General features: G+C 42.4%; 59 protein-coding genes and 1 pseudogene (1 of these 60 cut by a window edge). 48 read left to right on the forward strand and 12 right to left on the reverse strand.

The window, feature by feature from the left end; genetic code table 11:
• Positions 1-123: 123 nt before the first annotated feature.
• The 9 genes and pseudogenes from ICN30_RS08415 to ICN30_RS08455 all read left to right on the forward strand — a co-directional run.
• Positions 124-309, forward strand: a pseudogene (locus ICN30_RS08415) (TRAP transporter large permease subunit); the annotation flags it as partial.
• A gap of 137 nt (positions 310-446) precedes the next feature.
• Complete coding sequence (locus tag ICN30_RS08420; protein WP_216274789.1) at positions 447-1982, forward strand: Rieske 2Fe-2S domain-containing protein; 1536 nt, start codon at positions 447-449, stop codon at positions 1980-1982.
• On the forward strand, positions 1979-2968 hold the full coding sequence (locus tag ICN30_RS08425) for a PDR/VanB family oxidoreductase (protein ID WP_216274791.1): 990 nt from the start codon (positions 1979-1981) through the stop codon (positions 2966-2968). The genes ICN30_RS08420 and ICN30_RS08425 overlap by 4 nt, the downstream gene beginning before the upstream one ends.
• 24 nt (positions 2969-2992) lie before the next feature.
• Entirely contained in the window at positions 2993-3817 is an 825-nt protein-coding gene (locus ICN30_RS08430; protein WP_216274793.1) for a class II aldolase/adducin family protein, read from the forward strand.
• 60 nt (positions 3818-3877) lie between these two features.
• Positions 3878-4555 carry a GntR family transcriptional regulator gene (locus tag ICN30_RS08435; RefSeq protein WP_216274795.1) on the forward strand — a complete coding sequence of 226 codons (678 nt, stop codon included), beginning with the start codon at positions 3878-3880 and terminating at the stop codon, positions 4553-4555.
• A 92-nt stretch (positions 4556-4647) separates the two neighbouring features.
• Positions 4648-5184, forward strand: coding sequence for a hypothetical protein (locus ICN30_RS08440; protein ID WP_216274797.1), 537 nt, complete (start codon positions 4648-4650; stop codon positions 5182-5184).
• Between the two features lie 60 nt (positions 5185-5244).
• Positions 5245-6261, forward strand: coding sequence for a ketol-acid reductoisomerase (ilvC, locus tag ICN30_RS08445; protein ID WP_216274799.1), 1017 nt, complete (start codon positions 5245-5247; stop codon positions 6259-6261).
• A gap of 155 nt (positions 6262-6416) precedes the next feature.
• Positions 6417-9221, forward strand: a complete 2805-nt coding sequence (gene ppc, locus ICN30_RS08450) for a phosphoenolpyruvate carboxylase (RefSeq protein ID WP_315127809.1) — start codon at positions 6417-6419, stop codon at positions 9219-9221.
• A 218-nt stretch (positions 9222-9439) separates the two neighbouring features.
• Positions 9440-9814, forward strand: a complete 375-nt coding sequence (locus ICN30_RS08455; protein WP_216274801.1) for a hypothetical protein — start codon at positions 9440-9442, stop codon at positions 9812-9814.
• A 303-nt stretch (positions 9815-10117) separates the two neighbouring features.
• On the opposite strand, the gene ICN30_RS08460 is transcribed toward ICN30_RS08455, so the two are convergent.
• From ICN30_RS08460 to ICN30_RS08470, 3 genes are all read right to left on the reverse strand, one after another.
• Positions 10118-10294 (reverse strand): hypothetical protein, encoded by a 177-nt coding sequence (locus ICN30_RS08460; protein ID WP_216274803.1) that lies wholly within the window; start codon positions 10292-10294, stop codon positions 10118-10120.
• A gap of 2 nt (positions 10295-10296) precedes the next feature.
• Positions 10297-10443, reverse strand: a complete 147-nt coding sequence (locus tag ICN30_RS08465; RefSeq protein WP_216274805.1) for a hypothetical protein — start codon at positions 10441-10443, stop codon at positions 10297-10299.
• Between the two features lie 71 nt (positions 10444-10514).
• Positions 10515-10967, reverse strand: coding sequence for a DUF6641 family protein (locus ICN30_RS08470; RefSeq protein ID WP_216274807.1), 453 nt, complete (start codon positions 10965-10967; stop codon positions 10515-10517).
• Between the two features lie 408 nt (positions 10968-11375).
• On the opposite strand from ICN30_RS08470, the gene ICN30_RS11665 reads away from it, so the two are divergent.
• Together ICN30_RS11665 and ICN30_RS08480 are read left to right on the forward strand one after the other, a co-directional pair.
• Positions 11376-11834: a hypothetical protein gene (locus ICN30_RS11665; RefSeq protein ID WP_255533184.1), complete on the forward strand. Its 459-nt coding sequence runs from the start codon at positions 11376-11378 to the stop codon at positions 11832-11834.
• Between the two features lie 442 nt (positions 11835-12276).
• Entirely contained in the window at positions 12277-12843 is a 567-nt protein-coding gene (locus tag ICN30_RS08480) for a site-specific integrase (RefSeq protein ID WP_216274809.1), read from the forward strand.
• A gap of 25 nt (positions 12844-12868) precedes the next feature.
• Here ICN30_RS08480 and ICN30_RS08485 read toward each other — a convergent pair whose 3' ends face one another.
• Both ICN30_RS08485 and ICN30_RS08490 read right to left on the reverse strand, forming a co-directional pair.
• Entirely contained in the window at positions 12869-13783 is a 915-nt protein-coding gene (locus ICN30_RS08485; protein WP_216274811.1) for a hypothetical protein, read from the reverse strand.
• A gap of 24 nt (positions 13784-13807) precedes the next feature.
• Positions 13808-14539 (reverse strand): hypothetical protein, encoded by a 732-nt coding sequence (locus ICN30_RS08490; protein ID WP_216274813.1) that lies wholly within the window; start codon positions 14537-14539, stop codon positions 13808-13810.
• Positions 14540-14733: 194 nt separating this feature from the next.
• Between ICN30_RS08490 and ICN30_RS08495 the strand changes: the two genes are divergently transcribed.
• The 11 genes from ICN30_RS08495 to ICN30_RS08545 all read left to right on the forward strand — a co-directional run bounded on the left by ICN30_RS08495 (position 14734) and on the right by ICN30_RS08545 (position 22229).
• Complete coding sequence (locus tag ICN30_RS08495) at positions 14734-15576, forward strand: hypothetical protein (RefSeq protein WP_216274815.1); 843 nt, start codon at positions 14734-14736, stop codon at positions 15574-15576.
• Between the two features lie 168 nt (positions 15577-15744).
• The gene (locus tag ICN30_RS08500; RefSeq protein WP_216274817.1) at positions 15745-16161 is read left to right on the forward strand and encodes a hypothetical protein; all 417 of its coding nucleotides are present in this window, start codon (positions 15745-15747) and stop codon (positions 16159-16161) included.
• Between the two features lie 156 nt (positions 16162-16317).
• The gene (locus tag ICN30_RS08505) at positions 16318-16716 is read left to right on the forward strand and encodes a hypothetical protein (protein WP_216274819.1); all 399 of its coding nucleotides are present in this window, start codon (positions 16318-16320) and stop codon (positions 16714-16716) included.
• Positions 16717-16870: 154 nt separating this feature from the next.
• Positions 16871-17401: a hypothetical protein gene (locus tag ICN30_RS08510; protein ID WP_216274821.1), complete on the forward strand. Its 531-nt coding sequence runs from the start codon at positions 16871-16873 to the stop codon at positions 17399-17401.
• Between the two features lie 161 nt (positions 17402-17562).
• Entirely contained in the window at positions 17563-18012 is a 450-nt protein-coding gene (locus ICN30_RS08515) for a hypothetical protein (protein WP_216274823.1), read from the forward strand.
• Positions 18013-18180: 168 nt separating this feature from the next.
• Positions 18181-18798, forward strand: a complete 618-nt coding sequence (locus ICN30_RS08520) for a hypothetical protein (RefSeq protein WP_216274825.1) — start codon at positions 18181-18183, stop codon at positions 18796-18798.
• A 558-nt stretch (positions 18799-19356) separates the two neighbouring features.
• A complete protein-coding gene (locus ICN30_RS08525) occupies positions 19357-20016 on the forward strand; it encodes a glutathione S-transferase family protein (RefSeq protein ID WP_216274827.1) in 660 nt (219 codons plus the stop codon).
• A gap of 2 nt (positions 20017-20018) precedes the next feature.
• Positions 20019-20459: a cupin domain-containing protein gene (locus ICN30_RS08530; RefSeq protein ID WP_216274829.1), complete on the forward strand. Its 441-nt coding sequence runs from the start codon at positions 20019-20021 to the stop codon at positions 20457-20459.
• Entirely contained in the window at positions 20447-20785 is a 339-nt protein-coding gene (locus ICN30_RS08535) for a hypothetical protein (RefSeq protein WP_216274831.1), read from the forward strand. The genes ICN30_RS08530 and ICN30_RS08535 overlap by 13 nt, the downstream gene beginning before the upstream one ends.
• Positions 20785-22002 (forward strand): polyhydroxyalkanoate depolymerase, encoded by a 1218-nt coding sequence (locus tag ICN30_RS08540; protein ID WP_216274833.1) that lies wholly within the window; start codon positions 20785-20787, stop codon positions 22000-22002. The genes ICN30_RS08535 and ICN30_RS08540 overlap by 1 nt, the downstream gene beginning before the upstream one ends.
• Positions 22003-22016: 14 nt before the next feature.
• On the forward strand, positions 22017-22229 hold the full coding sequence (locus tag ICN30_RS08545; protein WP_216274835.1) for a hypothetical protein: 213 nt from the start codon (positions 22017-22019) through the stop codon (positions 22227-22229).
• A 170-nt stretch (positions 22230-22399) separates the two neighbouring features.
• Here ICN30_RS08545 and ICN30_RS08550 read toward each other — a convergent pair whose 3' ends face one another.
• Positions 22400-23542, reverse strand: a complete 1143-nt coding sequence (locus ICN30_RS08550; RefSeq protein ID WP_255533185.1) for a linear amide C-N hydrolase — start codon at positions 23540-23542, stop codon at positions 22400-22402.
• 309 nt (positions 23543-23851) lie between these two features.
• Here ICN30_RS08550 and ICN30_RS08555 point away from each other — a divergent pair, with 309 nt between their 5' ends.
• From ICN30_RS08555 to ICN30_RS08565, 3 genes are all read left to right on the forward strand, one after another.
• Positions 23852-24856, forward strand: a complete 1005-nt coding sequence (locus tag ICN30_RS08555) for a linear amide C-N hydrolase (RefSeq protein ID WP_216274837.1) — start codon at positions 23852-23854, stop codon at positions 24854-24856.
• 212 nt (positions 24857-25068) lie between these two features.
• Positions 25069-25755: a MarC family protein gene (locus ICN30_RS08560; protein ID WP_216274840.1), complete on the forward strand. Its 687-nt coding sequence runs from the start codon at positions 25069-25071 to the stop codon at positions 25753-25755.
• 307 nt (positions 25756-26062) lie between these two features.
• A complete protein-coding gene (locus tag ICN30_RS08565; RefSeq protein WP_216274842.1) occupies positions 26063-27184 on the forward strand; it encodes a linear amide C-N hydrolase in 1122 nt (373 codons plus the stop codon).
• A gap of 179 nt (positions 27185-27363) precedes the next feature.
• On the opposite strand, the gene ICN30_RS08570 is transcribed toward ICN30_RS08565, so the two are convergent.
• Positions 27364-27987, reverse strand: coding sequence for a hypothetical protein (locus tag ICN30_RS08570; protein ID WP_216274843.1), 624 nt, complete (start codon positions 27985-27987; stop codon positions 27364-27366).
• A 583-nt stretch (positions 27988-28570) separates the two neighbouring features.
• Here ICN30_RS08570 and ICN30_RS08575 point away from each other — a divergent pair.
• From ICN30_RS08575 to ICN30_RS08590, 4 genes are all read left to right on the forward strand, one after another.
• Positions 28571-29359 (forward strand): hypothetical protein, encoded by a 789-nt coding sequence (locus ICN30_RS08575; RefSeq protein WP_216274845.1) that lies wholly within the window; start codon positions 28571-28573, stop codon positions 29357-29359.
• A gap of 51 nt (positions 29360-29410) precedes the next feature.
• The gene (locus tag ICN30_RS08580) at positions 29411-30547 is read left to right on the forward strand and encodes a linear amide C-N hydrolase (RefSeq protein ID WP_216274847.1); all 1137 of its coding nucleotides are present in this window, start codon (positions 29411-29413) and stop codon (positions 30545-30547) included.
• Between the two features lie 106 nt (positions 30548-30653).
• Positions 30654-31466 (forward strand): hypothetical protein, encoded by an 813-nt coding sequence (locus ICN30_RS08585; protein ID WP_216274849.1) that lies wholly within the window; start codon positions 30654-30656, stop codon positions 31464-31466.
• Between the two features lie 380 nt (positions 31467-31846).
• Positions 31847-32203, forward strand: a complete 357-nt coding sequence (locus ICN30_RS08590) for a hypothetical protein (RefSeq protein WP_216274851.1) — start codon at positions 31847-31849, stop codon at positions 32201-32203.
• 91 nt (positions 32204-32294) lie between these two features.
• On the opposite strand, the gene ICN30_RS08595 is transcribed toward ICN30_RS08590, so the two are convergent.
• Genes ICN30_RS08595 through ICN30_RS08610 form a run of 4 tightly spaced genes read right to left on the reverse strand, consistent with a single transcriptional unit; the run spans position 32295 to position 36444 of the window.
• Positions 32295-33089, reverse strand: coding sequence for an FUSC family protein (locus tag ICN30_RS08595; protein ID WP_216274852.1), 795 nt, complete (start codon positions 33087-33089; stop codon positions 32295-32297).
• Positions 33077-33976 carry a hypothetical protein gene (locus ICN30_RS08600; protein WP_216274853.1) on the reverse strand — a complete coding sequence of 300 codons (900 nt, stop codon included), beginning with the start codon at positions 33974-33976 and terminating at the stop codon, positions 33077-33079. Before ICN30_RS08600 ends, ICN30_RS08595 begins: the two co-directional genes overlap by 13 nt.
• Complete coding sequence (locus ICN30_RS08605; protein ID WP_216274854.1) at positions 33957-34973, reverse strand: HlyD family secretion protein; 1017 nt, start codon at positions 34971-34973, stop codon at positions 33957-33959. Before ICN30_RS08605 ends, ICN30_RS08600 begins: the two co-directional genes overlap by 20 nt.
• Entirely contained in the window at positions 34963-36444 is a 1482-nt protein-coding gene (locus tag ICN30_RS08610) for a TolC family protein (RefSeq protein WP_216274855.1), read from the reverse strand. Before ICN30_RS08610 ends, ICN30_RS08605 begins: the two co-directional genes overlap by 11 nt.
• A 299-nt stretch (positions 36445-36743) precedes the next feature.
• On the opposite strand from ICN30_RS08610, the gene ICN30_RS08615 reads away from it, so the two are divergent.
• From ICN30_RS08615 to ICN30_RS08705, 19 genes are all read left to right on the forward strand, one after another.
• A complete protein-coding gene (locus ICN30_RS08615) occupies positions 36744-37976 on the forward strand; it encodes a cytochrome c (RefSeq protein ID WP_255533186.1) in 1233 nt (410 codons plus the stop codon).
• A 551-nt stretch (positions 37977-38527) separates the two neighbouring features.
• Complete coding sequence (locus ICN30_RS08620) at positions 38528-39349, forward strand: transporter (RefSeq protein WP_216274856.1); 822 nt, start codon at positions 38528-38530, stop codon at positions 39347-39349.
• A gap of 41 nt (positions 39350-39390) precedes the next feature.
• A complete protein-coding gene (locus ICN30_RS08625; protein WP_216274857.1) occupies positions 39391-40179 on the forward strand; it encodes a hypothetical protein in 789 nt (262 codons plus the stop codon).
• A 132-nt stretch (positions 40180-40311) separates the two neighbouring features.
• Positions 40312-40761, forward strand: a complete 450-nt coding sequence (locus tag ICN30_RS08630) for an EipA family protein (protein WP_216274859.1) — start codon at positions 40312-40314, stop codon at positions 40759-40761.
• A 237-nt stretch (positions 40762-40998) separates the two neighbouring features.
• Positions 40999-41643 carry a paraquat-inducible protein A gene (locus ICN30_RS08635; protein WP_216274861.1) on the forward strand — a complete coding sequence of 215 codons (645 nt, stop codon included), beginning with the start codon at positions 40999-41001 and terminating at the stop codon, positions 41641-41643.
• Positions 41640-42275: a paraquat-inducible protein A gene (locus tag ICN30_RS08640; protein ID WP_216274863.1), complete on the forward strand. Its 636-nt coding sequence runs from the start codon at positions 41640-41642 to the stop codon at positions 42273-42275. The genes ICN30_RS08635 and ICN30_RS08640 overlap by 4 nt, the downstream gene beginning before the upstream one ends.
• An 8-nt stretch (positions 42276-42283) precedes the next feature.
• Positions 42284-43885, forward strand: coding sequence for an intermembrane transport protein PqiB (locus tag ICN30_RS08645; RefSeq protein ID WP_216274865.1), 1602 nt, complete (start codon positions 42284-42286; stop codon positions 43883-43885).
• Positions 43882-44505 (forward strand): membrane integrity-associated transporter subunit PqiC, encoded by a 624-nt coding sequence (locus tag ICN30_RS08650; protein ID WP_255533187.1) that lies wholly within the window; start codon positions 43882-43884, stop codon positions 44503-44505. Before ICN30_RS08645 ends, ICN30_RS08650 begins: the two co-directional genes overlap by 4 nt.
• 4 nt (positions 44506-44509) lie before the next feature.
• Positions 44510-44986 carry a diheme cytochrome c gene (locus ICN30_RS08655; RefSeq protein WP_255533188.1) on the forward strand — a complete coding sequence of 159 codons (477 nt, stop codon included), beginning with the start codon at positions 44510-44512 and terminating at the stop codon, positions 44984-44986.
• A complete protein-coding gene (locus tag ICN30_RS08660; protein ID WP_216274870.1) occupies positions 44983-45636 on the forward strand; it encodes a cupin domain-containing protein in 654 nt (217 codons plus the stop codon). Before ICN30_RS08655 ends, ICN30_RS08660 begins: the two co-directional genes overlap by 4 nt.
• Positions 45637-45813: 177 nt before the next feature.
• Positions 45814-47106 carry a lipase family protein gene (locus ICN30_RS08665; protein ID WP_216274871.1) on the forward strand — a complete coding sequence of 431 codons (1293 nt, stop codon included), beginning with the start codon at positions 45814-45816 and terminating at the stop codon, positions 47104-47106.
• A gap of 190 nt (positions 47107-47296) precedes the next feature.
• A complete protein-coding gene (locus tag ICN30_RS08670) occupies positions 47297-47791 on the forward strand; it encodes a hypothetical protein (protein ID WP_216274873.1) in 495 nt (164 codons plus the stop codon).
• A gap of 76 nt (positions 47792-47867) precedes the next feature.
• Positions 47868-48767 carry a hypothetical protein gene (locus ICN30_RS08675; RefSeq protein WP_216274876.1) on the forward strand — a complete coding sequence of 300 codons (900 nt, stop codon included), beginning with the start codon at positions 47868-47870 and terminating at the stop codon, positions 48765-48767.
• A gap of 59 nt (positions 48768-48826) precedes the next feature.
• Entirely contained in the window at positions 48827-50608 is a 1782-nt protein-coding gene (locus ICN30_RS08680) for an ATP-binding protein (RefSeq protein WP_216274877.1), read from the forward strand.
• A complete protein-coding gene (locus tag ICN30_RS08685; protein WP_216274879.1) occupies positions 50593-51279 on the forward strand; it encodes a response regulator transcription factor in 687 nt (228 codons plus the stop codon). The genes ICN30_RS08680 and ICN30_RS08685 overlap by 16 nt, the downstream gene beginning before the upstream one ends.
• A gap of 132 nt (positions 51280-51411) precedes the next feature.
• Entirely contained in the window at positions 51412-52221 is an 810-nt protein-coding gene (locus tag ICN30_RS08690) for a hypothetical protein (protein ID WP_216274880.1), read from the forward strand.
• 17 nt (positions 52222-52238) lie between these two features.
• The gene (locus ICN30_RS08695; RefSeq protein WP_216274881.1) at positions 52239-53117 is read left to right on the forward strand and encodes a hypothetical protein; all 879 of its coding nucleotides are present in this window, start codon (positions 52239-52241) and stop codon (positions 53115-53117) included.
• A 24-nt stretch (positions 53118-53141) separates the two neighbouring features.
• Positions 53142-54848, forward strand: coding sequence for an amidohydrolase (locus ICN30_RS08700; protein WP_216274884.1), 1707 nt, complete (start codon positions 53142-53144; stop codon positions 54846-54848).
• 113 nt (positions 54849-54961) lie between these two features.
• A complete protein-coding gene (locus tag ICN30_RS08705) occupies positions 54962-56755 on the forward strand; it encodes an amidohydrolase (RefSeq protein WP_216274886.1) in 1794 nt (597 codons plus the stop codon).
• 76 nt (positions 56756-56831) lie between these two features.
• Here the strand turns inward: ICN30_RS08705 and ICN30_RS08710 are convergent, their stop codons facing one another.
• A protein-coding gene (locus tag ICN30_RS08710) for an NAD(P)H-dependent oxidoreductase (RefSeq protein ID WP_216274888.1) crosses the window boundary here: on the reverse strand, positions 56832-57223 show its 3' portion. The gene runs 244 nt beyond the window's last position; only the last 392 of its 636 coding nucleotides appear in the window; the start codon falls outside the window, past its right edge; its stop codon occupies positions 56832-56834.

Consider the following 57223-nt stretch of genomic DNA (forward strand, 5'->3'; position numbering starts at 1 on the left):
CAATTGTTTTAGACCGCATTCATCGCTGGGGGATCTCCCACCAGCGATGTTTGCAAAGTCATTTTGTAGTTCAACCACACCGCCCGATTTTCTGGCTCAGAGCTGACCGGTTTGTGGGAGGAGGTCATTCTTGCCATGGGCATTGGACTTTTTGCGCCTCCTTTTGGGGTGGGGTATTACGCTGCGTGTGCTGTTAGTAAAGTGGATTCAAGCGTTGGTTTAAAGCCATTAATTCCATACATGATCACGCTAATTCTTGGTGTGATAGTGGTGGCGGCAGTGCCTTGGATTTCAACAGGATTTTTATAAGTAATGAAATAACCTCCTTTCCCAGTCGTCATCTCGGGAAGGGGGGGTAGTTTTAAGGGTTTATTGTAATTTTAATCTTTGTATACAGAATACGGTATACTAAACATAATGGTAATTGATATTTTTAAGGGGCAAAAATGAACGCAAAAGAGAATATTCCTCAAGAGGTAGCAAAAGAGAAGAAATTAACTCCCTATGGAGGCTACTATACAAATAAAGAGCCTGGCCACGATCCAGAGCTAACGGAATGCGGTGCAGGTACGCCATTAGGTGAGTACATGCGTCGTTTCTGGCACCCAGTTTGCATGTCACTTGAATTAACAGATACACCACGTTTTCTCAAAATTTTGGGCGAGGAGCTGGTCTGCTTCCGGGATGGTAGTGGTCGTATTGGCTTATTACATGCTCACTGCGTACACCGTGGAGCATCTCTTGAGTATGGAAAGATTGAAGAGAAGGGCATCTCTTGCTGCTATCACGGCATGGTATTTGATGTAGATGGCACTTGCTTAAAAGTTCCATTCCCTAAAGGCGAGGAAGAGGAAGGTGAGCGCTATCGTTGTTCCGTGCGCCAGGGTGCCTATAAAGCATTTGAACGCAATGGTTTGGTGTTTGCGTACATGGGTCCCCCAAACGAAGAGCCTCCATTTCCTGAGTGGGAAGGTGACTTTACTGTGATGGAAACCGATGAGCTAGTTCCATTTAGCAATTTTCAGCATTGCAATTGGCTACAAGTGCAAGATAACGCAGCGGACAACTATCACACTATGGCATTGCATGCAAAGCGCCAGGTTACTGGCGAGCATTATCAAGGTACAACTTTTGATGAAGTTGGGGCGGCTGCAATGGAGATTCCCCCAGACATGCAATTCTTCCCCGTTAATAACGGGCGCACCTTAGCAGCAGCTGGTGCACGTCGCGCCGATGATGGGCACATGCATATTCGCATTCAGCAGCAAATTTTGCCAAATCTAAGCTTTCATGCGTACACATCGGAAGATGGTCTTAAGAAAAAATTATTTAGCCGTTTCCATATGATTCGTTGGACAGTGCCTGTTGATGATCAAAATAGCAAAATGATTGGCTGGCGTGTAATGGGTCCCGGTGTTGATACGCGAAATATCGGCGACAAGAGCCTGGTAGGCTACGAGACAATTGACTTCTTAGAAGGCCAAGTGGCTATGCGACGTCCAGAGCGTTTTGGTGAATATAAGTTGGAAGATTTGCCTCCTATCCCGACTGATCATCGTGCTCGTTCAAGCTATAAAGATTGCCAATATGCTCCGGGAGATTACGAGGCGATCATTAGTCAGCGTCCAATCGCGATTCACGCTTTAGAGAACCCAACAAAGTTTGATGCTGGTTTATACATGTTCCGCAAGTTATTACGTGATGCCGTACGTGGCAGCAACCCAAATGCATCCCCAGAGAAGTTTGCTGAATGGGTGAAAGAGAGTGCTGGCGCTCCAAATGCGTATTGCTCTGGTAATGTATTCGATTTGCCTGTTGGCCGCACAACCGAGGAAGAGGTAACACTCCGTCGTTACTTGGCTAAGCAGGTAGTGGCAATAGTTACCGAAGCGGATAACCTTAAAGGCAAAGAACGTACCGAGTTTGTTAAGCAAAAAATGGAAGCACTGCAACAGGAAGTGCTTGCAAAGAGAAATTCATGAGTGCAACTCAGTCAGATAGCGGAAGCTCGGAGATGAGTGAACTTAATCTGCTGGTTAAAACAATTCACATGGAGGCTCAAGGCATTAACTCTTTTGAATTGGTTGATCCAGAAGGGGGAGATTTGCCTTCATTTGAGGCTGGTGCTCACGTTGACGTTCATTTGCCGGGCGGAATCGTTCGCTCTTACTCCCTTGCTGGCAATCCCATGGATAAAGCAAAATGGGTTCTTGGTGTTCTAAAAGAGCCTAAAAGTAAGGGGGGCTCCATAGCTATGCACGAAAAAGTGCGAGTGGGTGAGCAGCTAAAGCTAGGCGCTGTTCGAAATTTATTCTCTTTGGCAGCTGATGCAAAGCATAGTATTTTGATTGCAGGAGGGATTGGAATAACCCCGCTGAAATCCATGGCGCACAAGTTGGCATCAGAGGGAAAATCTTTTGAGCTGCACTATTGCGCACGTAGCTTAAAAAATATTGCATTTGCGAGTGAATTGAAGGAAATCGTTCCTGAGGGTAGGCTGCACATACACCTTGATCAGGGTGAGCCTTCAAAAGGGCTGAACATCAAGGCGCTTCTAGAAAATCCGCAACCTGGAACACATTTGTATTTTTGTGGTCCTGGTGGTTTTATGAAGGCTTGCGAAGAGAGTTCATCCCATTGGTCTAAAGGAACGGTTCATAGTGAACACTTTAAGGCTCCAGAGCCAGTTCAGAGTTCGATTCCTGATGGGTCATTTGAGGTGTACTTGGCTAAAAGCGGTGTAACTGTGCAAGTTCCTCCAGATCAAACAATTGTTCGAGCAATTGAGCTTACTGGTCGTCGTGTACCCACTTCATGTTTGTCAGGGTTGTGTGGTGCATGCAAGGTTGAGTATTCGGATGGCGAGGTAGATCACCGTGACTTCATATTGAGTGACGAGGAAAAGAAAACGTGCATAACAGTTTGCGTATCCCGCGCCAAGAGTAAGTCTTTGTCATTAGATTTGTAATAAAAAACATTAAAGGAGAGCGAAATGCTAGATAAAGTAAAGGCACCTGAGCAAAAGAAGTCTATTTATGACCCCATTCAGGAGGGGTTGATTTACCCAACAATTCCTGTATTTGAGGGTTTTGAGGCGGAAAGATTGCATCGTAAGCAGCGATTAGTAGCAGCTTGCCGTGCATTTGCATTGGAGAAATACGACTATGGTTTTGCAGGGCACTTAACAGTTCGGGATCCTGAGCGTCCAGAGTTGTATTGGACTAATCCTATGTGTATTCACTTCTCTCAGGTCAAAGTTTCTAATCTAATTTTGGTTGATCATAAAGGCATGGTAGTTGAAGGTGACTATGCTGTAAATCGCGCAGGATTTGTATTACATGCTGCTGTGCATGAAGCACATCCAGATATTATTTCCATGTGCCATGCTCACACCATTTACGGTACAGCTTTTGCAGCGCTAGGTCGATCACTGGATCCAATCTCTCAAGATGCGGCAGCATTCTTTGAGGACCATATCGTTATTAAAGATGAGGCTGGCCAAGTTGCGGTTGAGGAGCGTGCGGGAGTAGCAGTTTGTGACTGGTTCAAAGGTGTAAAAGCAGCGATCCACCAGAACCACGGACTACTCACTGCAAGTCGTCATAGTATTGAAGCGGCAGCATTCTGGTTTATTGCTCTTGAACGTTGCTGCCAACAACAGCTAATGGTTGAAGCAACCGGTATTAAACCTGTTTTAGTGACGCCTGAGCGTTCACGCTATAGCAGAGAGCACGTGGGTTCTGAATATATTGGTTGGTTGCATTTCCAGCCGATTTGGGATCATCTTGTTAAAACTCAACCAGATATGTTGACTTAGTCAAGGTAAATGCTGGGGTTATGGTAGCCTAATCATGTTGATTATTTATAGGAGTTAGCTATGGCCCTAGCAAAAATACCAAGTCGTACAAATTATGTTGATGAAGTGTATAAGACACTTCTTGGTGCGATCAGTGCTGGAAGTTTGGCCCCGGGCGAGAGAATTTTGCAAGAAGAGTTGGCTGAGCAGATGAATGTTTCTCGCTCACCAATACTTCAAGCATTGCAAATGTTAAAAAAAGACGGTCTTCTAGAAGAAGCTCCTGGAAGAGGTTTGGTTGTGACCAAACTTGATGCTACGCACATTGGCCAAGTCTATCAAATTCGCGGCGCTCTTGATGCATTGGCTGCTCGCCTTGCTGCTTCTCGTAAGGCAAAGATTCCACTTTCTCTTATTGAAAAAGGTCGCGCCACTGCAAATGGGTCTGATGTAAATGCCCTGATAGACGCAGATATAGACTTTCACAAAGCCATATATGAGGCATCTGGCAATCCATATATCGCCCAAGCCGCGGTGATGCACTGGATTCATTTGCGTAGGGTAATGGGCGCAGTTTTACAACGAAAGAATTCGCGAGCCGGTATTTGGGATGAGCACGCTGCCATTGCAAAGGCAATCCATGATGGTGATGCAGACCGTGCCGCGGCTTTATCAGAGCAGCATGCAGAAGCGGCCAGAGAGTCGCTTATTGCTAATCTTCAGAGCAGCAAGTTCCTTGAAGATCAAATGGAGGCATAGTCTGGAAAAGATAAATGGAACAATCATCAGATTCAATTACCTTTGAGCTCAGAACCCCATTCCATATTGCTGGATATCCAAGGGTGTGGGGATTGATCCTTGGCACTATTTGTGTTCTTTCAGGTTTATTTCTCTTATGCTCGGTATCAACTGATTCTTTCTGGGGTGCAAAACTTTTAAGTGAGCCACTTGTAGCAGGATTGATTGCTGTGCTTTTTGGAACTTTTCTTATTGCAAGATCTGCAGTTAGTGACTTATTGAGTATTTACGACGCCACATTTAGTAAGAATGGGGTAAAAATATCTTGGAGTACCGTGCCAAATATCTTCTCCCGAAGAATGGCTGGGGAAAAGATGTTCTATTGGGGTGATCTTAATTCGTTAACTTGGATAGATACCGAAACCTATCCAAGTGTTTGCCAACAAATAAAAATTCAATTTAAGGAAAATTTAGGTTTACGTAAAAGAGACCTAAAAATTGAGATTAGTAGCAATAGAAATTATGAGCGCTGCGAATTGCTTGCGACGATATTGCCGGAATATGTGACACTCCCACATTGGCTTAGACAGGCCAAGCAATCAAAGTCTTGTGCAAATACTCAGGTTATCGATATCCCTATGCATCCATAGATTTATTTGATTTCTATGTGAATGAAATGTTTTTTAGTTATATTAATTTAAAAGGAAAGTATGAAAGTTTTTTACGATAAAGATTGCGATCTGTCACTGGTTAAGGGTAAAACAGTTGCTGTTATAGGGTATGGATCGCAAGGACACGCACATGCTCAAAATTTAAATGATTCCGGCGTAAAAGTTATTGTTGGATTACGCAAAGGCGGCGCTTCTTGGGATAAGGTTGCCAAAGCGGGGCTTGCGGTCATGGAGGTTAATGATGCAGTTAAGGCTGCAGACATTGTGATGATGTTGTTGCCTGATGAGCAGATTGGCGAAGTCTATAAGAATAATGTTGAGCCCAATATTAAAAAAGGCGCATCTTTAGCATTCGCACACGGCTTTAATATTCACTATAACCAAGTTATACCTCGCGAAGATTTAGATGTTTGGATGGTCGCACCGAAGGCGCCTGGACATACCGTACGATCAACCTATACGCAAGGTGGCGGCGTACCCCACTTAATAGCAGTGCATCAAAATAAGTCTGGGGCCGCTCGTGACTTAGCGTTGAGCTACGCAATGGCAAATGGCGGCGGTAAAGCTGGAATTATTGAAACAGATTTCAAAGAGGAGACTGAAACTGACTTGTTCGGTGAGCAGGCTGTTCTTTGCGGTGGAGCGGTAGAGTTAATTAAGATGGGCTATGAAGTGTTAGTGGAGGCTGGATACTCGCCAGAAATGGCTTATTTTGAATGTTTACACGAACTTAAATTGATTGTTGACTTGATCTATGAAGGTGGTATCGCCAATATGAATTATGGCATTTCAAATAATGCTGAATTTGGTGAGTATGTGACGGGGCCAGAGGTTATCACCGAACAAACTCGCGAGGCAATGCGATTTGCACTTAAGCGCATTCAAAATGGCGATTATGCAAAAATGTTTATTCAAGAAGGTCGCTTAAATTATCCAAGCATGACGGCCCGTCGTCGCAATACGGCTGACCATAGCATTGAACAGGTTGGCAGTAAGCTGCGTTCGATGATGCCTTGGATTGCCAAGAATAAATTAGTTGATAAAACTAAAAATTAATTACTAACGTTCTTATAGAGTTTTTGATAACTTTCAATTACGATTAAGTTATCTCCATAAGTATGATGACTATTGAAGCCCTGTGAAATTTTGCAGGGCTTCTTTTTCCATGCGGTAAATCTGACATATATGTTTAATGAAGGAAAAGCACTATTGTGAACAGAGTTAAATCTTCAAAAAACACGGAGCTTCCTTTAATTGATGACATACGCCTATTGGGAAAAATATTAGGCGATATTGTTCGGGAGCAAGAAGGCGATGCTGTTTATGGGCTGGTAGAGCAAGTCCGCAAACTTTCCGTTTCCTTTCACCGCGACGCCAATCAAAAGGCGAATCAAGAGTTAACCAAGCTGCTCAAAGGATTGAGTAGTGAGAGTGCCATGAAGGTGCTTAGAGCCTTTACTTACTTTAGTCATTTAGCTAACTTAGCTGAAGATAGGCATCACATTCGCCGCCGCGTAGCTTATGAGCGAATTGGGAGCTATCAGGATGGCAGTATTCCTGTAGCCATGAAAAAGCTTCATGCTGCTGGCGTAACTAGCAAAATGATCTCTAAGACATTGGAAGAGAGCTTAATTTCGCCGGTGCTGACAGCCCACCCAACCGAAGTGCAAAGAACGAGTATTTTGGAAGCGGAGCGAGATATCGCTAACTTGCTGACTGCACGTGATCAGATCAAAGAATCATCTAAGGCCAATAACCCCGAGAAGGATGCCTTACTCAATAAAGAGCTCAAAGCCAATGAGGAGCAAATCCGTGCTCGTGTGCTGCAACTTTGGCATACCCGTTTATTGCGGTTTACCAAGCTTACCGTTGCTGATGAGATTGAGAATGCACTGACGTATTACGAAACCACTTTCTTGAGAGAGATTCCAAAGATCTATGCCCAATTAGAAGACTCTCTTGCGGGCAATTCCGTAGCTAGCTTCCTGAAGATGGGGCAGTGGATCGGTGGAGACCGAGATGGTAATCCTAATGTCAGCGCTAAAACTTTGGAATACGCCGTATCTAGACAGGCTGAAATGGTATTGCGCCACTACCTAACTGAAGTGCATCATTTGGGAAGAGAGTTATCAGTCTCCGCCTTGCTCTTGAAGTTCCCTAAAAAGATGCAGGAGCTTGCCGCCGCCTCACCTGATACCAATGAGCATCGTCAGGACGAGCCTTATCGCAGAGCGCTTACGGGCATCTATTCCAGGTTGGCGGCTGTTTTAAAAGCACTAACTGGTGCGGATGCTGCTCGCCATGCCGTAGCACCTCAAAATCCCTATGCTACTGCGCAAGAATTTCTATCTGACCTCAAGACAATAGAGGCTTCATTAGCTTCTCAGGGTGCCAAAGCTTTATCTGATCGTCGTCTGCGTGGCTTGATTAGGACGGTAGAGGTCTTTGGCTTTCATCTGGCTACTGTGGATTTGCGTCAAAGCTCGGATATGCATGAAGCTGTACTTGCTCAGCTACTTAATGTCGCTTCCATTCAAGCCGATTACTCGAGTCTTTCTGAAGGGCAAAAGCGTGAGCTCTTGCTGGGGCTATTAAAAGATCCAAGACCGCTGCGTGTAGTGGGGCATATCTATTCAGATTTTGCGGTTTCTGAAATTGCTATCTTTGAGATGGCTAAGAAAATGCGCCAGCTCTTTGGCAGTGAAACTATTCGCCATTACATCATTAGCCATACCGAAACTGTCAGTGACTTATTGGAAGTCTTATTGCTTCAAAAAGAAGTGGGTTTAATGCATGAGACGTTGGGTAAAAAAGCTTCAGCAGATCTGATCGTAGTTCCTTTATTTGAGACGATTGAAGATTTACGCAATGCAGCCCCCATCATGGAAGAGTTTTATGCATTGCCAGGTATTCTGGATTTAGTGAAGCGATCTGGTGCGGAGCAGGACATCATGTTGGGTTACTCCGATTCCAATAAGGACGGGGGCATTGTTACCAGCAATTGGGAGTTGTATTGCGCCGAGCTCGCTTTAGTTAAGGTATTTGAGCCTCTGGAAGATAAGCATGGAGTGAAATTACGACTATTTCATGGCAGGGGCGGTACAGTAGGTCGTGGAGGCGGTCCAAGCTATGAGGCGATCCTGGCGCAACCTCCGGGAACGGTGCGTGGGCAAATTCGTTTAACAGAGCAGGGTGAGGTGATTGGATCTAAATATGCCAATCCTGAGATTGGCAGGCGTAATCTTGAGACCTTGGTTGCTGCAACTTTAGAAGCCACTTTATTAAAGCCCACTAAACAAGCTAGCAAGGCTTTCTTAGATGCAGCTGCTCAAATCTCGCAATCGAGCATGGACGCATATCGTGGTCTTGTGTATGAGACCCCAGGATTTGCAGAGTATTTCTTTGATGCGACACCTATCCGGGAGATAGCTAAGCTCAATATTGGTTCACGTCCAGCTAGTCGCAAAGCCAGTCAAAAGATTGAAGATCTACGAGCTATTCCATGGGGTTTTAGTTGGGGTCAGTGTCGCTTAACGCTTCCAGGTTGGTATGGCTTTGGCTCTGCAGTGCAGGCGTTTTTAAATCAAGGAAAAGCTTCGGATAAAAAGGCTGCTTTAACTCTTTTGCAAAAAATGTACAAAGAGTGGCCCTTCTTTAGAACTTTATTGTCCAATATGGACATGGCTTTAGCTAAGAGTGATCTAGCGCTGGCATCGCGTTATAGCGAGCTTGTGCCTGATGTGAAATTACGTAAGAAGATCTTTGGCGCTATCGAGACTGAGTGGAATAAAACAGTTGATGCTTTGAATTTGGTAACTGGCGAGAAGGTTCGTTTGGCTAAGAATCCAGCTTTAGCTAGATCTATTAGAAATCGCTTCCCTTATATTGATCCACTTCATCATCTGCAAGTTGAGCTGGTTCGTCGTTATCGTGCAGGCAAGCATGATGAACGAGTGCAGAGGGGTATTCATATAGCGATTAACGGTATTGCAGCAGGATTAAGGAATACGGGCTAGGCATTTATTGTGGTGGTCGACTTCGCTGTGGCCCGGCTTGGCTCTTGAATGAGTCAGTACGGCTACGGCGTGTAAGGTGCTAGAAGCCATGAGCTGTTACCTCAATTAATATGCGGCTATTCGTTACGTAGATGAGTTTTGATTATTAAGAGCTTGATTGATAGCCTTGGCTATTATGAGAATCCCCATGCCCATTTAATGATGTTTAAGTAAGGTTTATGCAGTTCAAACTATCCCCTAAAAGCCCCAATCAAATTATTGAAATTGAACGTTGGGTTCGTTTAGATGGCTCTGTGACTATTACCAAAAAGTGGCGCACTGGTTATTTGGTGCTAGCGAATGAGCCTGTATTTTCAGAGCACTACTCTCCGCGGGTTGGAATTGATGTGAATATTGAGCTTGAGCCAATAAGACATGCTTTTAAAGGCTGCACGACCTTTTATGAATACCGTCATGTTAGTTTGGGGGAGCAAGAATTGATTGAGAAGACCTACTCTGACTCAATGGGTGAAGGTCTTGAACGGTTAGGTTGGAAGAACACAAAATTCCAATGCTGGTTCTATGGCGACCTCAAGATTGAGGGGTTGGGATGAAACATCTAGAACGCAACACTTTTTTCCAAAATCGAATGGGCGGTAAGTCGGCGGCTGAAATACTTCCGTAAATGCACTTACATCCTGCGGGCAATAAAAAAGGCTTCAAAAGCGATTCGCTTTGGAAGCCTTAGTAATGCTATTGGGTCGGGCGAGATTTTCAGCTCGAATATAAAACTGCTTTACTTCCATCTTTAATCCTCACCACAATAGCGCCAGCTTTCTTCTTGTTTAATGCCGCTGCTAGAGCGTTGTTAAAGTTGCCGTAAGTGCCCGCAACCACCCAAGCGAAAGTATCGGTAACTAGATTTGAGTTGGTGAATGAGTTTTAACTAATTCCGATTGCCCACTCTTAATTTTCTGCCTAGCTCGCTCAGCTTTTACTGCCTCTTGGTCGCGCTTGACGCGATCCTTCATTGATTTAAGTCTTGCTTGCTCTGGGCTTAAGGGCTTAATTGGGGCTATTTCATTAAATCGCATGGTTAACCAATCTGTAGCGGTTGATGCGGCACGTTGCTAGAACCAAAAATTGCCTTAAATAGTGCATATGCATGAGCTTGATTTTGAGCATAGAGAATCGTTTCTATCCACATTCCCGCTGCATTGACGGTTGCCTTATATCTTTTCATATAGATATTTAGCTTTTCTTATCTAGCTTTTGCAAATCAAGCGTTACTTTAAGTAACGCTTGTATAGCTATCTACTTGTATTTATTGAAATTCATTTTTAGTGCGCCACTAGCTACCTCAATTGCTACGTCTAAATTGCCAGCCTCAGTCTCTGACTTGAGTAATTCCAATGCATCAATTAAGTCAGTCATATTTGCCACGCAGATGGATGTTTTGCCGGGAACAATTTCGATGCGCTTACTACCGTAAAACACTGATAGGCATAAAGTGCCATCATCAGCCATAAACCACCAAGGCTTGATGCGTTTGGGACGCTCAATGCTTTTATAGTTTCCTTCTACGTCTTTAACAGTCACCCTGCGTTTCACGACAAAGTGGGTATGTTCAATCTGGCTCCTAGCCAATTGAATTTGCTCCCAAAGTTTATTGCTTAGCTTATTACGTCTTTGCTGTACTGCCGGCATAGATCTTGGTCGTACAGCATCGACAAATTGCAGATTACTTAAAGCATTTGGTGTGCCCATGGTGTTCTCCTTACAAAAGTGGGGTACACAAGCAATGTATGGCTCACCAAGGGTTTAGGACGACCTCTATTTGGCGATCTACGGAATTCAGAGCATTTTGGACAGAAAAAATGCGGTCTTTCTTATCAAGAGATAAATATTTTTGTGAGTTGCTCGGTTGCGACAGAGTGGGTTACCGAGGTAAGGGAAAAACGTTACTAGCTGAGTAAGTAGTGGCTAATGGAGTTAAGTGAGTCACTTAGTGGCATATGAATAACTCTGACTAGCAACACAAAAGCACTTCTCTCTATTGAGAGAAGCAACTAATCACTAAGTAACGATCTTTTGAGATCTCTTCTTCTAGTAACTAACTTAGAAACCAATCAACCAAGCGACTTGCAACATCACTCATCTAAAAGGAGATAAAAAATGAGAGAAATTGCAGTCAGAATGTTTATTAATGAGAAATTTGCTGGAAGCTTTGGAAATATGGTGTTTAATCGCGCTGCTTATAACGGCTCAATCGAACTACATAACCCTATGCAAAAGTATTTAGTTGATTTTTACAGCTACATCCATTGGGAAAACCGTGCTCAGACGCAAGAACAAATAGATATCGTCAGTGAGCTGATTAATACAGACTTACCTAAAGCGCCCAATATCTTGATGTCATGGATATTGCATTGGGATAAGGATGCAAAAATTAAGCAAACAGTTCCGGGATTTTGTGCGTACTTGCCAGATAGTGGGGAAATGCACTTACGTATTAGCGATGAGCAGCGGGGCACAAAAGGGAGTTGGGACTTGCCAGTGCGCCACTGTAAAAACGCAGGACCCAAGCTTCCCGTGTTTATTGCTACTAATGTAGATTTAACAGTTTGGCAGTAATAGCTAACATATAAGATTGCTTATAAAGCCCTCAAAAAAGCCCGTTAAATGCGGGCTTTTTGCATTCTTAGTCCCAAGTAGCTGAGATTGCGCAAACCTAATACAGCGTGAATTTGAAGTGTTTTAAGCGGTGTGTCAAAACCCCACAGAATTTGCTGTATTTACAGCCAAATTCTGAGTCAAATTGTTGTCTAGATCTCACATAAAACAGCTAAATATTAAGCGTAGTGTGCACATAAGAAAAAAATGCTTTTCTTTTATGAATGACGCAAGTCGTTGATTCTTGGAGGATCTTGGAATCCCATGGTTTTACTGGAAAACCTAGTGCAAAGATGACAAATCACAAGAATTCAAACTACCTCATGGCAAATAGAGGTCGACCTTTGCCACAAAAGAAAACACACTACATACATGCTTTTTATTAACTGCAAAGGAAAAACAAATGGCACAAGCAAAGACATTAACTCCAGAAGAGCTAGATAAGGTATTGGCATACGTTGCAACTAAGAAGTATCCAGAGCGCGATAGGGCGCTGATATTGACCAGCTGTTATTCGGGGCTTCGCGTTGCCGAAATAGCCAGCTTAAAAATGCGGGACGTAGTGAATGAAGACGGCAGTATTCGGAATGAAGTTCGCTTAAGTGCCGCGCAGACTAAAGGCGGTCAGCCAAGAACGGTGTTTTTACCTAAGAAATTGCAAGATGAATTAGCAATTTATTTGGCTACACGCTACGCCAAGTTCCCAGATGTGCCGTTCTTTCATACAGCTAAAAGATTGGGATTCTCGGCAAACTCTTTATGCCAATGGTTCTTTTGGGCTTATCGCAATGCTGGTATTGCTGGAGCCTCCAGTCACAGTGGGCGTAGAACCTTCATTACAACGCTGGCAAACAAAGGCATCTCAGTAAGAGTATTAGCTGGATTGGCGGGACATAAGTCTATTGCGGTTACTCAGAAATATATCGACGTCAATCCAGACTTGATGCGTAATGCAGTGGAGCTAGTGTGAAAAAGGCGCTGTATGCGCCTTTTTATTATTTCTTGGATTTTGTGGGTTTTATTTGATTTGCAATTTCTAAATAGCCATCAAAATAAGTTTTTGCAGGAACTCGGTTTACCACTACACCTAAGTCTTCAAGCATATGCAGTTTGCGATCAACATTAATCTCTGGTTGACTTTTAACATCTACGTGATGGTATGTAATTCCTCCGATATATTTTGGAAATTTATTTTGTAGTTGCATTTTTTCAAGGAGTAGCCACCATAAAATGCTTTCTGTATATTCCATTCCTAAGCCAATCATGTGAATATGATCTCGCAAAAAAAGATCCACCCAAGAATAGTAAGGCTCATCTTTATCAAAATCAAAATTAGGGATGCCTCGATATAAGGGAGAGTTTTTAATTTTTAACTTACTGTAAGAGATGCCGCTGTGTAAGTAGGTTTTAATTTGCGCTTGATATCTCGCATATTGCCTAAAGCCAAGAGCAATGCTTGTTGGCTCTAGCACCCAACCATTGATATACCAAAGATCTTTACCTTTATAGGTATTGCAACGAAACAGAGAAAAATTCTTTTCATTAATGCCTAAAAACTTACCCATTGACACTGGTGTACCTGAAGGCCAGTAGTAGTTGGTTGTCATAATTGAATTGGAGAGACCATTAAGGGCGTCGACGAGCTCAGAATTCCTTACATAAAATAACTCTCTCTCAACTTGGTTCAAAATTATATTTTTTACGTTTGGAACATTGGAGCGTAATAAGATTTCGTCAAAAACAAGGGTTAAAGGTTTTGTTTCTATATCTCGAATCTCTACTAGTGCTACAGCAGCTAATTTCTCTAACAAGGATTTCCAGGTAATTTCATATTTCCCTTTATCAAAACAATCTTTTGCAACAGCGCGATTAGGGCCATTGCCTATTAATATCGTATTTTTAATTGCCATTTCTAATCCTCTTTAGTCAGTAGTTCATTCGATAGATGGGAATTTAAGTCTAGCTGCGTTGTAAACCAGTCTCTGTGCTTGTTCTTTATATCTACTGGCAGCCATTTGTCGCCTTTGCTTTTCTTGTTCCGGACTATTGACCTCCTGAACTTTTCTGCCAAGGTGAATTTCAGCTAGTTTTGCTCTTTGGGCAAGCTGGTAGAGCTGAATATCAGGATTGCGATAGAGAATTTCGGCGACATCAACCAGGGTGGGAATTGTTTTGTGTTGGAGTTTGGTTGTCTCTAGTTGTACTAATGCAGTACTTTGCGCTCTCACATCTAAATTCTTGCCTTCATGGCGTTCGTCTAAGAGCTTATTAATTTGTTCCAGAATGGTTACTCGTCGTAATGTCAATGGAATGTCGAGAATTAAGAATTCCTTTGATTCGACTTCCAGCTTACTCAAAGCTTCATCTTGGTCAATAACCCGCACTTTAGGATATTGGTGTCTCTCGCTAAAAATACGTTTACCAATATTTCCCCACCATTGCTCCCACGAGACGTTTACATCTCCGAATAGGGCATAGGTATCTGCAAGAGCGTGATTTTTACCGCCTTTTGCGCAACATTCCAAGTATTCATTGCTGACATTAAGACAGCGCCACCATTCGTAGTACAGCGTATCTTTAGCCTTACGCCAATCATCTGCTGTTGAGCGTCCTTTGCGAAGTCCGCCTGGAATCTCTTTGTAGAGCCCCAATTTTTCATCTGACATATAAGCCTATATTTAAATGACGCACTAAAAGTAGATATGAAAAGTATAAGCACAATTCTTATCTAGATTGATTAGCGTTTACCCCTTAAGAATGCATTAACAAAACTGACATAAATCAGTTATTCATCCGAAAAAGACCTCTATTTTTATAGACTCATAGAGCGAACTAACTCGCATAACTATGGAGAAATAAGATGAAAAAGAATGGAAAGTTATTAGTAGAACAAGTCTTGTCAGAAGGGGATTTATTGGCACAGCAGCAAGTTGATTTTTACGACAACTACATTATGAAGGCCAACGATGTTTTATATGGGCTATTGGCTGATTTAATGCGATATAGCGATCAGGTTCTGGGATCTGACTATAAGTTAGAAATTCTATCCAAAATGCGAAGCACCTTGTCTACTAAACACAATATCAAGGTTCAGAAAAATACCCCCGACCTGACCATTATTGTGAAATACGTAGTGCGTACCAATCGTAAAAATGCACACGTCTATGCCAGAGTATTGGATATGGCTTATAGGCAGGATGTCATGGCTGATGAGCTAGAGGATTTCATACGCCAGAATGGAGGAATTGACCGTATTCGTGAAAGTAATGTGAATTTAGAAGGCGTACAAAAGCGCAAAAGCGAAGATGAGGGCAGGATAAAGCTTGTGAAAGCACTTTTAAATATAAAAGTTCAAACGCCTATGACTGAGTTTAGGATTCCGAACGAATGGTCTGGCCAAGTACATGATTCACATGGTGTTGGTTCATTTCTATATCCCATTTGCGCCAAAGTTGATGGAATTTACAAAGTAGTAGGGATCGTTCCTATGGATTTTGAGTTTGAGGAGCAAATTCTCAAGCGGGTAATAGTGGACATTGGCAGCAAAGGGAGTTATTCAGAAATTGAAAAACGTCAATTTGCAAAAGCAAAAGAGATGATTTCGCCCGCTTATCAACTCAAGATGCAAGAGGAGCGCGATAGGGTTGATGAAGAACGTCGAGCCAAAAGGCTGGCTCTCCAGCCGCTACCAATGGCTGCATGAAACAAGTGTTACTTGCAGTAACGGTGCCACCTTCGGGTGGCATTTTCATTTAAAGCTATCAATTAACAAACTTGATTTGAATTGATTGTTCAACCGAAAAGAGGGTCAAAACGCATATCTTACGTATATGGGCTGTCGCTCTTGATAGCTCTTAAAAAGGAGAATTAAATGAGTAATAAATCTTATGTAATTGCAGTCAATATGATCCCTTACGGCATCAAGATGGTAGTTAAATCTACGACAGATTTTGTAGAGGCAATTGTTAATGAATTTGAGAGGTTGGTAAACAGTGATCATGAGAAAGCCGATGGTTACCACTTAGTGCTTAAAGCAAAGCTGTTACGTGAAGATGCATTTTTTAATAAACATCCTAAGGCAGCGCACGTTCAGAAAGAAAGATGGGGTAAGTTTTGCGATCTTTGCGTTGATTTTGCCGCTCTTAATACGGTTTTATACAAAGAGCCAATTTATCTAGTGCATCCGGAGCAATTTGATGAGCAGCGTGCTCGCGGCTTATTGGATCTGTCGTCTGCTGGAGGGGTAGATCTGATTCCAGAGGTTCCTGTAATGCGTTTAGCTGCTTAGTAATAGATGCCACCTTCGGGTGGCATTTTCTATTGGTTTCGACAATTAACAGAGTTGATTTGAATTGGTTATTCATCCGAAAAGTAGGTCGAAACGAATATCTTACATATATGGGCTGTCGCTCTTGAGAGCCTTAATTAAATAGGAGAAATTGAAATGAGTATTGAGAAAATGTTGTCTATTAGCCTGGTAAATCTTGATGTAGATTGCGTCATCGAGGTTCCAGTAGATATGTTCTTTGAGCTGCTTGAAAACACACCAGATTTGATTAGGCGGTTTGGTTTTGAAAGTTCCATGAGTCAGTGGCTTGAAATGCTGTCTACGGTTAAGGCTGAATATAAAGAAGTTGGAAATTTTGATTGGTCCAAAGCTAATGCCGATGAAGAAGTTTTCTTAAGACGCTGTCAAATCGTTGTGGCTCTTGGGGCGCATTTGAAAGATATTCCCTTAATGTTATCCGGAGAAGGTTTGGTAGATTTTATTGAGGACATGGGCGGCATAGACGTCACCGAACAGGTTTTGAATGGTTCTCTACCCATAGAAAACTTTGCATAAGTTTTAGTGCCACCTTCGGGTGGCATTTTTGTTTGTATCTATTGATTAACAAACTCGATTTGAATTGATTGTTTGCCCGAAAAGTAGGTCAAAACGCCTATCGTACGTATATGGGTTGCCACTCCTGGTGACTCTAATTTATAAGGAGAAATACATGGCTGATGCTTATGGCATGTTGACTTTTGATAAGTCAACGGATTGCGAATTTGATGGATTGAAGTTGGAGAAGTTGATAAATGAATTCGAGTGGGATAACTCGGGTATTAGGTGGAAGTTTGACGAAGAAAGTGGATATCTGTGGATTGAGCGTGAGTCTTTCTTTGGACAACCCCAATACCCCACTGTTTACCCGAGATTTACGAGCTTATATCGGGTGGAGGGTGATGATGGTGAGTTAAGGGATGTGAGTCCGGTAGACATGAGAGAGGAGGACTTTGAGCATATTTGTGATGGCGAGGATGAAATATGCGATTTGGAATCATTGTCAAAAGCATTCTCACCACTAATTAAAAATGGTTGGATTGAGATTGCTTGTACAGCCAATGAAAAGGCGCGTTATGTCTACTTTGAGTCGTTGCGTATCTATGCTGATGGCAAAGCATTGCGCAGAAGCATTTACTCTGGACCTATGACGTCGCCAGTAGACAATTTTGAGGAATTCTCGCCTCAAGAGATGGCTGTTTGATCGGGATGCGTAGATGCCACCTTCGGGTGGCATTTTCATTTGAGGTTGGACATTAACAGAGTCGATTTGAATTGATTGTTTACCCGAAAAGTAGGTCAAAACGCCTATCGTACGTATATGGGTTATCGCTCTTGATGACCTTCAGTAAAAAGGAGAAATACATGTGTAATTGCAAACATACAGCAGTAGACTATAAGTTGGAAAGTGAAGCACCATTTAACTCCACTCTTATAGAGGTGGGTTCTGAGTGGATGGAAATTGGATTGCAAGATGTTGAATATATGGAAGAGAATTTCCCGGATACCTTCTCAATTCCAGAGAAAGGGATTCGTGAGTCAATCCCCGTGGGAATGATGGCTAAGGTGATTGTTGATTGGGGAATTGAGGATGTTCCAAATGAGCGCTTTTGGTTTGAGGTCACTTCAACGCAAGTAGATGATGTGGGCAACTTGGCGTACTTTGGGGTTTTGCGTAATAACACCATTGTTGCTCCTTGGGGTGCAATGATGGGTCCTATCTACGTCTGGAATATCTGTGATGTTGATGCAGAGGAGTACTTCAATCGTATACGGTTGGATGTTCATGTGATCGGTGTCAACAGATCGAATTAGCTGCATAGCGCTCTATAAGTGGTTGCTATAGCAACCACTTATCTTGCTTGCAAGAAGGCTATTAACAAACCCGATTTAAATTGTTTATTCATGCGAAATTTACGCCACAAAAACTAATATAGAGCCTATGAATTATCGCAGTGATAGTTCGCGACTAAGGAGAATTAAATGAGCACTATTTTTCATTACACAAAAGGTTATAACTTGTTTGATATTTTGATGTCACAAGAAATTAAAACAGAGGCAGTTACTGGGGTAAGGTTGCACCCTTCGGTAACTAATTTTTCTTGGTTTACAGCAGAAGAGCGTTTTCCAAGAACTGCATTACCTCACGTTCCAAAAATGCCAGAAACAAATCTTCAACTACATTTGGGCACAGAAAAACCTCATGTTGACATGCTAAAGCTAGCAGGCTATGTCGGTGGCATCTGGCGTTTTAAATTCAATAGATCTGAATTTAAATCTATTAAAACTTGGATTGGTAGCTATCATCGTCAGAAGTTACTTAAGTCACCCATTGGTAAAATCAATGAGATGGTTGCTAAGAAGGCAGGTGATAAGCAAGAGTTATGGTTTATTTCACCTAAAGCTGTTTCCATCGCTGGCATGACTTTGCAACAACTAACACCGCAAGGTTGGGTGGATAGAGCTGATTTTAAGAATCAGGGCGGGATTGTTGTTGTGGCTGATGCTGGAAAAGCTGATATTTCTAAGATCATGACTGATAGTTATCTTCAGCGAATCAAGATGGGGATGCCGGTGCTTGAATTCCCTATTGCAGCTTAATTGCTTACACACTTACTTACACACCGAGTCTCACCAACGCTAGACCCTTGTATTTACTACGGTCAATTTGGTTCTCTGTTCTCATAATCCTTTGGTCCCAGGTTCAAGTCCTGGTGGGCCCACCAGAAATGCAAACCCTCATCAGAAATGGTGAGGGTTTTGTCTTTTGAGCGCTAATTTGCCTAACTAGTAGGGTTTAAGTTGCATCAAGCTCCTGGACCAAGATGTCAATTCAAGAAACGACCTTCTGGCTCTACCTTAAGGGGTAGAAAAGAATATGACTGCGGTAGTAGGAGTTTGTCGCAAACGAATGATCTGGGCCGCAGTTTGTCTGGGCGGTTGTATTGATATTTGGTAACGTGGTGAAGGGTGGCGTGAATAGACATGTTCAAAGTCTATGAGTGCACCAATATGCAGAATTATTGCAGTGCACACTAATAGTGCTAAAAATGGGTTTACGCCCAAAATTGGGTAGAAGTGGTCAAAAACTGGGCATTTCGGAATTATCAGTACAGGCAGAGGGAATAAGTTGTAGTTGCACCCTTACCGAAAGTTGATATGTCCAAGCCAACCACCCTGACAATCAGTAGCAAAAATTACTCCTCATGGTCGCTGCGTGGCTGGCTCATGATGAAGTTTTCTGGTTTGAAGTTCACCGAAATCCAGGTGGCGCCTGATGATGTTGATAACCGCGCTGAATTATTACTGTTGTCACCATCAATTTTGGTTCCCCGCTTAGATCATGATGGTTGCAAGGTTTGGGATACCTTGGCAATAGGCGAGTATCTCAATGAGTTAAATCCAAAAGCCCATTTGCTTCCAAAAGATCCTGTAGCTCGAGCGCACTGCCGCTCCATTTGTGGCGAGATGCACTCTGGATTTTCTGCTCTGAGAGCTTCTTTGCCAATGAACATCAAGGCCAAATTTGATTCCTTCAAAGTTTGGTCAAAGGCGCAGATTGATATCAATCGTGTTTTAGTGATTTGGCAAGACTGCCTCTCTACTTACGGTGGACCTTTTCTATTTGGGAATGAGCCCACTCTTGCTGACGCTATGTTTGCGCCAGTAGTTACCAGATTCCTGACTTACAACGTTGAGTTGGATAAATCTTGCCAGGATTACTGCAAGCACATCATGGCTTTGCCGGAGATGAAGGAATGGGTGATGGGCGCCCTTGAAGAACCCGATGACATCGAAGAACTTGAAGTGGAGTTTTAATCATGAAAACACCTACAGCATTCAAAAGTGATACGCAATTTTCACATGTAAAACCAGGTGATACGCAGTTTTTGCCTGGTGGTCTGAGAGACTTCTTTCTATATCGCGATTTAGGTGTAGCTAAGGCTACCAACGGGAAAGTTATTGCACACCTGGTAAAGGCAAACAAACCACCAGTCAATGGAACGGGCTGGCACTATCACGTAGCTGAGTTTCAGATTGTGGTGATGACAAAGGGTTGGGCGCGATTTATGTATGAAGATAAGCCAACCTTAGTTGAGGCTGGAGATGTTGTTCATCAAATGCCCGGCATAGTGCATTACCTCTATGACTACTCACCAGATATGGAATACATGGAAATCGTAGGCCCTGCAGACTTTGGCTCTATACCTGTAGAGATTGGGCCTGCAGAAGTCCCTGGAGTCACACCATGGAAATACTAAAAACCCATAACCCGCTGACCTCAGATTTTGCCGTGTTGTTTCAGCGGATTATGAATCTTTCCCAAGAGCTTGATAGCATGCGTGAACATTATCGCAAGCTCTATCAAAGGATTGAGTCTGGCGAGATTGGAGTTGAAGATGGTAGCCCGCCCGATCTTCTAAAAGAATTCAACGTTGCTGGTTTTGTGCACCTCTCGATTGTTGCTGCGCGTTCTGCGCAGACGGCAGCCATTATTGCTAATGATGTTTCTTTAAGTCGTGTATTTGATCCTTCCTTGAAAGATTACGAACGCGCGTTTCGCCATATAGAAAGTAGGTCGAGCTAATGATGTACCGCGCTTATCAAGTCTTTGCAAATTTGCATAACCCGATTCGTTTATTTGCGAGCGCTTCTGAACGTGTGTCCAATAATTGGTTTGGTAACTTTACGCTCAATCCCATGCAAAGATTAGCTGCTCATTATGAACAAATCTCCTTATTAGGTTTTACGCACACAAGACCAGACTTTAAGATTAAAGAGGTGGTTGATTCTCTAGGTGAAAGCAAGATAGTCTCTGAAGAGGTTTTGCATTCCACTCATTTTTGTAATTTAGTGCGTTTTAAGAAGAGTGGGGTAGAGGGTCAACCAAAGATATTATTGGTAGCCCCGATGTCAGGACACTTCGCAACCTTACTTGCGGGAACAATTAAAACGCTACTCAAAGACCATGAGGTTTATGTCACAGATTGGTTAAATATTCGAGATGTTCCAGTGAGTTGTGGGGAGTTTGATTTTGACTCCTATATTGAACACATTATTCAATTCTTGGAATACATTGGTCCTGGCACTCATTTAATGGCTGTTTGTCAGCCAACGGTTGCCTGCCTGGCTACAACTGCCATTATGTCGGAGGATAAAAACTCTTGCGTGCCAGCAAGTCTCATTCTGATGGCGGGCCCGATTGATGTAAATCAGAGTCCCACCAAGGTAAATGAATTGGCTACCAGTAAACCAATTTCATGGTTTGAAGAGAGGTTAATTGGCATCATTCCCAATCAATTTAGCGGAGTGGGGCGCCGCGTTTACCCAGGATTTTTACAGCTGATGGCGTTTATGAGTATGAATCCAGAGCGCCATGCAGATTCATTTAAAAAGCTTTACGAATATCGCGTTAATGGTGATAACGAAAAAGCGGATGTAATTCATGATTTTTATGAAGAGTATTTCGCCATCATGGATCTCTCTGGACCATTCTATCTAGAGACGATACGTAAAGTTTTTCAGGATTGTGATTTGCCTAATGGCAGGCTGACTTATCAAGGTCGTTTAGTAAACCCCAAGGTGATTAAGAAAACATTCTTACTTACGGTTGAAGGTGAGCGTGATGATATTTGTGGCATAGGGCAGACCTTAGCAGCCCAAGACCTTTGTAGTGGCTTGCCTGGCTATATGAAATCTCATCATTTGCAAGCTGGCGTTGGTCATTACGGCGTCTTTAATGGCAAGCGTTGGGACACCCAAATTTATCCGGTAGTACGTAATATTATTCAATCATCGCTATAAGAGTGGAGGGAATCATGAAAGTATTCGTTACCAGAAAAATCATGGCAAGAAGACGCTGCAATGACGGAACCGACAAAGGTTGCAGCTCTTTGACTCCGGGTCAATACTCCGCTAATAAAACCAATGATGGCGCATTGGAGATTTTGCAGTCCAGTGGCGAGCCACTATATCTCCTTCCATTTATCTGGTGGGAAAGAATGGAAATGGGTGAGATTATGATTTCTTAATAGGGCGTCATGATGAAAGAGCACCACATTATCTTCCACAATAAAGCGCTATCCTTTATTTCCTATAAACGCATTACTAGTAACACTCATCAATATTAAGTAAAAATTCTTTGAAATAGATAAAACGCCTCCATACGGAGGCGTTTTGAGGATCTTGCAAGTAAATTAAATCACTTAAGTAATAGTTGATTGCCATTGAGGTTGCTATTTGCATTCAGTTCCTTGAATGAAACCACTTTAGTTTCCTTAACCTCTTTTAACTTATTCAAGTCAAACTGGGTGAAATTAAATGCATTAATCGTACGAATCATGAATAAATTTCGGGATAAGTCCTTCAGCACTACGAAGTAAGTCGACTCTGACGAGCTCCCCTTAGCACCAAGAGCTGCGCTTGCTGCATTTGGGTTGTCAATCGTAATTCCCTTAGGCCTATCAAAATTATTCAGCACGTGACTCAGTGTTAAAAATGCTTGATCTGGTGTTGACGCTTTTTCGGCAAAATTTGAGTAGTAGGCGGCCTTAACAAATCGTCCAATTGAAGTATTGGGGTTTGGCAAAGATGCCAATGCGCCGCCGGAATCAACGGCAGTGACATTGAGTTTATTAAACTTACCTGAATTTTTATCAACATTGCTGAGGTAAGCAAAGTTATTCATGTTAGTGAGATGCCAAGGAAACGGAGGCTCGTTAGTCATTACTCCGACGGGATTGTCATAAATATTCATCTTCCCATCATTCCATTCGACGACAACTGCTCCACCAGATTTATCGTAGATAGCATAGTGAACTGGGGTAATCAAATTGCCATAAACTGGGAGTCGAGGAAGCCAAACCTCTACCTCTTTATTTTTAATTGCCTGTTTTAATTGCTCTACAGTTTGGAAGTTTCCTAACGCCCAAGTCGGAAAATCAAGAATAGATAAAGTTTGTGATGCGGGAACAGTAATTGTAGTTTCTGTATTTAATGTATAGAAATTTGCGGTGATGGACATACCTTGATCATTGGCGCCTTCATGGACTGTATCCTGTTTGGTATTTGCCAACATGCCTTTTAATGTGGCGGATAAAATCCCATATTTGGTATTGAAGGTTTTTCCTTGTTTGCCATCAGGTGTAGCGGACTCAATTCGAGTTCCGGCTGGCCAATAGGTTAGTGCATCTGGTTGCTGGTATGGAAACTCGTTTGCTCTACCTTGATAAACGTTTCCATTTTTATCTGTAATTGCTAATACTGTGCATGCGTATGAATTAACGATAGAACATGCAAGTAAGCATGAGGCCATCATTACATTAAATAAATTTTTAGCTTTCATTGCTACTCCTCTTTAAGGTGCTAATAGGTTATGTGTATCCTATAAAATAAACCCAACTGCTTCTATTAGCCCTACAGCTAATAATTATTCAATCGAGTTGTGTACCAAATATGAATTATCAATTTGCAGAAAGTTTTTGAAAGTGCGCCCCCGATTAACTGCATGGCATGGGTCAAATCTGGTTAATTTATTAAGTCAGTCTAGAAGGTAATAATGGGGGCCAATAAATGTCAGATATGACGTTCAGAAGGCTTCTAAAAAGCTTTCTTATTCTGCGATTTGTTTTAATTCAACAAAAAAGGATTTTCTATGTGTACTAGAGCCGTTTATCTTGGTGACAATAATTTAGTTATTACTGGACGCTCAATGGATTGGGGCGAAGATATGCATAGCGATCTTTGGCTATTTCCAGCAGGTATCGCGCGTAATGGCTCCTGCGGCGCAGGTTCACTAGAGTGGACTTCAAAATATGGCAGCGTAGGAGTGTCTGGCTACAACATTGGAACCACAGATGGGGTCAATGAAAAAGGTTTAAATGGAAACTTACTTTACCTAGCGGAATCCAATTATGGCGAGCTAAACGGTAAGGCACCTATTTCTATTACGATGTGGTTGCAGTATGCCTTGGATAACTTTGCCACTGTAGCGGAGGCGGTTGCAGGGTTACAAGCAGAGCCTTTTAGGCTTAAATCTCCTGTTCTGCCAAATGGCCGCGCTGCTAGTTTGCACCTCTCGCTTTCTGATTCCAGCGGTGACTCCGCAATCTTTGAATACGTAGATGGAATCTTGACAATTCATCACGACAGAAAATATCAAGTGATGACGAATTCGCCAATCTTTGAGCAGCAGTTGGCTATCAATGGATATTGGGAGAACATTGGCGGTAGTGTTTTCTTGCCGGGCACGATTAGCGCTGCAGATCGCTTTGCCAGAACCTCTTATTTTATTGGCATCATTCCAAAGTCCGTTGATAAAAATTATATTTCTGCCGTCCCAGAGCAAAAAATGCAATACCAAGGGGTAGCTTCTGTATTAGGTGTGATGAGAAGTATTGGCGTGCCGCTAGGAATCACCACACCAGATAAGCCCAACATCTCATCTTCTATTTGGCGCACAGTAACTGATCATCAAAATATGATTTATTACTTTGATTCGGCGACCACACCAAATACCTTCTGGGTGGAATTAAAAGATATGGACTTTTCAAAAGGGGCGTCAGTCAAGAAGTTGGCAGTCGCTGGAGGTAAATACTACGCTGGCAATACCGCTAGTCAGTTTGTGCCAACGGAGCCATATGCTTTTGGGGCGGCTTAATCAGTAATTTAAAGCTACCTTTGTAAACTGACTCTACTGCTGAGTGCATTGACAGGCTAATGATTTGGAATGTAAGGTGGCTTTAACTATTGAAATTAATTTGTATTGAAGCTGATAACTAAATATCATAAATACCTGTGTAGCCTGCTGAACTTCAAAATGAGTTACGCAGACCTATATTCATTACCCCTTTTACTTTTGGTCAAAAAATTATGACTGCTGTTGCCATTACTAGCTTTATAGCCGTGTTTGCCGCCTTGTTTCCGGTGATTAACCCCCTGGGTGACGGGCCGATTTTCTTGAATATGGTGCAAGCCTGCTCTGAGGGTGTGAGAAAAAAATTGGCTCTTAGCGTGAGTATTAATTGTTTTTTTATTTTGCTTGGGTCGATGCTGATTGGGCCTCAGCTACTGCTATTTTTTGGAATATCGTTACCGGCATTAAAGATTGCAGGCGGTTTAGTTGTGATAGCGATGGGTTGGAATCTCCTGAATCAAAAAAGTTCATCTCCCAAAGACGGTACTAGTGGGGCAGGAATAACTGATGAAACTGCTGGTAGCAGTGCATTTTTCCCTTTAGCAATGCCATTGACGGTTGGTCCTGGATCAATTGCAACAGCTATTTCACTGGTAGCTGGCCATATCGATGATGGAGGCTTTAATTTTATAAAGGCAGCTCCAGCGATAGCTGGGGCTCTGCTTGCTTTAATTGCACTATCGCTTGTTATCTATTACGTCTACGCCCAGTCATCTAAGCTGCAAGCACTATTAGGCGTTAATGGAACCAATGTGCTTGCACGTTTCTTTGCTTTCATTTTGCTTGCTATTGGAGTGCAAATTTTCTTGGGTGGCATTGAAGGATTTACGGGGCAAGTGTTTAAGACATTCTCTATCCATTAATTCATTTGCTTAGCTAGGCAAGCCCCGCTGTCAGCAGTGCTCGATATGAGTGCGTTATCGGCCATAAAAAAGGGCTCTACCTTTGGTATAAGCCCAGCGTGAATGTTAGCCCTCGAAGAAGGTGTTTAAAGACTCACTTGTCGAACAGTCCGGCCTTGGCGAAACATATTGCCATCAGAGAAAACATTGTTCCGTTGACGATTATTTTTTTTTGATGTAAATTACTTACTAAATTTATTACCTTTTTTGTTAATACGGAGGATTTATTGTGAAACTAAAAACACTTAGTGGAATATTTATATCAGCTATGCTGATCGCTTCATCGATTACCAATGCATTTGCATGTACCGCTTTAGTTTATTTGGATGCCAAAGGGCGCGCCTATACCGGTAGGACACTTGAGTTTGTTGGTATGCTGCCGAATCACATAGCCTACTATCCCGCTGGCACACATATGGAATCGTTTACGCCAGGCGCTAAGAAAGGCGTAGCTTTTGATACCAAGTACGCCATTTTTGCGGTTACTGCATCAGGTGTTATGGGCACCACTAAGCGCGACATTTTGCACGAAGCAGTTAATAACCAGGGTTTAGCATTCTCAACAAACTCCTTAGGTGGGAATATATCTCCCGATGTGAGCAAAGTACCGGATGGCAAGATTCTTTCTTCAACCGATTTAGGCACTTGGGCGTTGGGAAATTTCCAGACTGTTGCTCAAGTAAAAAAAGCCATCGAAAACAAAGAGGTTGAAATTTGGTTGCCCCCTATGCCGATGCTTGGTACCGAGCCTGCACCTGTTCACTTTGGCCTTTGGGATAGATCAGGCGCTGGTATTGTGATCGAATGGACAACTGGTCAAACAACTGTTTATGACAACCCTGTTGGAGTATTGACTAACAACCCAGCGTTTCCGTGGCATCTAGAGAATATGAAGAACTATGCATATCTCACAAATATAGATAAAAACAGGGGACAATTTAATAACCTAAAGGTTGCGTCTTTCGATAGTGGTGGCAATATGGCCAACCTTCCAGGTAATGAGCAATCCTCAGGGCGTTTTGTCAAGGCTGCTTACTATTCCCAGTTTGCCTACAAGGGAAAAACTCCTGAAGAATCTATTCTTACCCTAAGCCATGTGATGAATAACTTTGATCGTCCCATGAATATTTCTGCTGATTTGGTAACTGATCTTCCAGGCGGTGAAAGAAGCATGGTTAGCGGCTCCACCAAATCAAGTTCTGAAGTAACCCTTTGGACTGCGATACGTGATTTATCACAAAATCATTTTTATCTTAGAACGATCAATAGCCTTAACTACTCGAAGTTTGATATTAATAAGCTAAGCGCTCTGAAGCAGACTAAGGTCATTCCTATTGAGGTTTTAAACGCAAATACCAATCTGGATGCTACAGATCTGATGTTGAAATAAGTATTATCTGTTCAAAATAAAAGCCCCTTTATGGGGCTTTTTATTATTTATTGCTTAGTACTTTGGTCATTAATAGCTTAATAATTTGAAGCTTTCAAAACCCTTTTCTTAACAGCATAGATAAGGATATTCAGGCGGTAATTACTGCATGAAAGTGTTTGATATTAGTGAAATGAATATTAACGAGTGCGAGTGTTGGATTCTTGAAGCTCTATACGTTCAAGTGCTTCAATCCAGCCCATTAATTTTTCTTTTTCAGAATCTGGCAGGGGGTCGCTGGCTTTTTGATTTTGCAGAATATATTCCTGATCTTCTAACTTTCTTACAAGCTCAAGAGTCTCTTTATTTTGGACCCCTAACATTTGGTAGAAATTAAAGTAAATCACTGACATGCTGAGCTTTTCAACATCAGGATTAACTGGTGTTTTACTGAGAAAAAGGCTCTTTAATGCTATCTGCGCATCACCAATGGTTTTGGCTTTACGTAAAAAATATTTCATATTTTGAATGCGGTTGCCAATCTCAAATTGATGGGTAGTGAGCTGAGCTCTATTGTGTGATTTCACCTCATAGTGATGTTGCATTGCTTGATAGGCTCCTGCTCCGCCAGTGATTAGCACTGACGACAAAAACCACATTCCCACATTGCTATTCAGAAGCTCGTTTATCTTTGCCCATAAGCCAGCTTCCACTTCCTTCACTTCCTTTCCGACCTCATCGAGTTCCGAGCGAATTTTGCTGGTAATTTCGTGGCGATAGCGCTCTTCAGCTGCAATGATCGTTTTTCTTTCTTCGCTCAACATAATTACCTTTCAATTACTTTCAGTGCGGAATGTACTGTAAATGCTTGGATATGTATTATAAGTTTTTATATATGAAGACTTAAAGTAAATTTGGAGTCCAAAATTTATAACTTATTGTTTACTTTTTCTACTTATCACTTCTTCAATTACTAACAGCTTTGCCTGTAATATGATTGTCAATAAAAATATGAATGGAAGCGCCTATCGAGGTTGATGACACTTTATTCTAATAATCAGTAGTCTGAAATTTTTCAAGCTTCATATTCATCAGTTGAGCTTCACCAAAGAAACCAAGGCTGTCAAATTTCAGGGGTATTAATACAAACAAAAACATTGATGCCACGGAGCTATTTTTAAGTCATAACTGTGTTTGGAGGCTCATGTTGATAGAATGTCAGCGAGGGTTTTCACTTACTTGGCCCTCTTAGTTGTTGGATATATTAGCTATAAAGCTAATAGCCGTAGGTTAAATATGTGCTTATTCTTGTCTTATCGCCTTCTCGAATAACGCCGCTAAAAGAGGTTTTATTGTTGGTGGAGTGCATGCAGTGATTATTTTTCAATTTATTAAGCAAAAAGACCCATGTCAAAATATTTAAAAGTCAGTGCTATTGTTTTATTTTCTGTATTTACTGAAATCGCATACGCCCAATCCGAGCCTAACCCAATCCCCAAGGTGAGCGATGAGTGGCGCTCATCGATAACTCCCTATGTTTGGGCTCCTGGACTGATGGCTACCATTAATAACAATAATGGGAGCTCAAGCACTGCGGATTTTTCAATGAATCAGGTGCTGAGCAATCTTAAATCTGGGGTTATGGGGGCTTCTGAAGTGCATAAAGGCAATTGGGGAATCATGACCGATGTCTTTTTTGCTACCTTACAAAATACCGGGATGCTCAATGCCCCAGATTTTGACCGCAATATCCATCTTGCCGACAAGATTACCTTGCAAGCGACCATTTTAAATGGTGTTGCAACCTATACGGCTGTCAATAGCCCGGATCTTTACGTAGATGGACTCTTGGGTGTTCGGGCGGCATTTGCGACTGCATCAGCCCATCTGAACGATACAGCTACCAGCGTCAATGTGAGTACAACCTTCAATACGATAGCCCCTATTGCGGGCTTTAAAGGACGCTATCGTTTAGCCAACTCCACTTGGTATGTCCCTTTTTATGCCGATGCTGGTAGTAGGGGCGGTCCAACCAGCATGACATGGCAGGCGATGTTAGGTGTCGGTAAAGCATTTACCAATACGATTGATGCCTCTTTAACTTATCGCGCTTTATATGCCGATTTGCGTGGACATGGCGATGTGATGAAGGCTAACTTAAAAGGCCCGCAACTTGCTGTGACATTTAGTTTTTAATTATTGATGTTGAATTTATTGCTATCAAAAAATATTAAAGGACGAATCCAAATGAGAATCAAAAGTTTTGTAAGTGCATTAACAGCAGCATCACTGGTCTTTGCCTCCGTGGGTAATGCGATTGCTTGTACTTCCCTTGTGGTAACTGATGTCAATGGGAATGCATATCATGGTCGCACTATGGAATTTAGCGGCAGAGTCCCTACAGATTTAACTTACTTCCCGGCTGGCACTAGAGTTGCTTCTGCTACTCCCGCAGGAAATCAGGGATTAACATTTAATACTAAGTATGCAATTTTGGGGATGGCGGGCGCAATCATTTCAGGAGCCAAACAAGTGGCATTTGCTGAAGGCGCTAATGATCAGGGCCTCAGCTTTTCTATGAATTGGTTGAACGGTACCACCTCTCCAGCAGTGGGCAATGACAATTCTAAGGTTTTGGCCGTGAATGATTTGGGCGCTTGGATCTTGGGAAATTTTAAGACCGTAGCTGAAGTCAAGGCTGCAATGGCAAGTGGTAATACAGAAATTTGGGTGCCTGTATCTAAGATGTTGGATCCAACTTCTCCATTGCCGCAGCACTATACCGTTCACGACAAAAAGGGTGAGGCAATTGTGATTGAATTTACACATGGCAAAGCCAATGTGTATGACAACCCTGTTGGCGTGATGACCAATGGCCCAGAATTTCCATGGCATCTACAGAACCTCAGTAACTATACATTTACTAATGTAGATAAAAATACTGGTAAGCTTGGTAAGTTGAAGCTTGCTACTCAAGATGCGGGGATCGCTTTAACGGCCTTACCATCGGCCCAAACTTCACAAGGCCGTTTTGTAAAGGCGGCTTTTTATGTGAACTATGTTCGCAAGGCTAAAACGCCAGATGACGCAATCATTACCTTGGGGCATATCCTGAACAATTTTGACCGTCCTCATGATTTAACAGTAGATGGCTCTGGTGGAACTGGAGATGGGGTGCGAAGTGCCGCCACTTCTAGCGAAGTAACAGAGTGGACGGTGATGGCTGACCTTTCTCGAAATCTATATTACGTTCGAAGCATCAATGCTCTAAACTGGTCTGTTATTGATATCAATAAATTAAAAGACGTTAAGCAGATCAAATCTGTTTCATCTTATGATGTTAATAAAGCTGGGGCAGATGCATTTAATTTGTTTTACAAGTAACCATTCTTCAGAAATTAAGAATGAAGCCACCCTTGGGTGGTTTTGTTCTTAATGGGGTTGGCGTGTTTATAGACGTGCAATGCCCTCAAAAACTTAATGTAAAAAGATGAATTTTTTGACGCACTTATTAAAGCAAGGCTTGCCTATTTTTATGATGGGCTGGTGTTGTATTACTTTGGCTCAAACGTCAAGAAGTACGATGAGTGAGGAGGCTAAGGCCGGTCAGAAAATGCAAAATCCCCTGTATCCCCAGATACAGCTGCCATTGACTTATAACTACAATCCAAAATTAGGCGCTAATAATGGGTCGCAACAGACTGAGATAGGGTTCAATCCTATCATTCCGATTGACATCAATAGTGATGTTCAGTTGATATTGAATCCAATGTTGACTTATAACCATAATGCCAATAATCAGCAGGTCACTAATCAGAATCAACCCATACAGTTAGCCACCTTTTTCGCACCGACTTATGCCAATAATTGGTATTACGGAATCGGTCCTTTTATTCAGGCGCCAGCAAGTAATGCAAATAATGGATCTAGACAAACCGGGCTTGGCGTTTCGGCCGGTGCATTTTTTACGCCTGATAATTGGGTGATAGGTGGCGCCATGTTTAATTCATGGGGCATTGGTAATAATCTATCTGGAGGTACTGCAAATATTTTGAATGTGCAGCCCACCATCTCCTATACCAGGGATGATGCTTGGACATATAGCCTGTCTAGCCAGATTATGTATAACTATGATGCGAAGGCCGCAACCAATCAACTCACCTTGAGTGGCGGCAAAACATTCAAAGTTATTGGGTATCACATACAGTGGCAAGTGGGGCCAACGTATATGGTGACAAGCAATCCTTCAAGCTCAAAGGGTGCTGGAGCCTACGCGGGTTTAACAGTCTTGTTGCCGAAGTAATATAGGGGTGGTACACAGAAGGATTACAAAGCAATTGAGCAGGTAAACGACACGGTTGCGCATAGGGTGGTGGCTTTGATATTTAGTCCCAAAGCGCATGTAACACCGACATAGTTTGCCGCGAAAATTTGATGATAAATATTGGCGGTAATTTAAGGAAAGATTTTTAATGGACGCTACAATGAATATCAATAATTTATTTAATAAATGATTACATTATGAATTTATTACACCACCTTTTTTTTGGCCCAAATCCAATAACGCTATTTGAATTATATTTAGCTAATGCATTCGGCGGGCCACTTGAGTTGCTGGCTATCGATCTAGTTTTAATACTAACCATACATGCAGTTTCAATGTTTTTCATAACTGTTATATTCATGAAAACTGTTGAGAAATTTGCCTTTTGTAAAACTTTCTTTGGCGGCTTCCTTATCTACCTGATGGCGATATTGGTGGTATTGCAGTCACACTTTGTAGATATTGTTTTTCTTTCAATCGCATTAGATGCGTTAAAAGTATTTCCTAGCCCCTTGAGTACCTTTTACTATGTGGTGGGTTTGTATACAACGGTGGGGTCTAACTACAATCCAGCGCCAGAGTGGCAGGGGCTAGCTCTCATCATTCCATTTTGTGGATTATTTGCCTTCTCTCTATCGGGGTCGGCCTTATTTACGATGCTGGGTTACTTCCTTGCGTCCTCTAAGCCATCAGCCAAGAAGAATGATTCCCTTTAATAAGTCTCAGCCACCTCTACTCGAGTCGTCATACTCTTAATCCTATGGTCGCAGCAGAGTATTTGAGCAACCAAGATGCTCAACTCTGATTCTATCGAGAGGCAACAGAGGATAAATTACCAATATCAGTTTGGAGCAGGGATTGGTCTGCTGGATTGAAAGACAGTAATTCTTTAACAATCGAGTCCTTAATATCGATCAGATTTTTAGATCTCTGAAGTAATTTTTCGCTAGGGTCGAATATCAATGGTGAGGCCTCCATCAATTCCAAGAGTCTTTTTGCGGCATCATTAATTTGAATTGCCGTATTGAAGGCCGCTTCTGGCGTTGCGTTTAATAAAAGCGTGTCATATTGTTTCTTGATAAAGGTGCATAAACTATCCATCTCTTCCTGCAACTCTAGTAAGGCATTATTTTTTCCAAATACAAAAGTTTGCAGAATGAAAAAAATAAATACTGCGCCAGATACACCCATCAACCTTGCAAAGAATAGTGAGATTGGCTCAAATGATGTGTAGGGAGAATTCATATAAGAGAACGATAGGCAGACCGTTAACGTTATAAGAGCGATGTAATATTTGTAATCTTTATTTAGGATAAATCCGAGAATAAATGCAATGATGACTACGATTACGGGGATTTGATCTGGAAATATTCGCAAATAGTATTGCAATAGGATGGCCCCGAATAAGCCAGCGATAGTGCCTATAAATCGATTTTTGGCTTTTTCAATTGTGAGAACGGTGCTAAATGGGGTAACGATGACAATGGCGGAGAGCGGAACCCAAAAACCACCCACCCAATTAGTCAGCTGGTAAAACAAGAATGTTATGAAAACCAGAAAAGTTATCTGATTAATTCGGGTTTTAGTTGCTACGCTTTGCATGCCTGATTCCAGCTATCAATCAGATTAGATATGGAATGCATTGAGTCATCGCCAATGCTTGCATCGATTGGGGTCTTTACATGCGATTTTTCGAGTGTTGTTTCCTCTGATACTGCGGTGGATAGATCCTTAAGAGCCAGTGTCAGCGGTGAGGATGGTTCGAGTACCGAGCTATTTTTCTTCGCCAAAAATATTTGATATGAAATGATATTCGTATAAAGGCTTGAATAAGTCTGATTTAGGTAGGGTAGTTGCGCCTTCATAAAAGACAAGGCGCCTAATGTAGTTTGATTATTGTTTGAAAAATTACCTTCAGACATAAGCCCTAAATCATTTTTAAGTAATTGTAAAAAGGCACTTTTAAAAGTTTTATCTCTAAAGTTTGGAAATAGCAAAATCACCACGCTTCCCACAAGGCCAAATTCAATATAGAAGAAAAGGCTATTTAAGGCGGAATTTAAGTCGGTATCCCCGCTTTGCAACCCTATCATCCCAAACATGACGAATATTGCGGGCACCATAGCCGTTTGGGCGTTGGTCGCTAGAACTCTAAATAATAAATAGGTTAAGGCTGTAACCCCTACTAATGTCATGAAATTAAAATAGGAAATCAACCCGAAAATAATGATGATGGCAACTATCATCAGGATTAATTTCCAAAATAGAAGTAGCTGCTGTTTCTTGGTATACGCTGGCAGAGACTCTGTAGCGATTATCCCTATTAAAGTAGTCATGAAAAAAAGACCAGGGGAGGTGGGGGTAAAGAAAAATGCATTCCAGAGGCATAGAGCTATAGCCGCCGAGGCAGCTTTTAGACCAAGCAGTCTGCCGATCCAAAAAGGATCAAATTTTTCTAGATACTGATTGTTAATGCTGTAAACGGACATAAGTACTCATTCCGTTTATCAGCGGATAATTCTTATCTGGATTGGTAATCTGAACAATGACAGGTAGTCGTTGTGGCAACAGGAGCCATTTATTTTCTGTTTGAACAATAGGTACGCCCGAAAAAAGCTGATTCGTCTGGCGTGCAACTCCCAATGGAATGGATACAACGGTACCCTCAAAGGTTTTCTTGCCCATGTAGGTTCTTGGGTACACGGTTACTTTATTACCCTCTTTCACCCCCGCCAATTCAGTCTCCTCAAAATTGGCTTGAACATAGGTCTGTCCATCATTAATCAGTGTAAACATAGCTGCTGATGGCGATACATGACTGCCGATACCCAAGAAAATATTTTCAACATGTCCATCACTCGGCGCGCGTACTATTGTGTAATCCAGGGAAAGTTTGGCTGTCTGCATGACTGCTTTTAAGCTCTCCGCATTTTCCTTTGCGGACTCAGCGTCGAGCTTATCTATTTCCAGTTGATCTTTTATCGATTCAACGGCATTAGCTTGAGCGTCTACCTTATTCTTGAGGTCAAACAGTTCAATACCAGGAATGCCATCCTTTACAGAAGGATCTTTTTTACTTTTGAATTGGTTTCTCAGGATATTTAAATCCGCTATGGCCGCTTTAAGCTTGTGCCCAGTTAAATCTACTTTCTTCTCGGATGACTTGATGGCTAATAACGCTTTTTGGTATTGAGATTTGGCGCCTTCGTAAGCAAGTTGAAGATTTGTGGGGTCTAGGCTCACCAAGGGGTCACCCATCTTCACTGCCTGTCCATTCTTTACATGCACGACAGTAACAAGTCCAGATACTCTTGGCGCCATTGGAGTGGAAACCTGAACAACAAATCCATTATCAGTAAAGCGTAGGTATCCCAGTATTAGATAGATTACAAATACACATGCTCCTAATATGAAAATGAGCGTAGTAAAAGTCGGCTTCTTCTGCAGGAGCGCTTTGATCTCAGTTTTAATTGTTTCAATCTTCATTAGACTTTGTAGTTTTAACCATTTGTTTATCAATGTTAAATTTCTTCTCATTAAATGATGAACCGCCTCCCATGCTCTGGTAAAGCTTGGAATAGGAAATGATAGTTTGGGTTTTGGTTTGCAGTATTGCGATATTGGCAAGATATAACTTCGCCTTAAATTCCAAATACTGGGTTTTTGAGATCAGCCCTTGTTGGAGCATGGCGTCATAGGTTTTCGTATTTTTGTCAGTGTTTTGAAGGCTCTGCTCTTCGAATTTTAGTTTTTGATTATTGGTTTCAAAACTTACTAAAGCGTTATCTACTTCACGTAACGCATTGTCCACAACGTCAACATATTGAATCAGTGCGGCATCGTATTGTTTATTCGAAGTATTCACGGATCCAATCACCTGGGGATTGAGGGCTATCAGACCAACGGCACTTCTCATGTTGGCGTTAGCGCTTCCTCCACTCCCGTTCGTGCTTGTATTGATATTAGTTCCCACGTAGGTCAAATTGATTTCTGGGGAGATCATGCTGGCTGAAGCTGAGATACCGTAGTCAGCGGCATCTATCTTGGCTCTTGCAGCAGCCACATCTGGCCGACTATTAATCACAGATGCTGGGGTATTTCCAGGTGTAGCTTGCTCAACCTTGAGGTCGGAGAATTTGCCTTGAAGTTCTAATGGCCCAATAGATCTGCCAACAAGAATTAAAACGGCATTTTTTGCGCTGACTTGATTCGCTCTATTTTGCGCAATTTGAGATTCTAATTTTTGCATTTCAGAGTCAATATCATTAAAGGAAACTTGGCTAGAAAGACCCTTGCTAGCCATCGCCCTAGAAGTGCTTACGCGACTTTGTAAATCAACCTTTAATTCATTTAAGCCACGCTCTTCCTCATGTGAGGCTAGGAGTACCGCGTATGCAGAAACAATCTGGGCGCTGATTGAAGTGCGAACTGCCAAATAATCGGCTGCACTGGCCTCAACCTTTTTAGATGCACCCTTAATTTGATTTGGTAATTGAAAAATATTTACCAAAAAGTTGGGAATGAATGCAAGAAATCCCGTTGAACTAGTGACTGGTATCGGAAGATTGCTGACAAAGGTTGTGGTGTTGCCAGAAGCCCGACCAGCAAGTAGGTTTATAGATGGTAACCAGCCTAGTTGAATAGTTTCAAGTGAGGCTTGAGCTAGCTCAACATTTTTTACTGCCATGGAGAGCTGCTTATTTCTATCTAAACCTTCTTGAACTAAGCCATTTAACTCTTTGCTGCCAAGATTTTCCCACCAAGGATTTTGAGTGAGATCTATTTTCGGGGAGGTTTGATTATTGGCTGTAAATTTTTCAGGGACGCCGATATCAGGAGTGCTTCCATGAAACATACAGCTAGTAAGGCTTAGCGATGCGATGAAGATGGCTATGACTATGACCGGAGAGTGGGTCGGCGAGGCCTGGTGCCCTGGTTTTGTAGTAAGCCGATCCATATTTATTTTGTCTTTTGAATCATTTTAGCGAAAACCACGAAGCTCAATTTGCAAATGAACTATTTGAGTTTTGTTGTTTTAAACGTAAAAACCACTGCGCCTGAGGATTTCTTAAGTTCAGTAGATTAAGTGGGTTTTTGAAAAAATAACGCAAACTTAATTTATTCGGATCCTAGCTCTATATAACTAATCTTAATAATGGGATGAGTTAATTATGTTAAAACATTATATTATAAAAAATATCAATATTCGTTGATAAACCATCCTCTTTAACTCAGTCAATCTGCATCAAAATCTACATGAACATGCAATCCAATGCTCCTATATCAACAGCAACCAAAATGATGCTCGCCCTCAAGGCATTTGTTTCGGTTCTGTGCTTCACATCGTTTTCTATTGCCGCTCAAACTTCGGTAAAGAATGGCGAATATTTGGCGACTGCTGGCGACTGCATTTCTTGCCATACGGCGCCAGGTGGAAAACCCTTTGCGGGTGGCTTAAAAATGAATACCCCTTTTGGGTATTTGCTCAGCCCCAATATAACGCCAGATTTTGAGACGGGGATTGGATCATGGAGCAAAGAAGATTTTTTACGGGCTATGCATGATGGGGTTAATAAAAAAGGTCAAGATCTTTATCCTGCTATGCCTTTTACATCCTATACAAAGGTCAGCAAAGAAGATGTTGGTGCTATCTATGATTATTTACGAACAGTAACGCCGGTGAGTAATGCCATTCAAGTCAATCAATTAGATTTCCCTTTTAATATTCGTAGCTCAATGATTGTGTGGCGCGAACTATTTTTCACGCGTGGTTTTTTTAAGCCGAATCCAAAGCAATCAGATGCTTGGAATAGGGGGGCTTATTTAGTAGAAGGTCTAGAGCACTGCAGTGCATGCCACTCACCTCGCAATATCATGGGGGCGATTAAACCCTCCAAAGAATTTACTGGTGCTGTGATTGATGGTTGGTATGCTTTAAATCTCACCTCCAACCCACTTACTGGCCTGGGAAATTGGTCTGCACAAGATATTGCGAGCTATCTAAAAACAGGAAGTTATCCTGGTAAAACAAGTGCCTTTGGCCCCATGGAAGAAGTTGTACATAACAGTACCCAGAACCTTACTGACGCAGATTTAATGGCGATGGCAACCTACCTAAAAAGTTTGCCATCAAATTCCAGCCTCAGGTCTGATAGCCAGAAGGTTTTTGCTAACAAGGCTCAGGGAGCTGCTTTATATATTGATAACTGTAGTGGTTGCCATCAAAGCAGTGGCAGAGGGATTGTGGGTGTGATTCCTCCCCTGGATGCTAATCCAGCAGTCTTAGCTCCAAATGGATCGGACATTATCAAAGTGATGATCCTTGGCTTAAAGGCCCGAAATGGGTATACCCCAATGCCCGCCTTTGCTTCAAGGCTAACAGACGATGAAATGGCTACGATTGCAAACTATGTCAGGACAAGCTGGGGGAATTCTGCCGCTGCTAATGTGACTGCTGCGCAAGTGAAGAGGATGAGAGCAAATCCATAGCTATAAATTGTCCTTTTATCTTTTCTGTTCATTTGGCTAGAAGGGCTAAATCGCGCCTCCCCTGAAAAGTCTAAGTGATGGATATCAATGCCATCTCTTAGAATTTAGAAAAATCTACCTATATATTGCAATTTAATCTATGGGGCATTGATATTCGCCTAAAGGCGAACATCAAACAATTTTTCTCTGCTTAAGTTGGCTATCTTTCAATTACTTTCGCTGAAGTGTGAGCGTCAAATCATTGGGTTTACTATTGCTCCGAATGATTTAAGCTAAAACCACTTTTATATTTGAACGATTGATAGCCTTCATTTTTTCAAAGTTTGATATTTGTAAATTGAGTCCCATCAAAGAAATTAAGGTTGTGAGATTTAAGACAATTGTTGTGCATAAAAATTTAGATGCTACGGAATTGTTTTTAAATTAACCAGATGTAGCTTGCATAGCCTTTTCCAGTGTGATATTAGCCTCATGGTTTACTCGCAAACCCCATAACAAAAAATCATACTTCTAATATAGAATGGCTGATTGCCTTAGTTCACTAATTATTTATGTTAAAAATTATTTTTATATCCCTGATCAGCTTGGTTGCTATCAATTCAAGCATTGCCGCAGGCACGGGATCTGATCTTTCAACGACAATATCTGCCGTTAAGGCCGCGGGGATTGCCAAGAATTTAGCTAATCCAATCGCCAATATGATTGCGGTACCAATTCAATATAACTACAACCGTGGAATTGGACTCAATAGTATGGGCAAGGCCCAATCCGCTACCTTGCAACCTGTTATGCCATTTAATTTAGGTGGCGGCGATAATTTTCTTGTTCGCCCAATTGTTCCTGTTGAGTGGCAAAACAATGTGAATGGTTTTTCTGGCTCGGGAATTGGTAATGTGCAAATTGAGACTTTCTATACTCCAAAGCCCACCTCTTCATTGTTGTGGGGCGTTGGGCCCTATTTGATCACCCCTAGTGGCTCCAGTGGTCAGTTTGGCTCAAAACAAATGGGAGGTGGTTTGAGTGCGGTTGGCTTAACTCAAGATGGCCCCTGGACCTTAGGTTTATTGCTGACTCAGTCTTGGGCGATTTCTGGAAATAAAGATGCAGGCTCAGTAAATAATTTCTATTACCAACCATTTCTGTCATATCGAACTAAAGATAATTGGACTTTTGGCTTTCAAACTCAATCGACGTTTAATTTTGATGCTCGAAGGACATCTAACCAGTTAAGCGCACCAATTCAAAAGTTGGTTGTAGTGGGAGATCAGCCAATTTCATTCGCTGTTGGCCCTGCATACAACATTAGTCCGGCACCAGGAGGCCCACAGGGTTGGGGTGCAATGGGGGCGGTTACCTTTATTTTTACGAAGTAATTTCAGATTTCAGTCTCTATGTTTTTTATAACTAAAGAATTATGTCAATTTACTTAAAAAAACTATCCATTGCCTTATTTAGCCTGCTTACTGAAATCGCATACGCCCAATCCGAGCCTAACCCAATCCCCAAGGTGAGCGATGAGTGGCGCTCATCGATAACTCCCTATGTTTGGGCTCCTGGACTGATGGCTACCATTAATAACAATAATGGGAGCTCAAGCACTGCGGATTTTTCAATGAATCAGGTGCTGAGCAATCTTAAATCTGGGGTTATGGGGGCTTCTGAAGTGCATAAAGGCAATTGGGGAATCATGACCGATGTCTTTTTTGCTACCTTACAAAATACCGGGATGCTCAATGCCCCAGATTTTGACCGCAATATCCATCTTGCCGACAAGATTACCTTGCAAGCGACCATTTTAAATGGTGTTGCAACCTATACGGCTGTCAATAGCCCGGATCTTTACGTAGATGGACTCTTGGGTGTTCGGGCGGCATTTGCGACTGCATCAGCCCATCTGAACGATACAGCTACCAGCGTCAATGTGAGTACAACCTTCAATACGATAGCCCCTATTGCGGGCTTTAAAGGACGCTATCGTTTAGCCAACTCCACTTGGTATGTCCCTTTTTATGCCGATGCTGGTAGTAGGGGCGGTCCAACCAGCATGACATGGCAGGCGATGTTAGGTGTCGGTAAAGCATTTACCAATACGATTGATGCCTCTTTAACTTATCGCGCTTTATATGCCGATTTGCGTGGACATGGCGATGTGATGAAGGCTAACTTAAAAGGCCCGCAACTTGCTGTGACATTTAGTTTTTAATTATTGATGTTGAGTTTGATAAAACATCATGAAGCTGCATTTTCCTGGGCTTTTTTTGATAATGATAGTAAGCTTTAGAAGTGGTACTTATAACCTTGCAACTATTCCAGTTGCATTTATTGGAGAAGTAATATGATAAGCATTCGTAAGATTCTTTCGGTTTTTATTCTGGGTTTAGCTGTTCTAGGTTTTGGTGCAAATGCCGCTGATGCGCCTAAAAAGCCATCTGGCACTGTCAGTATTAATGAAACTCAATTTGCCTTAATCGTTGGTGGTAGTACTGGTGGTGGTGTATTGACATATGAGGGTAAAAAATATCCTTTCAAAATTAGCGGGATGAGTCTTGGGGCCAATGTCGGTGTTTCGAAATTATCGGCTGCTGGTGAGGTTTATGACTTGAAAGAGATTTCTAAATTTCCAGGCACCTTCACTAAGTTAGAGAGCAGTATTACTCTTGGCGGTGGTGTTGGTGGTACGGTTTTGAAGAATGAAAACGGCGTCATCATGCGCTTAACCAGTACATCCGAAGGTTTGCAATTAAATCTGAGCGCTAGTGGTGTAACTGTAAAGCTTGATAAGTAATTGCGGTAATTCTATTTAGGGGGTTTTCTAAAGCGCCCGAGTATTTAGCCAAAAACCACCTTCGGGTGGTTTTTGGCTTTAATAGCGGTGGGTGAGATATATATGCGCATAGGATATTATCTACAAAGACTATTTACCTTTAATTATTATTATCAAATCCATATCTATTGAGATCAATGCCTGAATACTACAAAATAGTCTTCCTAAATGGTTTAGTGCTGATCTTAGGCCTTCATCATGCCTAATACGAGTGCAATCCCTATTGAATCTCTGGTGGTATGCGACCAGTGCGATTTATTGCAGCGCGAGGCTCAATTAGAGTCAGGTGGTACTGCTATCTGCGGGAGGTGCGGAAATGTGTTATTTCGTTCTCAGCCAAGAGGGTTAAAGCTTAGCTTGGCTTTTGCACTAACATCCGCTGCTTTGTTTCTGATTTCTAACTTTTTCCCGATTGTGACGATTAGCTCTCAGGGACTTACTAACTCCACAACCTTGCTTGATGCCGCGGATCGCTTAGTTCATGATGGCATACCTAGTATTGCCGCTCTCGTATTTACGACAACCTTCTTGATGCCTGCCTTAGAAATCATGGCATTAATCTATTTGCTGTTGCCATTACATTTCGGACGACTACCACCTGGTTTAAAAATAGCATTTAGATTGATCTACATAGTTAAGCCCTGGGCGATGGTCGAGGTATTCATGATGGGGTTATTGGTAACTATTACCAAGCTCAATGCCTTTGCCTCTGTAGCGCCCGATACTGCATTGGGATCTTTTGTTTTGCTGATGATATTTGTCACGGCTGCAGCCTCTAATTTTGATCCTCATAATTTTTGGAAGCGGGTTGGAGCGCTTGAAAGGCTAGAGGGGAAAGTATGATATCTGCTGCCTCTAGGAATATTTTAGGTTGTGAGGCCTGTGGCCTTGCTCAGCAAGAATCATCTGTAGCGCGTGTATTTCACTGTACGCGTTGCGGAACTAGAATGCATTTTCGTAAGTCAAATAGCATTAGTAAAACTTGGGCATTAGTCATTGCCGCTTATGTCTTGATTATTCCAGCTAACTTGATGCCGGTAATGGATACGGGCTCATTGTTTGGTACGGAAAAAGATACTATCTTTGGTGGGGTGGTATTTCTTTGGACCTCTGACTCGCAAGTGCTCGCAATTATTTTATTTTGCGCCAGCATCGTAATTCCTTTTGCAAAGCTATTTTCATTAACTTTTCTATTGATTTCGGTGCAACGCCGCTCTACTTGGAAGCCGAAATTTCGTGCTCGTTTGTATCGCATAGTGGAGGCAATAGGGCGCTGGTCCATGATTGATGTATATGTAGCTACCATGCTGACTGCTCTCGTACAATTCGGCAACTTAATGACCATTCGTGCTGGCGCTGGCGCCATTGCATTTGCTACCGTAGTTGTATTAACTATTTTTGCTGCAAGAAGTTTTGATCCTCGGCTCATTTGGGATGCCGCGGAGCTTTCAATGAAAAAACAATCAATTGCCTGAGGATTTGTATGTCTGATATATCTCAAAGACCCGAGCTTCCTGATCTTCCGTCTGTAGTGGCTCGAGCAAAACGACAATGGGCGCCGCAGATTATTTGGATTATTCCTATCCTGGCGATTTTGGTCGGCTTAAGTCTTGCATATAAGGCGGTGGTTGATCATGGGCCCACTATCACTATATCTTTTAACTCGGGTGACGGTCTGGAGGCTGGAAAAACCTTTGTTCAATACAAAGGTGTCAACATTGGATTGGTAAAAAGGGTCATCTTATCCGAGGATCATCAGCAAGTTATCGCCACAATTCAGCTCGACAAAGATGCGGCAGATTTCGCAAAAGCAGATACTCGCTATTGGATAGTGCGCCCACGTATTACTACAAGTGGCGTCTCGGGTTTAAGCACCCTGTTAAGTGGCCCTTATATTGCTGCTGACTTGGGTCGTTCCGCAGAAAAACAAGATAGTTTTGTCGCGCTTGAGGTTCCTCCTATTTTGACCGCCGGCATTCCGGGGCGTGAATTTATATTAAAGGCGCCTACCTTAGGCTCACATGAAGTCGGGACGCAGGTGTACTTCCGCCGATTGACGGTGGGTGAGGTTGTGGCATATGAGTTAGATAAAAATGGCAAAGATATTTCTATCAGAGTGTTTATTCATGCGCCATACGATCAGTATGTGACAACGAATACACGCTTTTGGAATGCTAGCGGAATTGATGTGACGCTAGGAGCGAATGGACTGCAAGTGCAAACGGAATCCCTAGTCGCTGTAGTTGCTGGCGGGATCGCTTTTGAATCGCCTCAAGGAGAGGGGGATCCAGCGTTATTGCAAAACATTAATGCTAGCCAATCGACCTCTACATATGAGCGAGCAAACAGTGATGCTGTATTTCCATTATTCGGAACGCGCACATTGGCTATGAAGCAGCCAGATTCAATTGCTGAACGATATATCGTTAATTTCAGGCAATCTGTACGAGGTTTATCTGTAGGTGCACCGGTTGAGTTTCGCGGGGTGAATGTTGGTGAGGTCGCCAGTATTGGGCTGGCCTTTGATCCCAAAACCTTTGAGGTAGTTCAGCCAGTGCAGTTCACTTTGTATCCCGAACGGCTTCAGGCGCGCTCACTAGCTAATGGCGCTTTGCTTCCATTTCCCAAGACCAAGGCAGAGCAAATACAACGCTTTAAGACCTTCATCGCTAAGGGTTTCCGTGCCCAGCTACGAACTGCAAGCATATTAACGGGGCAGCAATATATTGGGATAGATTTTTTCCCCAATGCGCCTAAATTTACTTTGGATACTTCGAAGACACCGCTAGAAATACCAGCAATACCAGGTGTATTTGACAATCTCGAGCAGTCCTTGGCTAGCGTTGTTAAAAATACCGATGCGCTTGTGAAGAAGCTGGATGCCGAAGTAATTCCTGAACTCAGTCAAACACTTAAAAATGTCAACACCATCACTGCAAGTGATTCACCTTTGCAAACAGATATGCGAGATTCATTGCGAGAAATATCAAAAGCAGCTAGCTCTATGAAAACCCTAACCGATATGCTGGATCAGCAACCCCAATCCCTGATATTTGGTAAGCCAGCAGATGGGGTGAAAAAATGAGATTACTACTAATTTCAAGCATTTTCATTTCTCTATTGCTCGGATGTAGCTCGCCTAAAACAAACTATTACACTTTAAATTCAGCCCCCATACCTCAACCTTCAATGGGGTCTAAAGAATTGAGGGTGATGGTCGGCCCCGTATCTTTGCCAGCTCCAATTGATCAACCGCAATTGGTTATTCAGGGGAAGGATAATCAGATTCAAGTCTATGAGTACCATCGTTGGGCTGGTTCGCTCAAGAGTGAGGTGGGTCGAGTTATTGCCGCCAATATAGCCCGAGAGCTGGATTTATCTAATGTGTGGAATTTTTCGCAAAGCACCCAAACTAACTATGACTATCAAATATTCATTGATGTTCAAACTTTAGATAGTAAGCCTGCAGATAGCGTAGTAGTAGATGTGTTGTGGACCATTAAGCCAGCGGCTAGTAATGTAAAGGCGCCAGGAAAAACTTCTAATGTGGGTGCTCATTCTGGATTGAATTCTCAGGTTTTGATGGGTCGCTCTTTAGTGCGTGAACCAGTCGCGAGTACTGAAATTGAAGCGCTCATTGATGCTCAAAGTCGTGCTTTTGCTCAGGTCAGCGCCGAAATCTCGCAATCCCTTCGGAATAAATAATTTCATGGCTGCAATGAGGTTTAAAAAGCTAGGCATTGCGCTAGCCTTTTTGTTTGTGGATATCCCACTTGTTTTTGCCCACACTATATCCATGCCAAAAGATATGCCTTCTTCATATGAGGCAGAGTGTGCTAGTTGCCATATGGCCTACCCTCCAGGATTATTAAGTCGAAAGAGCTGGCAGAATGTGATGTCTAGTCTAGACGCCCACTTTGGAGCTGATGCAAGTATTGCTTTGAAAACTCGAGAAGAGTTAACAACTTGGCTAGTTAGAAATGCAGCAACAGGCAAGCAATTCAGTGAAGCCGCCCCTCAAAATCGCATCACAACAACGGCTTGGTTTATGCGTGAGCATAGGAAAGTGAATGCAGAAGTATGGAGGCGTTCAGGGGTAAAGAGTCCTTCAAATTGTGGGGCTTGCCATATGGATGCTGGAGGTGGGGTTTTTCACGACACCAATGTAAAGGTTCCGACTCAATGAACATCAACGCTGATTACAGCAAAAGAGTGGTGATTAATCACCATGAGCTACCGTGGGTTGCCAGTCCTGAGTCTGGGGTAGATAGACGCATGCTTGATCGACAGGGCGGCGAGGTAGCTAAGGCAACATCGATCGTTCGCTATCAACCTGACTCTCAATTTAAAACACATACTCATGAATTCGGTGAAGAGATCTTCGTTTTAGATGGCGTGTTTAGTGATGAGTCTGGTGATTATTCAGCTGGCACCTACATCATGAATCCCCCGGGATCCTCTCATGCCCCATTTAGTCAGCATGGTTGCACTCTCTTCGTTAAATTGCGACATCTTGGCTCAGATCAGATAGAGCGAGAGGTGGTTGATACTAAAACTGCTCCTTGGTATCAAGGCATGGTGCCGGGTCTCAATGTAATGCCGCTGATGCGACAGGGCAGTGGGTCAACGCTGGTTCGCTGGGCGCCTCAAACGTATTTCAATCCCCACAAACATTATGGTGGCGAGGAAATTTTTGTAGTGGATGGTGTTTTTGAGGATGAGCATGGGCGCTATCCAGCAGGATCATGGATTAGAAGTCCTCATCTGAGTTTGCATCAGCCATTCAGCAAAGAGGGCTGTACTATCCTTGTTAAAACTGGGCATCTGCTGGATTAGCGCTTAATGCTTTTGGAAGTTAAACCACCTTCGGGTGGTTTTTTGCAGCCGCTTTATGGAATTTGGTAAATATGGGGCTATCCAAAATTTCTTCGAATGCCGCTCAAAATAAAAGCCAATATCAGTGTATGATTTTTTTATATTTTTTATAGCTTGATGTGCGCGAAAGGTACTGTGATGAAGAGATCTTTGGGATTCTTGGTTTTTAGCCTTATTTTTATGGCTTCAAACGTAGTTTATGCTGATCCTCCAATGCAGCCTTTTTATGCGGCTGTTATGAAAATGAAACCCGAAGGTAAATTGGGTCAGATCATTAAGCAAGAAAAGGTGGCCACTTCAGTTAAGGGTGCGCAGGCTTGGAAGGTTGCTTATATTTCCTCGGATGTATCTGGCCGTAAAACTATTGCAACAGGTCTGATAGTTGCTCCAACTGCTCCTGCGCCAGCAGGAGGTCGCCCTATTGTCACTTGGGCGCACGGTACAACTGGTACTGCCCAGAACTGCGGTCCATCACAAGTTATTGACCCTGTTGTTCCTATCAATGAGTATTTTTTAATTGGCGGAAATTCATCGACGGATTATGGTGTGCCTGCATTGCAGGAATTCATTAATGAGGGGTATGTCATTGCAGCCACAGACTATCAGGGTCTTGGTGGTGGCGGAGTTCATCAATACGCTAATGGAGTGAGTAATGCGATGGATGCTATCAACGCAGCCCGTGCGGCTGGTTCAATAAATCAAACTAGATCTAATAAAAAGACCGCATTTATTGGTTGGTCTCAAGGTGGTTTGGCTGCATTTGCAGCAGCCGGGATGTCTGAATATATGCAGCAGACTGGTACTGCGTTTGATAATTTAGATATGCGCGGTTTAGTTGCAATGGGGCCTGCTTATTTTGGAACATCAAGCGGGCAATTGGATCAGGCAACTGCCGATAAGTATCTTAATGACACGCTTAAATCATATGTGCATAACATTTTTGATTTTACGCATGCGACTATGTTTTTTTATGCGCTGCCATCTGCTTTCCCAAATCTTAAATTAACCGATATCTTCACCGATGATGGCGTAAAAGTACTTACGGAGGTCTACTCTAATAAGTGTATGCATCCAGCCAGCGATACGATGAACTACAACATTGGCTCGAACTACAACTCTTTACTAAAGCCACAGTTCACGAACACTATGGGTTGGGCGCAAGCGGTATTAAAAACTAGCCCTGCATATGAAAAGCTTATTGCACCAGTTCAGATATATTACGGCGCCGCTGATACGGTAAACAATCCAGCTATGGGTCAATTTTTTCAAGAGCAAATGTGCAAGCGGGGTGCAAACGTAGGCAGGATGGAGTTGCCTGGTGCAAAAACAGGACACTTTGATGAGCCCCCAGTTTCTCAACAATTCTTTTTGCCTTGGATCAAAGATCGATTTGATGGAAAACCACTGGCTAATGCTTGCCCACAAAGTTGAGGAGAGTAATTCTTTGAGTTAGCCCAACTGAGCTGCCCAACTACCGGGGTCAGTTTAGTTGGACAGGTTTTTTTGATGGAAATTACTGCTCTATTTATTAGTTTTGTAAGGAATTGTAAGAATTCATCTTCTGAGGCATGCTCCAATCTAATTTAATTACTTTCTCTAGCTATTACTACACCGCACATACATGCAACCGATCATTGCTTTCGACATTGGATTTCATAGTGGTCTGCTACAAACCATCTATGGCGTGGTGATGATTGGTGTTGTGCTTGCTATAAATAGCATGGCAATTGTCGCAACAATTCTCTTTTTTAAATCTTCTTTATCAACAGGTGTATCACTATCTAAGCTGAGAGCCAACATACTATTTGTTATGTGCACCCAATTGCTTGCTTTGGCTCAACTAGGACTTATTGCTGTGTGGGCTGGCTCACTAGTTTTAATTGGACTTTTCCAAGACTGGGAGCCCAGCCTTCGATTTAGCGCAAGTAGCTATACAACTATGGGCATTTTTACGGTTGAACTGCCGGATGGTTGGCATTTGATCCCAACATTTATTGCCTTCTCCGGCTTATTTTCTTTTGCTTGGGCTGCAACCTCGACAATAACGATGCTTAGTACACTAACAAATTATCTAGAAAATATCCAAAAAGGATCCAAAAGCACTAAGCCTAATTAGGCATAATTTCACTTGTGCCCTGATGCTTGTTTAAGCTTGGGATTTTGTAAGGATTGGTAGGCTTTGACTATCTGCTATGTATAAAGTTATCAAAGCAACCCGTAGATCTTTTTTAATTAATACCCTAGCAACTCCAAGCCAAATTTTGCATTTAATACTTACTCGTGCACTGCGTATTGCAAGTATTGGACTAGCCTTATTTTTGCTTACCTCAGTGGCCTATGCCGAAAATCTGTTAGTTCCCCTGTCAAAATTTGATAATGATTCGCAGCAATTGAGTGATAGCAGGGTATTGGAGTTTTGGGGATATCACAATTATCAAGGCAACGATAATTATCAGAATGTCTTGAAATTGCGTTACTACAATCCTTTAGAGGCGGGCGACTGGCGAGGTCGGATTCGACTTGACACCTCGTATGTAGCCAATTTCAACTCTATTACGTCTGCAAATAATTCAGGTCAATATAGCTCGGGTAACACTATGTTGACAGTGTGGGGTCAAGATAGAACTTTTCTGAAATCACTTGGTGCTTTAGTTGGTGCACGCGTCACCTTTCCTTTTGGAAACAATGGACAATGGGCAGTCGGTCCTCAGTTGGGATGGTCTTTTTTGCCAGAAGTGGATAGTAAGTTGCATGTAACTGACTTCTCACCCCTGATTCGTTATATGTATGGTTTTGATTCTAAGAACAACAGCTTTAGTGTCAACCCCAATCAGCCGGCATTACAGAGAAGTCTTCAAATGTTTCCAACAATTGGATTTCAAATTACTCCAAATACCATGCTCAGATTTTGGGATGAAAATGGCGTGGTCTACAATTCTGCTGGTGGTGGTTGGTTTATGCCGATTGATGCCATGCTAACTCATCGATTATCCAGGCATTGGGTTGTGGCTATAGGCGCGAGTAAGCAGGTTGTCCAGACCTATAAGCAATATGATTGGTCGAGCTATGGAAAGGTCTCGTTTAATTTCTGATGTTAATAGCGCTTATTAGAATCCTTTTATTGTGCGCCGTTTTCTTGTCCAGCCAGGCATTGGCAAATGATCGTTACATTCTTCAGCAAGAATTTTTTGAAGATAAAACAAATTCACTCTCAATTGCCCAGATTAAGAATGAGAAATTCACGCCCTATGAGGGTTGGCTTGCTAAGGGGTATAGCCCCTCAACCTATTGGATTAAGTTAACAATTAACGCCTCTAATCAAGAGTTAGTGGCGCGAATAAGACCGGCTTATGCGGAAAGTATTCAAGTATTTGATGCCGTGAGCCCGACTCCAAATAAAGTGGTGGGAGCGAGACATGCATGGAGAGATTCTGACGTACCGGCTTATAGCCATAATTTCGAGCTGGCAGCTGCTTCACAAGAGAGGCAAATCTTTTTAAAGATAAAGTACGCTAGAACTTACTTGCTGAGCGTTGATGTTATGACGCTCAAGGAGTATTTAAGTGTAGACCATGTTGATAGTTTGCTTTATATGGGCTACATAGTGTTTACTTTTGCCTTGGCGCTAGGTTTATTTGGCGCATGGCTTATCAATCGAGAGAAGGTTCTCGGGGTATTCACAGTCCAGCAGTTCGTTGCTTTCTTGCATACCTTTTTTGTTGTCGGCTATGTACGAATTTTTTTCGATCAGCACATCGATGTTTCTATTATTAATTACGCATCGTATGTTCTAGTTGTGGTGTATCCATTAATTGGGCTGTTAGCAAATAAATTATTGCTTGAGGAATACGGCTTAAAGCGGCTCTATCGCTATTTATTCAATTGCTTGATTTGTGGATCTAGTCTGGTGATCGTTTTATTGATCTTAGGCTACATCGGCGAGGCCTTAAAGCTAAATGCTCAAATAGTGATGTTGGCAATGACAATGTTTTGGCTGACTGCTTGGTTTGGGATTATTGCTGGCGATAAGAATCAAAATATCAATTTGCCAATTAATGTACTGCGCGTGTATTACGCGCTCAACTTGGTGATGTGGTCGATATCTTTATTGCCTTTACTCGGGATTGTTCAGGCCAAAGATTTCGCTGTGCATTCTTATCTTTTGTATAACGTATTTAGCGGACTATTTTTCTTTTTATTACTTCAGTATCGATCCAGATTGATCTTGAAAAATGAGCTTATTAAAGCTGCCGCCCTTAAAAAAGAGGCTGATGATGAGAGATTCCTTCGTGAGGAGCAGGGAAAACTCATGGCAATGCTTACCCATGAGATCAGAACGCCACTTTCAGTCTTAAAACTAGTTGTAGATCGTAAGGTGGCGGGATCAGATCTTGAAGAATTTGCCAATAGGGCGGTAAGCAATATCGACTCAATCATCGATAAATGTATTCAGCTTGATCAGCTTGACCTGAAGGCGCTTAAGATTAATAAAGCGCCCTTTAACTTAACTGATTTAATTGTTACTGTGGTGAATGATTCAGGTGGGTCCGGAAGGGCCCACATAGAAGCTGATCCTAGAATTGAAATTAACTCAGATATCAATTTGGTTAGAGTTATCATCTCGAATCTTGTGGTGAACGCTGTGCGGTATTCAACACCTAATTCTGATATTCAGCTGAGTGTTGCTCCAGAGCCCTCTAGAGCGGGGAATTCAGGAGTTCGGCTTATTGTCCGAAATGATGTATCCAACGTTGATATTCCAGATGCTTCCCAGGTTTTTGATAAGTATTACAGAGGCCCCTCATCAACTAGGATTAGCGGCTCTGGCTTGGGTTTATTCATTGTGAGAGACTTGGTTCATGCCTTAGGAGGTGAGGTTCGTTGCTCGATCTATAACAATTCAATTGCGTTCACGGTATGGATTCCATTTTAAAAATTGCCATTGTTGAAGATAATGATGATTTGAGGGCCTTGTTAATTCAGGATCTATCGATTGCTGGTTATTTTGTAAAAGGTGCTGAATCGGCTGAGCAACTCGATGAGTTATTCGCAAGCAACATTTTTGATGTGTTGATTGTGGATATCAATTTGCCAGGGGAGAATGGTTTAAGTATCTCAGCTCGGTATAGACGATTGAATAGTCAGTTAACTATTGTGATGCTGACTGCGCGGACCACCATTGAAGACAAGGTCACTGGTTATGACTCTGGTGCGGACCTTTATCTAACAAAGCCAGTTTCTAATTCGGAGCTATTAGCTGCCATTGCGAGCATTGGTCGGCGTGTTGCAGCGCGAAGAGCAATCCCTGAGATTGTTCTGAATCTGAGGAGTATGACCCTAACTGCAAACAAAGCAGTTGATCTCAATAAGCAGGAAGTTTTGGTGATTAAAGCTCTATGTGAGTCGCCATCATCAAATTTGCCTTATTACAAGCTTCTAGAGATTTGTGGCGAGCCCATTGATGAGGTGTCTAAGGCAACTTTAGAGGTCAGAATAGCTCGTCTACGTAAGAAATTCATAGAGGCAGGGGTACCCGAAAAGTCCTTTCGGGCGCTGCGGGGTGATGGCTATCAGCTATTGCTAGATGTTCATATCGTCCTGTAGGAATTGGTAGGGATTTACCGCAATATTTCTATATATTGATGTAAATCAATTTTTTAGAATTTGTGGAATTTGTTGCAGATTCAATTTAGTAAACATATTTGTCACATTATTAACCTAAGCAAATCACTTTTTATGAATAAGAAAATCCTTTCAGCATTAATTGCAGCATGCGCATTATTTGCATCCATTGGTTCAGCGAACGCGGCAGATGATGTCAGTCCGATCCCTAAAATTGCAGATGAGTGGCGTTTCTCGGTATCCCCCTATGCTTGGTTGCCCCAAGTCAATACGACTGTTAGTGCTGGTGGTCCGGGGTCTAAAAATGCCGATATTTCAATGAACAGTTTGGTCAATAATCTTAAATCAGGCGTCATGATTGCGGGTGAAGCGCATTATGGTAAGTGGGGTGTGATGGCTGACTTTGCATCAGCGACTCTGCAAAAATCAGGTGGCTTTAATTTCAAGGGCGATCCACAATACAGAGCGGGCGATAAGTCAACTCTACAAGCTACGCTATTTAATTTTGTAGGTACTTACAATGTTTTGAGTAATCAAGATGCCTATTTAGATGCTTTACTTGGTGTGCGCTGGGTCAGTTTGACTACCTCATTTGACGTAGCACTACAAGCCGATCCTTCTATTCGGTTAAGTGCTTCATCAGCCACACCTGCGACTTATGGTGTGGTGGGATTTAATAGTCGTTACCGTATCATGGGCTCTAATTGGTATGTCCCTCTTTATGCCGACATTGGTACAGGCGGTGGCACTAATCACAACACTTGGCAGGCATCGACGGGTGTGGGCGTTGCACTTACCAAAATGGTAGACCTATCATTAACCTATCGCGCTATTGGCTTTGATATCAAGAGTGGTAACAATGATTCATCATTGCTAAAAGGCCTCTTCCATGGCCCACAAGTGATGGCTACATTCAACTTTTAATTTCAAGACCCTCTTTTATGAACAGTATTTTCAAAATAGCAGCTATTGTCTCTGCGACTTCGATATGCGCATCCCTGCCATTTGCTCAAGAAATTCCAGCGCGCGCAGGAACAATTGCTGCTGAAAATTCTGGAGCATTAGCGGCTCCCAAAAAAGAGGTGGATAAGGTCGATATCGCTAAAAAATTAGCCAACCCAATCGCGAATATGATTTCCGTACCTCTGCAGTATCAGTTCAGTCGTGGTGTGGGTAAAAATCAAGGTGGCTCTGAGCAAACTCTGTTATTCCAGCCAGTTGCCCCATTTGATCTTGGTGGTGGTGATACTTTCATTGTGCGACCAATTGTTGCTGGAGTGCGCGAGGTAAGTGTGCAAAATGCCGCGGGCCAATCCTTTTCTGGATACGGTATTGCTAGCGTGACTCTAGAGTCGTTTTATGCCCCCAATACCAATTCTTCCTGGATTTGGGGTGTTGGTCCCTATGCCGTATCCCCTTCGGGCAATAGCGGTAAGTTTGGCTCACAGCAAACAGGCGCGGGTGTGACAGGGGTCGTTCTCAATCGTGATGGCGCTTGGACTTATGGCTTATTGGGCTATCAGTCGTGGAGTGTAGGGGGTAATCCTACATTTGGTACGCAAAATAATCTCTATGGCCAACCATTTTTAGCGTACACCACCAAGGATGCTTGGACCTATTCCGCCAATATGGAAGCCCAATACAACTACGATGCACGTCGCACATCAAACCCGCTTTATGTTGGAGCCTCAAAGTTAGCGATACTAGATGGCATACCATTTTCGTTTAGTGCGGGCCCAATGTACTACGTCAGCAATACGCCTGGTGGCCCATCGGGTTGGGGTGCCCGTGCCACAGCAACCTTAGTGATTTTGAAGTAATTTTTTTGTACAAAGGAATTTAATATGAAATTCACACAAAAGTTATTGGTCACATTATTAATGGCTCAATGCGCAGTGAGCTTTGCAAAAGGCAATGCCGATACTATTTTTTACGGTGGTCCAATTGTTACTGTAAATGCCAAAAATGAAGAAGTGCAAGCACTTGCGGTTCAGAATGGGAAAATTGTTGCGGTTGGCACTAAAGATGAAGTTACTAAAGAATGGCAAACCAATAGCACTAAGGTGGTTGATCTCAAAGGTCAAACCTTAATGCCAGGTTTTGTTGAGCCGCATGTTCACGTTTTTGTAACTACACTTTTTGAGCGTTTAGGGCTAAATCTTAGCAACTTTAATTTACCCTATGACACGATGGACACTTTAAGTCAGAAGCTTAAAGCTGGACTCAAGAATGTTCCACCTGGCGGCTGGTTGTTTGCTTTCGGTGTTGATCCATCTCGTACCAATCCATTTATGGCTGAATTAACTGCTGATATTTTGGACAAGGTTTCTACAGATGTCCCTATCTTCGTTGTAAATCAATCTGGCCATCTAGCTTACGTTAATCACAAGGCTATAGAGCTTGCTGGAATTACTGATAAGACTCCCAATCCTACAGGGGGTGGTGTTTACGTCAAGGATGCGCAAGGTAAGCTAACTGGTAAATTAATTGAGCCACCTTCTTATTTAGCGTTTATGGCCAAAATGCCGCCACCTACAGAAGCCCAATTGTCTGGTGCTGTTAAGGGCATGCTCAATACTATTGCCTCAACTGGAGTTACCACTGCCTCTGATATGAGTGTGGGCGGAACCTTTGGCGTTGATAAAGAAATCGCCATGTGGAAAGATATCTTTGCTAAGAAGGCATCCCCAATTCGCGTACGTGGCTACCTGTGGGGAGAGACTTTACCAGTTGGCTTCAACTCGATTAAACCAAATGAGGGCGATGACAATTTACGATTTATTGGTATTAAATATATCTCTGATGGTTCTACGCAGGGGCTAACAGCTGCGCTGAATAACCCATACATTTATCCCAAGAACTCTAAATGGACTGGGGCTCTCGATTACAAAGATGCGGAGATCTATGGTTTGATGAAGCCATACTTTGATCAAGGTTGGCAAATTTCGATTCATGCAAATGGCGATAAAGCAATTGACCAAACTTTGAATAACTATTCAAAGGTTTTGGCGGGTAACCCCAAGCCGCAAGACCGTCGTTTACGAATAGAGCATTTCACAATCAACAATGAGTCTCAGGTGAAAAAAGCCGTGAAGTTAGGTGTTGTACCTAGTTTTACGATTGGTCACGTTGAGTATTGGGGTGCAGCTTTTAATAATCATCTGATTGGACCTGAGCGCTCTAAGCGCATTGATCCGGCTGGCGATTTTAAGAAAGCTGGAGGAAGATTTACGCTTCATAGCGATACCCCGGTATCCCCTGTTGGTCCATTGAGCTACATCAGCGAAGAGGTAACGCGCCAATGGCAGTTGCCGCCACAAAAAGTATTGGGCCCAGATCAGGCGGTTACTGTAGACGATGCCATCCGCGCCATTACTATTGATGCGGCTTATCAAATTTTTGCTGACAATATTGTGGGTAGTTTAGAGGTTGGCAAGCAGGCTGATTTAGTAGTTCTAGAAAAGAATCCACGCCAAACTGCTCCAGCTGATATCCGCAATATCAAAGTGAAGGGCACTTGGATTGACGGCAAGCCTGTTATTTTGAACTAATTTAGCTTAATGGGCATGCGTATTATTTTTTCACCCGCCTCGGCGGGTGTTTTCATTATTAGAGCCTTATAAAATCTGGCTTTCTTGGGATCTATTTTATCTAGGACATATTCATGAAGCTTAAATTTAAGGTCGTTTCGCTTGGCATGATTGGACTCTTTTCCAGTTTTGTTAGCGCAGTGCAACTACTCGATCCACCATCAAGCCCCAAAGTTTCTGAAATCACGGTGTTTGTGGCAAAGAAAATTGTCACCATGGATCCATCCATCCCAAATGCCACTGCGGTAGCTGTGGCGGATGGACGCATTCTGTCAGTTGGCTCATTGGAAGATATGAAACCATGGACCGATAAGTATCCAACAAAGATTAATCGCCAATTTGCAAATAAAGTCATGTATCCAGGTTTTGTTGAGCCCCATGCGCACCCTTTGCTTGCAGGTCTCTTGTTTAATAAGCCCCTTTTAACACCATCACCAATGCCGAACCCTTGGGGTCCCGCGTTTCCAGGTGTTCCAACTTTACAGGCCGCGATAGCGCAATTAAAGAAGTACTCAGATGCCATTTCTGATCCTAAAGAAACTCTTTTAGTTTGGGGCTACGATGTAGTTGCAATGGGAAAAATTCCCGACCGTCAATTATTAGATCAAGCCTCTAGTACTAGACCAATTATTGTGTGGGATTTGTCGGGTCACGATATGTATGTCAATTCCGCCATGATTCAGCATTACGGAATTACTCTAGATAAAGTCAAAAGTATCAAAGGTATTGGTTTGGATAAAGACGGTCAGTTAAACGGTCAATTTTTAGAGATACCGGCCATGCAATATATTCTCAAGCTTGCAGGAAAAGATATTTTGAAGCCGCATGAGATTCCAAATGATTTGATGTATATCAATGATTTGATGCAGCAAGCTGGCATCACGACATCGGGTGATTTAGCGTTTGGAACGATGAATATTGAAATGGAAACTAAGATTGCCAAAGCATATAGTCAGTCACAGGCTGGAGCTTTACGCATTGTTCCAGTGGTTTATGCTGAGCCATTCATTCAAAAGTATGGTGACAAGGCGATTGTTGAGGCTCAGAATTTAAAGCAAGAGGATAACGATCGTCTGATTTTCCAGGGCGTGAAGTTTTATAGTGATGGCGGTTATTTGCCAGAGACCATGCGCATGGAGCATCCTAGCTATACCAATGGCACCCTAGGTTCAACGAATTACCAGACTGCCAAAGACTTTTCTGACGCAATGAAGCCATGGTGGGATGCGGGGTATCACATTCATATTCATAGTAATGGTGATATTGGCAATCAAAACTCAATAAATGCCTTGCAACTCATGATTGACGCTAAACCTCGCTTTGACCATCGTTACACCATCAATCACTTTGGCATTCCTTCCACTGCAATGGTTATGAAGATCAAGGCGCTTGGCGCAGTAGTTAGCGCAAATATGTCTTATATTTCAGAGCGCGCTAAATTGGAGTACCCAGCTTTGGGTGTTGATCGTGCGTCTTACGCAACCAGATTAGGCGCTTTGGTTAAAAGCGGCATCGTTACCTCTATCCATTCGGATGCGCCAGTATCTGCGCCTGCTCCATTGAAAGAGGCATGGACTGCGGTGACTCGTAAAGACGTATACAACGATGGAAAAGTATGGGCTCCAGCCGAGGCTGTAACAGCTGCAGATGCGATGAAGATGATTACTATTAATGCTGCCTATACGTTGGGTGTAGAGGATAAAGTAGGCAGTATTGAAGCTGGTAAGTTTGCCGACTTTGCTGTCCTTGACTCGGATCCACAGACAATTCCTGCAAATAATATTAAAAATGTATCTGTTTTTGCAACCGTCTTGGGCGGTAAGGTAATTCCAGTTTCAGAAACAAAAAAGCCAAGACCACTGCAATGATTTGGTGGTTTTGCTCATAAAAATACCAACCCTTGGGTTGGTATTTTTTTCGTCAATTCTTTGTTTGTCGATGCTCTTACTTGATCCAAGAAATAAATTGTTCTTTAGCTCTTCTGACTTTCTTTAACTTGACTAGCCAGTCCTCATCGGTTTTTCGATAGCCCAGGGGAAGCATGACTACGCTGCGTAAGCCTTTAGATTTCAGGTTTAAGATTTCATCTACCGACTCTGGATTAAATCCTTCCATCGGTGTGCAGTCGACTTGCTCATAGGCGGCAGCAATCAAGGCTGTTCCTAGGCCGATATAGGCTTGTTTAGCTGTATGTGTGAAATTAACTTCGGGATCTCTATTCGGGTAAGAATTGAGAAGCATTTGGCGATAAGCAGTTCCGGACTCACTCTTGAAGTCACGAATGGTTTCGGTCATATCAAATGCAGCATTAATGCGCTCAGCAGTGTAGTTATCCC

The organism is Polynucleobacter sp. 31A-FELB (assembly GCF_018882405.1).
Classification (GTDB): Bacteria; Pseudomonadota; Gammaproteobacteria; order Burkholderiales; family Burkholderiaceae; genus Polynucleobacter.

Excerpts from the sequence above, each read along its gene's own strand:
- ICN30_RS08465 (WP_216274805.1), bottom strand. The coding sequence starts at position 10,443 with ATGAAAAGATATAAGGCAACCGTCAATGCAGCGGGAATGTGGATAGAA.
- ICN30_RS08520 (WP_216274825.1), top strand. The coding sequence starts at position 18,181 with ATGAGCACTATTTTTCATTACACAAAAGGTTATAACTTGTTTGATATT.
- ICN30_RS08675 (WP_216274876.1), top strand. The coding sequence starts at position 47,868 with ATGTATAAAGTTATCAAAGCAACCCGTAGATCTTTTTTAATTAATACC.
- ICN30_RS08480 (WP_216274809.1), top strand. The coding sequence starts at position 12,277 with ATGGCACAAGCAAAGACATTAACTCCAGAAGAGCTAGATAAGGTATTG.
- ICN30_RS08525 (WP_216274827.1), top strand. The coding sequence starts at position 19,357 with ATGTCCAAGCCAACCACCCTGACAATCAGTAGCAAAAATTACTCCTCA.
- ICN30_RS08635 (WP_216274861.1), top strand. The coding sequence starts at position 40,999 with ATGCCTAATACGAGTGCAATCCCTATTGAATCTCTGGTGGTATGCGAC.
- ICN30_RS08630 (WP_216274859.1), top strand. The coding sequence starts at position 40,312 with ATGATAAGCATTCGTAAGATTCTTTCGGTTTTTATTCTGGGTTTAGCT.
- ICN30_RS08695 (WP_216274881.1), top strand. The coding sequence starts at position 52,239 with ATGAACAGTATTTTCAAAATAGCAGCTATTGTCTCTGCGACTTCGATA.
- ICN30_RS08500 (WP_216274817.1), top strand. The coding sequence starts at position 15,745 with ATGAGTAATAAATCTTATGTAATTGCAGTCAATATGATCCCTTACGGC.
- ICN30_RS08595 (WP_216274852.1), bottom strand. The coding sequence starts at position 33,089 with ATGCAAAGCGTAGCAACTAAAACCCGAATTAATCAGATAACTTTTCTG.
- ICN30_RS08430 (WP_216274793.1), top strand. The coding sequence starts at position 2,993 with ATGCTAGATAAAGTAAAGGCACCTGAGCAAAAGAAGTCTATTTATGAC.
- ICN30_RS08425 (WP_216274791.1), top strand. The coding sequence starts at position 1,979 with ATGAGTGCAACTCAGTCAGATAGCGGAAGCTCGGAGATGAGTGAACTT.
- ICN30_RS08660 (WP_216274870.1), top strand. The coding sequence starts at position 44,983 with ATGAACATCAACGCTGATTACAGCAAAAGAGTGGTGATTAATCACCAT.
- ICN30_RS08490 (WP_216274813.1), bottom strand. The coding sequence starts at position 14,539 with ATGTCAGATGAAAAATTGGGGCTCTACAAAGAGATTCCAGGCGGACTT.
- ICN30_RS08455 (WP_216274801.1), top strand. The coding sequence starts at position 9,440 with ATGCAGTTCAAACTATCCCCTAAAAGCCCCAATCAAATTATTGAAATT.
- ICN30_RS08470 (WP_216274807.1), bottom strand. The coding sequence starts at position 10,967 with ATGGGCACACCAAATGCTTTAAGTAATCTGCAATTTGTCGATGCTGTA.
- ICN30_RS08615 (WP_255533186.1), top strand. The coding sequence starts at position 36,744 with ATGAACATGCAATCCAATGCTCCTATATCAACAGCAACCAAAATGATG.
- ICN30_RS08420 (WP_216274789.1), top strand. The coding sequence starts at position 447 with ATGAACGCAAAAGAGAATATTCCTCAAGAGGTAGCAAAAGAGAAGAAA.
- ICN30_RS08540 (WP_216274833.1), top strand. The coding sequence starts at position 20,785 with ATGATGTACCGCGCTTATCAAGTCTTTGCAAATTTGCATAACCCGATT.
- ICN30_RS08655 (WP_255533188.1), top strand. The coding sequence starts at position 44,510 with ATGGCTGCAATGAGGTTTAAAAAGCTAGGCATTGCGCTAGCCTTTTTG.
- ICN30_RS11665 (WP_255533184.1), top strand. The coding sequence starts at position 11,376 with ATGAGAGAAATTGCAGTCAGAATGTTTATTAATGAGAAATTTGCTGGA.
- ICN30_RS08555 (WP_216274837.1), top strand. The coding sequence starts at position 23,852 with ATGTGTACTAGAGCCGTTTATCTTGGTGACAATAATTTAGTTATTACT.
- ICN30_RS08700 (WP_216274884.1), top strand. The coding sequence starts at position 53,142 with ATGAAATTCACACAAAAGTTATTGGTCACATTATTAATGGCTCAATGC.
- ICN30_RS08515 (WP_216274823.1), top strand. The coding sequence starts at position 17,563 with ATGTGTAATTGCAAACATACAGCAGTAGACTATAAGTTGGAAAGTGAA.
- ICN30_RS08705 (WP_216274886.1), top strand. The coding sequence starts at position 54,962 with ATGAAGCTTAAATTTAAGGTCGTTTCGCTTGGCATGATTGGACTCTTT.
- ICN30_RS08495 (WP_216274815.1), top strand. The coding sequence starts at position 14,734 with ATGAAAAAGAATGGAAAGTTATTAGTAGAACAAGTCTTGTCAGAAGGG.
- ilvC (WP_216274799.1), top strand. The coding sequence starts at position 5,245 with ATGAAAGTTTTTTACGATAAAGATTGCGATCTGTCACTGGTTAAGGGT.
- ICN30_RS08665 (WP_216274871.1), top strand. The coding sequence starts at position 45,814 with ATGAAGAGATCTTTGGGATTCTTGGTTTTTAGCCTTATTTTTATGGCT.
- ICN30_RS08620 (WP_216274856.1), top strand. The coding sequence starts at position 38,528 with ATGTTAAAAATTATTTTTATATCCCTGATCAGCTTGGTTGCTATCAAT.
- ICN30_RS08535 (WP_216274831.1), top strand. The coding sequence starts at position 20,447 with ATGGAAATACTAAAAACCCATAACCCGCTGACCTCAGATTTTGCCGTG.
- ICN30_RS08545 (WP_216274835.1), top strand. The coding sequence starts at position 22,017 with ATGAAAGTATTCGTTACCAGAAAAATCATGGCAAGAAGACGCTGCAAT.
- ICN30_RS08625 (WP_216274857.1), top strand. The coding sequence starts at position 39,391 with ATGTCAATTTACTTAAAAAAACTATCCATTGCCTTATTTAGCCTGCTT.
- ICN30_RS08505 (WP_216274819.1), top strand. The coding sequence starts at position 16,318 with ATGAGTATTGAGAAAATGTTGTCTATTAGCCTGGTAAATCTTGATGTA.
- ICN30_RS08510 (WP_216274821.1), top strand. The coding sequence starts at position 16,871 with ATGGCTGATGCTTATGGCATGTTGACTTTTGATAAGTCAACGGATTGC.
- ICN30_RS08485 (WP_216274811.1), bottom strand. The coding sequence starts at position 13,783 with ATGGCAATTAAAAATACGATATTAATAGGCAATGGCCCTAATCGCGCT.
- ICN30_RS08530 (WP_216274829.1), top strand. The coding sequence starts at position 20,019 with ATGAAAACACCTACAGCATTCAAAAGTGATACGCAATTTTCACATGTA.
- ICN30_RS08645 (WP_216274865.1), top strand. The coding sequence starts at position 42,284 with ATGTCTGATATATCTCAAAGACCCGAGCTTCCTGATCTTCCGTCTGTA.
- ICN30_RS08550 (WP_255533185.1), bottom strand. The coding sequence starts at position 23,542 with ATGAAAGCTAAAAATTTATTTAATGTAATGATGGCCTCATGCTTACTT.
- ICN30_RS08435 (WP_216274795.1), top strand. The coding sequence starts at position 3,878 with ATGGCCCTAGCAAAAATACCAAGTCGTACAAATTATGTTGATGAAGTG.
- ICN30_RS08610 (WP_216274855.1), bottom strand. The coding sequence starts at position 36,444 with ATGGATCGGCTTACTACAAAACCAGGGCACCAGGCCTCGCCGACCCAC.
- ICN30_RS08685 (WP_216274879.1), top strand. The coding sequence starts at position 50,593 with ATGGATTCCATTTTAAAAATTGCCATTGTTGAAGATAATGATGATTTG.
- ICN30_RS08670 (WP_216274873.1), top strand. The coding sequence starts at position 47,297 with ATGCAACCGATCATTGCTTTCGACATTGGATTTCATAGTGGTCTGCTA.
- ICN30_RS08460 (WP_216274803.1), bottom strand. The coding sequence starts at position 10,294 with ATGCGATTTAATGAAATAGCCCCAATTAAGCCCTTAAGCCCAGAGCAA.
- ICN30_RS08575 (WP_216274845.1), top strand. The coding sequence starts at position 28,571 with ATGTCAAAATATTTAAAAGTCAGTGCTATTGTTTTATTTTCTGTATTT.
- ICN30_RS08570 (WP_216274843.1), bottom strand. The coding sequence starts at position 27,987 with ATGTTGAGCGAAGAAAGAAAAACGATCATTGCAGCTGAAGAGCGCTAT.
- ICN30_RS08605 (WP_216274854.1), bottom strand. The coding sequence starts at position 34,973 with ATGAAGATTGAAACAATTAAAACTGAGATCAAAGCGCTCCTGCAGAAG.
- ICN30_RS08600 (WP_216274853.1), bottom strand. The coding sequence starts at position 33,976 with ATGTCCGTTTACAGCATTAACAATCAGTATCTAGAAAAATTTGATCCT.
- ICN30_RS08585 (WP_216274849.1), top strand. The coding sequence starts at position 30,654 with ATGAATTTTTTGACGCACTTATTAAAGCAAGGCTTGCCTATTTTTATG.
- ICN30_RS08565 (WP_216274842.1), top strand. The coding sequence starts at position 26,063 with ATGCTGATCGCTTCATCGATTACCAATGCATTTGCATGTACCGCTTTA.
- ICN30_RS08590 (WP_216274851.1), top strand. The coding sequence starts at position 31,847 with ATGAAAACTGTTGAGAAATTTGCCTTTTGTAAAACTTTCTTTGGCGGC.
- ICN30_RS08580 (WP_216274847.1), top strand. The coding sequence starts at position 29,411 with ATGAGAATCAAAAGTTTTGTAAGTGCATTAACAGCAGCATCACTGGTC.
- ICN30_RS08560 (WP_216274840.1), top strand. The coding sequence starts at position 25,069 with ATGACTGCTGTTGCCATTACTAGCTTTATAGCCGTGTTTGCCGCCTTG.
- ICN30_RS08650 (WP_255533187.1), top strand. The coding sequence starts at position 43,882 with ATGAGATTACTACTAATTTCAAGCATTTTCATTTCTCTATTGCTCGGA.
- ICN30_RS08640 (WP_216274863.1), top strand. The coding sequence starts at position 41,640 with ATGATATCTGCTGCCTCTAGGAATATTTTAGGTTGTGAGGCCTGTGGC.
- ICN30_RS08690 (WP_216274880.1), top strand. The coding sequence starts at position 51,412 with ATGAATAAGAAAATCCTTTCAGCATTAATTGCAGCATGCGCATTATTT.